This is a genomic window from Streptomyces sp. NPDC023573, from assembly GCF_055559735.1.
This window is the reverse complement of the sequence record NZ_JBVHKB010000003.1, coordinates 282932-338319: the sequence shown is the minus strand read 5'-3', so window position 1 is coordinate 338319 and position 55388 is coordinate 282932. Positions and strand designations below refer to the sequence as shown.

Annotated in this window: 56 protein-coding genes and 1 pseudogene (2 of these 57 running past the window's edge); 24 read left to right on the top strand and 33 right to left on the bottom strand. The window is 70.0% G+C overall.

Going from position 1 to position 55388, the window contains the following annotated elements:
* Positions 1-787, top strand: partial view of an aa3-type cytochrome oxidase subunit I gene (gene ctaD, locus ACZ32T_RS12230; protein ID WP_467264172.1) — the 3' end only. Its footprint begins 959 nt before the window's first position; only the last 787 of its 1746 coding nucleotides appear in the window; its start codon lies beyond the left edge, outside the window; it ends in the stop codon at positions 785-787.
* Complete coding sequence (gene ctaF, locus ACZ32T_RS12225) at positions 784-1173, top strand: aa3-type cytochrome oxidase subunit IV (RefSeq protein WP_467366615.1); 390 nt, start codon at positions 784-786, stop codon at positions 1171-1173. Before ctaD ends, ctaF begins: the two co-directional genes overlap by 4 nt.
* Before the next feature lie 30 nt (positions 1174-1203).
* On the opposite strand, the gene qcrB is transcribed toward ctaF, so the two are convergent.
* The 4 genes and pseudogenes from qcrB to ACZ32T_RS12205 form a co-directional block, all read right to left on the bottom strand.
* Positions 1204-2874: a cytochrome bc1 complex cytochrome b subunit gene (gene qcrB / locus ACZ32T_RS12220; RefSeq protein WP_467264169.1), complete on the bottom strand. Its 1671-nt coding sequence runs from the start codon at positions 2872-2874 to the stop codon at positions 1204-1206.
* 132 nt (positions 2875-3006) lie between these two features.
* On the bottom strand, positions 3007-3327 hold the full coding sequence (locus tag ACZ32T_RS12215) for a hypothetical protein (RefSeq protein ID WP_467366613.1): 321 nt from the start codon (positions 3325-3327) through the stop codon (positions 3007-3009).
* A gap of 29 nt (positions 3328-3356) precedes the next feature.
* Positions 3357-5174 (bottom strand): thiamine pyrophosphate-requiring protein, encoded by a 1818-nt coding sequence (locus ACZ32T_RS12210; RefSeq protein ID WP_467366986.1) that lies wholly within the window; start codon positions 5172-5174, stop codon positions 3357-3359.
* A gap of 377 nt (positions 5175-5551) precedes the next feature.
* A pseudogene (locus ACZ32T_RS12205) lies at positions 5552-5818 on the bottom strand (FAD-binding oxidoreductase); the annotation flags it as partial.
* A gap of 393 nt (positions 5819-6211) precedes the next feature.
* On the opposite strand from ACZ32T_RS12205, the gene ACZ32T_RS12200 reads away from it, so the two are divergent.
* Both ACZ32T_RS12200 and ACZ32T_RS12195 read left to right on the top strand, forming a co-directional pair.
* The gene (locus ACZ32T_RS12200) at positions 6212-6397 is read left to right on the top strand and encodes a hypothetical protein (protein ID WP_467264165.1); all 186 of its coding nucleotides are present in this window, start codon (positions 6212-6214) and stop codon (positions 6395-6397) included.
* A 53-nt stretch (positions 6398-6450) separates the two neighbouring features.
* Complete coding sequence (locus tag ACZ32T_RS12195) at positions 6451-7230, top strand: Fpg/Nei family DNA glycosylase (RefSeq protein ID WP_467366611.1); 780 nt, start codon at positions 6451-6453, stop codon at positions 7228-7230.
* Positions 7231-7245: 15 nt separating this feature from the next.
* On the opposite strand, the gene ACZ32T_RS12190 is transcribed toward ACZ32T_RS12195, so the two are convergent.
* The 6 genes from ACZ32T_RS12190 to ACZ32T_RS12165 all read right to left on the bottom strand — a co-directional run bounded on the left by ACZ32T_RS12190 (position 7246) and on the right by ACZ32T_RS12165 (position 11893).
* Positions 7246-7779 (bottom strand): SRPBCC family protein, encoded by a 534-nt coding sequence (locus ACZ32T_RS12190; RefSeq protein WP_467366609.1) that lies wholly within the window; start codon positions 7777-7779, stop codon positions 7246-7248.
* A gap of 350 nt (positions 7780-8129) precedes the next feature.
* On the bottom strand, positions 8130-9002 hold the full coding sequence (locus ACZ32T_RS12185) for an amino acid ABC transporter permease (RefSeq protein ID WP_467264159.1): 873 nt from the start codon (positions 9000-9002) through the stop codon (positions 8130-8132).
* Positions 8999-9643 carry an amino acid ABC transporter permease gene (locus ACZ32T_RS12180; protein WP_467264157.1) on the bottom strand — a complete coding sequence of 215 codons (645 nt, stop codon included), beginning with the start codon at positions 9641-9643 and terminating at the stop codon, positions 8999-9001. The genes ACZ32T_RS12185 and ACZ32T_RS12180 overlap by 4 nt, the downstream gene beginning before the upstream one ends.
* 16 nt (positions 9644-9659) lie before the next feature.
* Positions 9660-10574, bottom strand: a complete 915-nt coding sequence (locus ACZ32T_RS12175; protein WP_467366607.1) for a glutamate ABC transporter substrate-binding protein — start codon at positions 10572-10574, stop codon at positions 9660-9662.
* A gap of 11 nt (positions 10575-10585) precedes the next feature.
* Positions 10586-11329, bottom strand: a complete 744-nt coding sequence (locus ACZ32T_RS12170; RefSeq protein ID WP_467366605.1) for an amino acid ABC transporter ATP-binding protein — start codon at positions 11327-11329, stop codon at positions 10586-10588.
* Between the two features lie 102 nt (positions 11330-11431).
* A complete protein-coding gene (locus ACZ32T_RS12165; RefSeq protein ID WP_467264153.1) occupies positions 11432-11893 on the bottom strand; it encodes a DUF6278 family protein in 462 nt (153 codons plus the stop codon).
* 107 nt (positions 11894-12000) lie between these two features.
* Between ACZ32T_RS12165 and ACZ32T_RS12160 the strand changes: the two genes are divergently transcribed.
* Positions 12001-12780: an SDR family NAD(P)-dependent oxidoreductase gene (locus ACZ32T_RS12160; protein WP_467366603.1), complete on the top strand. Its 780-nt coding sequence runs from the start codon at positions 12001-12003 to the stop codon at positions 12778-12780.
* Between the two features lie 63 nt (positions 12781-12843).
* On the opposite strand, the gene ACZ32T_RS12155 is transcribed toward ACZ32T_RS12160, so the two are convergent.
* From ACZ32T_RS12155 to ACZ32T_RS12135, 5 genes are all read right to left on the bottom strand, one after another.
* Positions 12844-13593, bottom strand: coding sequence for a Clp protease N-terminal domain-containing protein (locus tag ACZ32T_RS12155; RefSeq protein WP_467366601.1), 750 nt, complete (start codon positions 13591-13593; stop codon positions 12844-12846).
* A gap of 61 nt (positions 13594-13654) precedes the next feature.
* Positions 13655-14434: an exodeoxyribonuclease III gene (locus tag ACZ32T_RS12150; protein ID WP_467264147.1), complete on the bottom strand. Its 780-nt coding sequence runs from the start codon at positions 14432-14434 to the stop codon at positions 13655-13657.
* 34 nt (positions 14435-14468) lie between these two features.
* Positions 14469-15116, bottom strand: a complete 648-nt coding sequence (locus ACZ32T_RS12145; RefSeq protein ID WP_467264145.1) for an MBL fold metallo-hydrolase — start codon at positions 15114-15116, stop codon at positions 14469-14471.
* A 12-nt stretch (positions 15117-15128) separates the two neighbouring features.
* Positions 15129-16388 carry a bifunctional 3-oxoadipate enol-lactonase/4-carboxymuconolactone decarboxylase PcaDC gene (gene pcaDC / locus ACZ32T_RS12140; protein WP_467264384.1) on the bottom strand — a complete coding sequence of 420 codons (1260 nt, stop codon included), beginning with the start codon at positions 16386-16388 and terminating at the stop codon, positions 15129-15131.
* A gap of 344 nt (positions 16389-16732) precedes the next feature.
* Positions 16733-17746, bottom strand: coding sequence for a LuxR family transcriptional regulator (locus ACZ32T_RS12135; protein ID WP_467264143.1), 1014 nt, complete (start codon positions 17744-17746; stop codon positions 16733-16735).
* Positions 17747-17948: 202 nt separating this feature from the next.
* Here ACZ32T_RS12135 and ACZ32T_RS12130 point away from each other — a divergent pair, with 202 nt between their 5' ends.
* Positions 17949-20759 (top strand): M4 family metallopeptidase, encoded by a 2811-nt coding sequence (locus tag ACZ32T_RS12130; protein WP_467366599.1) that lies wholly within the window; start codon positions 17949-17951, stop codon positions 20757-20759.
* A 174-nt stretch (positions 20760-20933) separates the two neighbouring features.
* Positions 20934-21626, top strand: a complete 693-nt coding sequence (locus ACZ32T_RS12125; RefSeq protein WP_467366984.1) for an AroM family protein — start codon at positions 20934-20936, stop codon at positions 21624-21626.
* A gap of 7 nt (positions 21627-21633) precedes the next feature.
* Here the strand turns inward: ACZ32T_RS12125 and ACZ32T_RS12120 are convergent, their stop codons facing one another.
* Positions 21634-22416, bottom strand: coding sequence for an IclR family transcriptional regulator (locus tag ACZ32T_RS12120; RefSeq protein ID WP_467264137.1), 783 nt, complete (start codon positions 22414-22416; stop codon positions 21634-21636).
* A 254-nt stretch (positions 22417-22670) separates the two neighbouring features.
* Here ACZ32T_RS12120 and ACZ32T_RS12115 point away from each other — a divergent pair, with 254 nt between their 5' ends.
* From ACZ32T_RS12115 to ACZ32T_RS12105, 3 genes are all read left to right on the top strand, one after another.
* Positions 22671-24290: an OPT/YSL family transporter gene (locus tag ACZ32T_RS12115; RefSeq protein ID WP_467264135.1), complete on the top strand. Its 1620-nt coding sequence runs from the start codon at positions 22671-22673 to the stop codon at positions 24288-24290.
* A 65-nt stretch (positions 24291-24355) separates the two neighbouring features.
* A complete protein-coding gene (locus tag ACZ32T_RS12110) occupies positions 24356-25420 on the top strand; it encodes an S-methyl thiohydantoin desulfurase domain-containing protein (RefSeq protein ID WP_467366597.1) in 1065 nt (354 codons plus the stop codon).
* Positions 25421-25655: 235 nt separating this feature from the next.
* Positions 25656-26003 carry a VOC family protein gene (locus ACZ32T_RS12105; protein WP_467264131.1) on the top strand — a complete coding sequence of 116 codons (348 nt, stop codon included), beginning with the start codon at positions 25656-25658 and terminating at the stop codon, positions 26001-26003.
* Positions 26004-26121: 118 nt separating this feature from the next.
* Here the strand turns inward: ACZ32T_RS12105 and ACZ32T_RS12100 are convergent, their stop codons facing one another.
* Positions 26122-26805 (bottom strand): GntR family transcriptional regulator, encoded by a 684-nt coding sequence (locus tag ACZ32T_RS12100; RefSeq protein ID WP_467366595.1) that lies wholly within the window; start codon positions 26803-26805, stop codon positions 26122-26124.
* 107 nt (positions 26806-26912) lie between these two features.
* Between ACZ32T_RS12100 and ACZ32T_RS12095 the strand changes: the two genes are divergently transcribed.
* Together ACZ32T_RS12095 and ACZ32T_RS12090 are read left to right on the top strand one after the other, a co-directional pair.
* Positions 26913-28079 (top strand): mandelate racemase/muconate lactonizing enzyme family protein, encoded by a 1167-nt coding sequence (locus ACZ32T_RS12095; RefSeq protein ID WP_467264128.1) that lies wholly within the window; start codon positions 26913-26915, stop codon positions 28077-28079.
* A 165-nt stretch (positions 28080-28244) separates the two neighbouring features.
* Entirely contained in the window at positions 28245-29612 is a 1368-nt protein-coding gene (locus ACZ32T_RS12090; protein WP_467366593.1) for a cation:dicarboxylate symporter family transporter, read from the top strand.
* Between the two features lie 66 nt (positions 29613-29678).
* Here ACZ32T_RS12090 and ACZ32T_RS12085 read toward each other — a convergent pair whose 3' ends face one another.
* Positions 29679-30044 carry an MmcQ/YjbR family DNA-binding protein gene (locus ACZ32T_RS12085; RefSeq protein ID WP_467366591.1) on the bottom strand — a complete coding sequence of 122 codons (366 nt, stop codon included), beginning with the start codon at positions 30042-30044 and terminating at the stop codon, positions 29679-29681.
* On the bottom strand, positions 30041-30427 hold the full coding sequence (locus ACZ32T_RS12080; protein WP_467264122.1) for an MmcQ/YjbR family DNA-binding protein: 387 nt from the start codon (positions 30425-30427) through the stop codon (positions 30041-30043). Before ACZ32T_RS12080 ends, ACZ32T_RS12085 begins: the two co-directional genes overlap by 4 nt.
* Before the next feature lie 276 nt (positions 30428-30703).
* Between ACZ32T_RS12080 and ACZ32T_RS12075 the strand changes: the two genes are divergently transcribed.
* Together ACZ32T_RS12075 and ACZ32T_RS12070 are read left to right on the top strand one after the other, a co-directional pair.
* Positions 30704-32788 carry a SpoIIE family protein phosphatase gene (locus tag ACZ32T_RS12075; RefSeq protein WP_467366589.1) on the top strand — a complete coding sequence of 695 codons (2085 nt, stop codon included), beginning with the start codon at positions 30704-30706 and terminating at the stop codon, positions 32786-32788.
* A 316-nt stretch (positions 32789-33104) separates the two neighbouring features.
* Positions 33105-34556, top strand: a complete 1452-nt coding sequence (locus ACZ32T_RS12070; RefSeq protein WP_467366587.1) for a sugar porter family MFS transporter — start codon at positions 33105-33107, stop codon at positions 34554-34556.
* A 106-nt stretch (positions 34557-34662) separates the two neighbouring features.
* Here ACZ32T_RS12070 and ACZ32T_RS12065 read toward each other — a convergent pair whose 3' ends face one another.
* Both ACZ32T_RS12065 and ACZ32T_RS12060 read right to left on the bottom strand, forming a co-directional pair.
* Entirely contained in the window at positions 34663-35667 is a 1005-nt protein-coding gene (locus tag ACZ32T_RS12065; protein WP_467366585.1) for an NADP-dependent oxidoreductase, read from the bottom strand.
* A gap of 100 nt (positions 35668-35767) precedes the next feature.
* A complete protein-coding gene (locus tag ACZ32T_RS12060; protein WP_467264115.1) occupies positions 35768-36460 on the bottom strand; it encodes an SDR family oxidoreductase in 693 nt (230 codons plus the stop codon).
* A 114-nt stretch (positions 36461-36574) separates the two neighbouring features.
* Here ACZ32T_RS12060 and ACZ32T_RS12055 point away from each other — a divergent pair, with 114 nt between their 5' ends.
* Positions 36575-37135, top strand: a complete 561-nt coding sequence (locus tag ACZ32T_RS12055) for a TetR/AcrR family transcriptional regulator (RefSeq protein ID WP_467264113.1) — start codon at positions 36575-36577, stop codon at positions 37133-37135.
* Positions 37136-37428: 293 nt separating this feature from the next.
* Here the strand turns inward: ACZ32T_RS12055 and ACZ32T_RS12050 are convergent, their stop codons facing one another.
* The 3 genes from ACZ32T_RS12050 to rpmB all read right to left on the bottom strand — a co-directional run bounded on the left by ACZ32T_RS12050 (position 37429) and on the right by rpmB (position 38876).
* Complete coding sequence (locus ACZ32T_RS12050) at positions 37429-38106, bottom strand: nitroreductase family protein (RefSeq protein ID WP_467366583.1); 678 nt, start codon at positions 38104-38106, stop codon at positions 37429-37431.
* A 228-nt stretch (positions 38107-38334) separates the two neighbouring features.
* Entirely contained in the window at positions 38335-38640 is a 306-nt protein-coding gene (rpsN, locus tag ACZ32T_RS12045) for a 30S ribosomal protein S14 (RefSeq protein WP_467366580.1), read from the bottom strand.
* Positions 38640-38876, bottom strand: a complete 237-nt coding sequence (gene rpmB / locus ACZ32T_RS12040; protein WP_467264109.1) for a 50S ribosomal protein L28 — start codon at positions 38874-38876, stop codon at positions 38640-38642. Before rpmB ends, rpsN begins: the two co-directional genes overlap by 1 nt.
* A gap of 68 nt (positions 38877-38944) precedes the next feature.
* Here rpmB and rpmG point away from each other — a divergent pair, with 68 nt between their 5' ends.
* The 8 genes from rpmG to ACZ32T_RS12000 all read left to right on the top strand — a co-directional run bounded on the left by rpmG (position 38945) and on the right by ACZ32T_RS12000 (position 46497).
* Entirely contained in the window at positions 38945-39109 is a 165-nt protein-coding gene (gene rpmG / locus ACZ32T_RS12035; protein ID WP_033303001.1) for a 50S ribosomal protein L33, read from the top strand.
* Positions 39110-39154: 45 nt separating this feature from the next.
* The gene (locus tag ACZ32T_RS12030) at positions 39155-39409 is read left to right on the top strand and encodes a type B 50S ribosomal protein L31 (RefSeq protein WP_467264107.1); all 255 of its coding nucleotides are present in this window, start codon (positions 39155-39157) and stop codon (positions 39407-39409) included.
* The gene (locus ACZ32T_RS12025) at positions 39409-40563 is read left to right on the top strand and encodes a CobW family GTP-binding protein (RefSeq protein ID WP_467264105.1); all 1155 of its coding nucleotides are present in this window, start codon (positions 39409-39411) and stop codon (positions 40561-40563) included. The genes ACZ32T_RS12030 and ACZ32T_RS12025 overlap by 1 nt, the downstream gene beginning before the upstream one ends.
* Before the next feature lie 211 nt (positions 40564-40774).
* A complete protein-coding gene (locus ACZ32T_RS12020; protein WP_467264104.1) occupies positions 40775-42259 on the top strand; it encodes a Y4yA family PLP-dependent enzyme in 1485 nt (494 codons plus the stop codon).
* Positions 42249-43568, top strand: coding sequence for a pyridoxal-phosphate dependent enzyme (locus ACZ32T_RS12015; RefSeq protein WP_467264103.1), 1320 nt, complete (start codon positions 42249-42251; stop codon positions 43566-43568). Before ACZ32T_RS12020 ends, ACZ32T_RS12015 begins: the two co-directional genes overlap by 11 nt.
* Before the next feature lie 5 nt (positions 43569-43573).
* Positions 43574-44779: an aminotransferase class V-fold PLP-dependent enzyme gene (locus ACZ32T_RS12010; RefSeq protein ID WP_467264101.1), complete on the top strand. Its 1206-nt coding sequence runs from the start codon at positions 43574-43576 to the stop codon at positions 44777-44779.
* Between the two features lie 76 nt (positions 44780-44855).
* A complete protein-coding gene (locus ACZ32T_RS12005; protein ID WP_467366578.1) occupies positions 44856-45611 on the top strand; it encodes a class I SAM-dependent methyltransferase in 756 nt (251 codons plus the stop codon).
* Positions 45612-45723: 112 nt separating this feature from the next.
* Entirely contained in the window at positions 45724-46497 is a 774-nt protein-coding gene (locus ACZ32T_RS12000) for a thioesterase II family protein (RefSeq protein ID WP_467366576.1), read from the top strand.
* Positions 46498-46515: 18 nt separating this feature from the next.
* Here the strand turns inward: ACZ32T_RS12000 and ACZ32T_RS11995 are convergent, their stop codons facing one another.
* The 6 genes from ACZ32T_RS11995 to ACZ32T_RS11970 form a co-directional block, all read right to left on the bottom strand.
* A complete protein-coding gene (locus tag ACZ32T_RS11995; protein WP_467366572.1) occupies positions 46516-47157 on the bottom strand; it encodes a hypothetical protein in 642 nt (213 codons plus the stop codon).
* A 74-nt stretch (positions 47158-47231) separates the two neighbouring features.
* Complete coding sequence (locus ACZ32T_RS11990; RefSeq protein ID WP_356714477.1) at positions 47232-48398, bottom strand: ROK family glucokinase; 1167 nt, start codon at positions 48396-48398, stop codon at positions 47232-47234.
* A gap of 132 nt (positions 48399-48530) precedes the next feature.
* Positions 48531-49391 (bottom strand): ATP-binding cassette domain-containing protein, encoded by an 861-nt coding sequence (locus ACZ32T_RS11985; protein WP_467366570.1) that lies wholly within the window; start codon positions 49389-49391, stop codon positions 48531-48533.
* Positions 49388-50437 (bottom strand): ABC transporter permease, encoded by a 1050-nt coding sequence (locus ACZ32T_RS11980; RefSeq protein WP_467264093.1) that lies wholly within the window; start codon positions 50435-50437, stop codon positions 49388-49390. Before ACZ32T_RS11980 ends, ACZ32T_RS11985 begins: the two co-directional genes overlap by 4 nt.
* Positions 50434-51444, bottom strand: coding sequence for a sugar ABC transporter substrate-binding protein (locus tag ACZ32T_RS11975; RefSeq protein ID WP_467264091.1), 1011 nt, complete (start codon positions 51442-51444; stop codon positions 50434-50436). The genes ACZ32T_RS11980 and ACZ32T_RS11975 overlap by 4 nt, the downstream gene beginning before the upstream one ends.
* Before the next feature lie 210 nt (positions 51445-51654).
* Positions 51655-52416, bottom strand: coding sequence for a GntR family transcriptional regulator (locus ACZ32T_RS11970; protein ID WP_467366568.1), 762 nt, complete (start codon positions 52414-52416; stop codon positions 51655-51657).
* A 93-nt stretch (positions 52417-52509) separates the two neighbouring features.
* Here ACZ32T_RS11970 and ACZ32T_RS11965 point away from each other — a divergent pair, with 93 nt between their 5' ends.
* Entirely contained in the window at positions 52510-53514 is a 1005-nt protein-coding gene (locus tag ACZ32T_RS11965) for a Gfo/Idh/MocA family protein (RefSeq protein ID WP_467264087.1), read from the top strand.
* Between the two features lie 13 nt (positions 53515-53527).
* On the opposite strand, the gene ACZ32T_RS11960 is transcribed toward ACZ32T_RS11965, so the two are convergent.
* The 3 genes in view from ACZ32T_RS11960 to ACZ32T_RS11950 are tightly spaced (at most 11 nt apart) and all read right to left on the bottom strand, a layout consistent with a single transcriptional unit that may run on beyond the window.
* A complete protein-coding gene (locus ACZ32T_RS11960; protein ID WP_467366566.1) occupies positions 53528-54724 on the bottom strand; it encodes a cytochrome P450 family protein in 1197 nt (398 codons plus the stop codon).
* A gap of 11 nt (positions 54725-54735) precedes the next feature.
* Positions 54736-55164 carry a PaaI family thioesterase gene (locus ACZ32T_RS11955; protein WP_467366563.1) on the bottom strand — a complete coding sequence of 143 codons (429 nt, stop codon included), beginning with the start codon at positions 55162-55164 and terminating at the stop codon, positions 54736-54738.
* Positions 55165-55170: 6 nt separating this feature from the next.
* Positions 55171-55388 carry the 3' end of a cytochrome P450 family protein gene (locus ACZ32T_RS11950; RefSeq protein WP_467264083.1) on the bottom strand. 955 nt of this gene lie beyond the right edge of the window, so the window shows 218 of its 1173 coding nt (coding positions 956-1173); the start codon falls outside the window, past its right edge; it ends in the stop codon at positions 55171-55173.

Below are 55388 nucleotides of genomic sequence, written 5' to 3'. Positions count from 1 at the left end.
CGCCACCGGCGGGGTGCTCCTGCCTTTCTTCTCCCTCATGTCGTTCCTGATCGCCGTGCCCACGGGTGTGAAGTTCTTCAACTGGATCGGGACCATGTGGCACGGTTCGCTCTCCTTCGAGACGCCGATGCTGTGGTCGATCGGGTTCCTGGTCACCTTCCTGCTCGGCGGGCTGACCGGAGTGCTGGTGGCCTCGCCGCCGCTCGACTTCCACCTGACGGACAGTTACTTCGTCGTCGCGCACCTGCACTACGTGCTGTTCGGCACGATCGTCTTCGCCACGTTCGCCGGTTTCTACTTCTGGTGGCCCAAGCTCACCGGCCGGATGCTCGACGAGCGTCTCGGCAAGGTGCACTTCTGGACCCTGTTCGTGGGCTTCCAGGTCACCTTCCTCGTCCAGCACTGGCTCGGTGAGGAAGGCATGCCCCGCCGGTACGCGGACTACCTGGCGGCCGACGGCTTCACCGCCCTCAACACCGTCTCCTCCGTCGGAGCGTTCCTCCTGGGCCTGTCGACGCTGCCGTTCCTCTACAACGTCTGGAAGTCGTACCGGTACGGGGAGAAGGTGACCTCGGACGATCCATGGGGCTGGGGCCGCTCCCTGGAGTGGGCGACCAGTTGTCCGCCGCCTCGCCACAATTTCCGTGCGCTGCCCCGGATCCGCAGTGATTCCCCCGCGTTCGACCTTCACCATCCTGAGGTGCCGGTCCTGGGCGTGCCCCCGAAGGGGCCGCCGGGCAGTCACATGCCGCAGGGGTCCGGGAGCACCCGGGAGGTGACGAAGTGAAGGGCGAGGCCTGGCTGTTCACCGGGGTGGCGTTCTTCTTCGCCGTGACCTGCTCCGTGTACGCCGCCTTCGCGCCCGATCCCGCGGGCATCGCGGCGCTCGCGGTGTCCGGTCTGATGGCGGTGCTGATCGCCGCCTACCTGTGGTGGGGGTACGCGCGTGTCGGACCTCGCCCGGAGGACCGCAGGGACGCGCGCGTGCGGGAGGCGGGCGGGAGGCGCGCGTTCTTCCCCGCGCGCAGCTACTTCCCCGTCATCAGCGCGGCGGGCTCCGCCCTGCTCGCCCTCGGCATCGTGCAGGGGCTGTGGCTCTTCCTCATCGGCGTCGGCGTGCTGATCCCCGGTGTGTACGGTTTCGTCTTCCAGAACGCCGACCGTGGGGTATGACCCGGGACGGGTGAGCGGCCGGGCGCCCTCTCACTCCGCGGAGTCCGTGCGCACCCCGGCGGCCTCCGTCCGGTCCGGTCCGGCCAGTACGGCGTCGATCTCCCGCTGTTGCTCCACGCTCACGTGAGGCCGGACCCGGTCGCGGTAGTACCAGTGGCTGAGCGATGACCGCAGCCGGAGCACGAGCCGCCCGCCGGCCGGGGCCCGCCGCCCCGAGCGCGCTTCCAGCGGCCGGGGGATGTCCCGTGCCAGCAGTACGTGACGTCGTCCTGCGGGGAGCGGCCGGTGCTCCGGGTGATAGCCGCCCTCGACGGACTGGCGTACCTCTCCTGAGGGCTCTCCTTCCTCCAGCAGGTCCCTGTCGTGCGCCTGCAGGGCCAGGCAGAGCCGACCGGTCACCCAGAAGGCCGTCACCGGCAGCACGAACAGAGCGACGCGGAAGGTCCAGGTCAGAGCGTGGACGGGCACGTCGAAGACGAAGGCGAGCACGTCCTGGGCACCGGCGAGCAGCAGGACCGCGTACGCCGTGAGCGCTCCGACGCCCAGGCCGGTGCGGACCGGCCGGTCCCGTGGGCGGTCGCACAGGTGGTGTTCGCCGGTGCCCCGGGTGATCCAGCGTTCGAAGAAGGGATAGGCGTACAGCACCATGAACAGGGCGCCCGGCAACAGCACCCCGGGGACCAGGGGATTCCACATGAGGGTGTGTCCCCACAGTCCGGTCTCCACCCCCGGCATCAGCCGCAGGGCGCCTTCGAGGAACCCGACGTACCAGTCGGGCTGGGAGCCGGTGGAGACCTGGTCGGTGCGGTAGGGACCGTAGTCCCAGACCGGGTTGATCTGGGCGACCGCGCCCAGCACGGTGAGCACGCCGAAGACCATGAAGAACAGGCCGGCCGACTTCGCCGCGTACTGGGGGAAGAACGGCTTCCCGGCCACGTTGCGGCCGGTCCTGCCCGGTCCCGCCCACTGGGTGTGCTTCAGGCGCACGATGAGCAGCAGGTGCAGGCTGATCAGTGCGAGGAGAAGACCGGGGACCAGCAGGATGTGCACCGGGTAGAGCCGGGAGACGATCTCCTCCCCCGGATATTCGCCGCCGAAGACGAAGAAGCTCACGTAGGTGCCGACGACGGGGACGGACAGCATGATGCCCTGCGCGGTCCGCAGGCCGGTCCCGGACAGCAGGTCGTCGGGGAGCGAATAGCCCGCGAAGCCCTCCAGCAGGGCGAGGAGGAACATGGTCACCCCGATCATCCAGTTGGCCTCACGCGGCCTGCGGAACGCCCCGGTGAAGAAGACCCGCAGCATGTGTACGCCGATGGAGGCCACGAAGACGAGCGCCGCCCAGTGGTGGATCTGACGGACCAGCAGCCCGCCCCGGACGTCGAAACTGATGCGCAGGGTGCTGGCGTACGCCTCCGACGTGCGGACTCCCCGCAGCGGGCCGTACGAGCCCTGGTACACCGTTTCGGTCATCGACGGCTCGAAGAACAGTGTCAGGTAGACACCGGTCACCATCAGCACGACGAAGCTGTACAGCGCGAGTTCGCCCAGGAGGAAGGACCAGTGGTCCGGGAAGGCCTTGCGCAGCAGTGACCGGGCCGCCTCGGTCAGCGGGAGTCGGGCGTCGACGGCGTCCACCGCGGCTCCCGCCGTGTGCCGGGCCCCGCTCCGCAGACGTGCCTTCTTCCTTGCCAGCAGCATCGGTGCGTTCGCTCCCGTCAGCCGATCGTTGAAGAGTCCGAAATGAGCCGTGCCCCGCGCGGCCGGCCGGTCGGCGGAGCCGGCGTCCGGTCAGCCGCTTGCACGCCCACCCGCCGCCGAGGGCGGTGCCGGTCAGGAGAGCCGATGCGAGAACGGGGTGGTGGGAGAACCCCCGGCGACCGGCCCCGGGCGGCCGGTGTTCCGGACCGCCCGGCTCATGGCCTCGTTGGCCGCCGGTACGGCCCAGGCGCTCCGGCCGCTCACGGGTCCGGCGAGCTCCTGCCGCACGACCTGGGCGGTGGCCGCCGCACCGCAGGTCCGGCCCGGCCCCGTGGTCGCTCCCGACCGCACACGGACGAGCACCGGTGTGGTGGACTGCCAGGCCGGCGTGCCGTCGCCCTCCGGGGCGTCGGTGGGGACCGTGTACGCGGCGGCCTCGGCACCGTCGCTCACGGGGTCCGCCCCGGGTGCGGGAGGTGACGTCATTTCTCGCTCTGCCTGCCCCCGGCTTCGTCGCCGTGGTGGTGGCCGGGCAGGAACTCCTGCACCTTGGCCTTGAAGCCCTGCTTGATCATGCCGCCGCGGTCGCTGTCCCCCTTGACGATCGAGGAGACCACGGCTTCGGCCTGGTCCCGGGTGGCGTGCGGCGGGATGGGCGGCACGGCCGGGTCGGTCCGGAAGTCGATCACGAAGGGACGGTCGGAGCCGAGCGCCTGCCTCCATGCCGCCTCCACCTGGTCGGGCTTCTCGACCCGGACTCCGCCGAGACCGATCGACCGGGCGAAGTCGGCGTAGGGGACGTCCGGGATCGCCTGGGAGGGCAGGAACTGGGGGGCGCCGGACATGGCGCGCATCTCCCAGGTGACCTGGTTGAGGTCCTGGTTGTTCAGTACGGCCACGATCAGCCGCGGGTCCTGCCACTCGTGCCAGTACTTCGCGGCGGTGATGAGTTCGGCCATGCCGTTCATCTGCATGGCGCCGTCCCCGACGATCGCGATGGCCGGGCGCCCGGGGTGGGCGAACTTGGCGCCGATGACGTACGGCACGCCGGGCCCCATCGTGGCGAGCGTGCCGGACAGGGAACCGCGCATCGTCCCGCGCAGCCGCAGATGACGGGCGTACCAGTTCGCGGCGGACCCGGAGTCGGCGGCCAGGATCACGTCGTCGGGCAGGAGCGCGTCGAGGCTGTGGACGACGTACTCGGGGTTGACCGGGTCGGCCTCCACGGCGGCACGGCCTTCCATGACCTCCCACCAGCGGGCGGTGTCCTTCTCGATCTTCTTGCGCCAGGCGCCGTGCTTCTTGCGCTTCAGCCGCGGGAGCAGCGCCTTGAGGGTCTCCTTGGCGTCCCCGACGAGATTGACCTCGAAGGGGTAGCGCATTCCGATGTTGTGCGGGTCGATCTCGATCTGGACGGCACGCGCCTGGTCGAACTCGGGCAGGAACTGGCTGTAGGGGAAGCTGGAACCCACCACGAGGAGCGTGTCGCAGTCCATCATGAGCTCGTAGGAGGGCCGGGTGCCGAGCAGCCCGATCGCCCCTGTGACGTACGGCAGGTCGTCAGGCAGCGCGTCCTTGCCGAGGAGTGCCTTGGCCACTCCGGCCCCGAGGAGCTCGGCGAGTTCCTGGACCTCGGCCCTGGCGCCCCGGGCGCCCTGGCCGATGAGGACGGCGACCTTCTCGCCGGCGTTCAGGACCTCCGCGGCCCGCGTCAGGTCCGCGTCGGCCGGCACGGGGGCGGAGGCGGCCGCGCCGAGGCTGGAGGGAACCATCTTGAAGGCGTGTGTGGGCGGCGAGTAGTCGAGCTCCTGGACGTCGGCCGGGATGATCACGGCCGTCACCGTCCGCCTGCTGGAGGCCGTGCGCATCGCACGGTCGAGGACGTTGGGCAGCTGTTCGGGGACGGTGACCATCTCGCAGAAGTCGGAGGCCACGTCCTTGTACAGGCTCAGCAGGTCGACCTCCTGCTGGTAGGAGCCGCCCATCGCACTGCGGTTGGTCTGCCCCACGATGGCGACCACGGGGACGTGGTCCAGTTTCGCGTCGTACAGACCGTTGAGGAGGTGGATCGCCCCGGGCCCCGAGGTCGCGGCGCAGACCCCGACCTTGCCGGAGAACTTGGCGTAGCCGACGGCTTCGAACGCCGCCATCTCCTCGTGCCGTGCCTGGACGAATTTCGGCTGGTTGTCCGCGCGTCCCCACGCCGCGAGCAGCCCGTTGATGCCGTCGCCCGCGTAGGAGAACACATGGTCGACCTCCCACTCGCGGAGGCGCTGCAGGACGTAGTCGGACACCTTCATCGACACGTGTTTTCCTCTCATCTCAACCGGTGTGTGTGGTAGGTCGGCGGGCTGCCGAGTTCTTTCGGTGCTGCTCACCTCCGTGTCCGGCGCAGGACGGCCCACGTCGCGGCGGCGGTGGCGGTGCGGCGGCTGGACCCGTCGGCGAGGACGGCCATGGACACCATGGAGTGGCCGCGTTCGAATTCGAAGTTGCCTGCGCGTCCGCAGCAGCCCTCGTCCAGGACGTCGGCCTCGATACCGGCGCGGCGCATCAGTTCCTGGTCGGCGTCGTACTTCAGCACCGCGTGCTGGTGGCTGTGGGTCTGCACGGTCGCCGTCCGGACGAGCCGGGGCGGGCGCCAGCCCCGCGGGGCGTCGTCCACCAGGAGCTCGAACTCCTCCCGCGACGTGGGCCCGACCCAGCAGCGCATCCCGTCGTGGGTCAGGATCTCCAGGCCCCGCATGTTGTCCACCGTCTTGCCGTACACCTGGGCGGAGGCCCCGCGGGAATTGTTGCCGATCATGCCGCCGCTCGCACAGTGGCTGTGGGTGGACGGCTTCGGTCCGAACTTCAGCCGCTCGCCGGACAGCCGCCTGTTGAGCGCGTCCGGCACGATCCCCGGTTCCACCACACAGGTACGCGCTTCCGCGTCGAACCGCACCTCGCCGCGCACCTGGGCGCGCAGAGCCTCCTCGACTGCGGCGGCTCCCGGAAGGGCGTGAGACGCGACGTCACCCTCGCCCCGGACGTCACCTGTCGGTTCAGGGCTCATGGATGCCTCCTGGTCTCGGGCGTGGCGCCTGACGTGGGGAGCCGTGCTCCGACAAGCGCGTGGCCTGCGCCTGACCGCCAGGCCCCGGGGCAAACGCAAGCGGCAGGTAATAGGACGCCGAAGCCGTCCTCCGCGCGGAAGAGATAGCCGCGAAGCCACGAAGCGAAACCCGGGTCGCGCCGTTCGGCGGGCGGACGGAAGCGGCTCCTGTCCCCTCGGCCCGACCGGTTGCAGGGCGGTTTCCGGGTCGCGTGCCGAGGGTGACCGTCGTACACAGGAAGTATGAGCGAGGAGAAGACGTCATGGCATCCGGGCGAGATCGTGCCGGACAGCGGAATCTACGAGTGTGACTGCGGGGGCGGGCATCACTGGAGTACGGACGTGAAGGGACACCGTTTCCCGCCCTTCCCGCACGCCTGCACCGGCGGTTCCTGGTCGCTGCGGACCGAGGCCCATCCGGACGCCTGACCGAGTGAACCGTGGCTACTTCCTGAAGAAGGACATCGGACCGGTGGGGACCCATGCCCGAACTGCCTGACGTCGAAGGATTCCGCCGGCAGCTGGCCGACTGCGGCCGCCGGCGACGCGTCACCGGTGTCGACGTACTCGACGGCGGCGTCCTGGAGGGAATCTCCGGACAGCGGCTCCGCGGGGAGTTGACGGGGGTGCGACTGGGCGTGCCCCGGCGGCACGGCAAGTGGCTGTTCGTCCCCGCGGACAGCGGCCCGACACTCGCCTGGCATTTCGGTATGACGGGCTCGCTGCGGTGCTGCTCCCCTCGGGAACAGCTCCACCGGTACGACCGCCTGGTCCTGACGCTCGACGACGGGCCCCAGCTGCGCTACCGCGACCAGCGCAAGCTGAAGGGGGTGTCGTGGTTGCGGGCCCCCGCCCTCGACCGCCTTCTCGACGAGCTCGGCCCTGACGCCCTGACCGTGACGGCGGCGGAGTTCGTTGACGCGCTGGCCCGGCGCCGGGCCCCGGTCAAGAACGCGCTCATGAACCAGTCGGTCGTCGCCGGCCTCGGGAATCTGCTCTGCGACGAGATCCTCTGGCAGGCGCGTGTCGACCCCCGGACACCGGCACGCGATCTGGACGCCGCAACCTGCCGACGCGTCCACGCGACGATGGGCCGCGTCCTGCGTACAGCCGTGCGGACCGAGCGGGTACCCCCGAAGCCGTCATGGCTGACCGGCCGCAGAGAGGCGTCGGCAGCGTCCTGCCCTCGTTGCGGCCGGCCCCTGGAGTCGATCCGCCTGGCCGGCCGCCGCACGGTCCTGTGCCCGCACTGCCAGGCCTGAGGGTGGCGGCGGCCGTCAGCCCTGTCGGCGCTCCGCCGCGGCTCTGATGCCTTCGAGGGTGGCGTCCATGCCCTTGCCCAGCTCGTCGAAGCGGTAGGCGATGACTGCCTCCTCGTGCTCGGGCGTACGCTCGATGTAGGCGCTGAGTCCGCTGCGACCGGGACCGATGGTGACCGACTGACGCAGCACGGTGCCGTCGCCGTCGGGGGCGAGCGTGAAGGACCAGGTCGCCATCCGGTGTTCCGGGGCGTCGGCACGCTCGCCGTAACGGCCGTCGACGTCCAGGACGCACCAGGTGAGGGTCCGGCCGGGATCGAACTCGGTGAAGTGGGCGATGGTGCGCCAACGGCCGTTCACCGGGTGCTCGTTGTGTCCGATGTAGCGCGCTCCCGCCGCCGGGGAGGTCGCGCCGTCCTGCCACTCCACCTCCAGCAGTTCCGGACTCCATCCGGCCATGGCCTCGACATCGGCCACGGTCTCCCAGACGCGCGCGGGGCCGGCGGAGATCCGGATCTCACGGTGAGTGCTGGGCCCATCGGCGTATCGCATGGCAACTCCCCCTGCGGGAACGGTCGTCCGCCGTCTCCGCGAGGAGGATTCTACGAGCTCCTACCGGGAGGCGCCCGGGGGTGCGACCGCCCCGCCCCGTCGCCCCTCCGCGGATCTGCACGGTCCGGCATCGGGACGGCCGTTTCCCCGTGGGCGTGGAGCCGCGCTCCACGCCCACGGCGTCCAGGCCGGTCACACGTCACCTCGTGACCTTCGCCGGGCCCTCGCCGCAGCGGCCGCGGCCCGGCCGGCGCGCAGCTGACCTTCTCCCCCGCCGGGCGCCGGTACGGATCGCGTACCGGTTACGGGTGCGAGGAGTGATCACCGGCTGCTGCCGGGCGGATGGGGGGTTACTGCGGACGGCCCGGCAGCACCGTTCCGGGTTCGGCGGCGGCGACGCCCGTCCCCTCCGTCTTCGGGTTGCGCCGCTGCCGTCTGGCCACCCAGGTGGCGAACCAGGAGAGCAGCATGCACATCCCGATGTAGATGGGCGAGATCACCATGACCACGGGGATGAAGGGAAGATCGTAGTCGAGGTTCGAGGCGATCAGCTTGCCGGCGTGGAGGAACTCCTCGTAGGTGATCAGATAGCCCAGCGAGGTGTCCTTGAGCGCCACCACCAGCTGGCTGATGATGGTGGGCAGCATGGCGCGGACGGCCTGCGGGGCCAGGACGTGGGTGGTGACCTGTGTCTTGCGCATACCCAGCGCGTACGCCGCCTCGCGCTGCCCGCGCTCCACGGAGTTGATCCCGGTCCGGAACACCTCGGCGAGCACGGACCCGTTGTAGAGGGTCAGTCCGGCCACCAGCGCCGGCAGCGGCTGGACCTTGAGCGCGACGAAGATGAAGAAGATCATCACCAGTACGGGCATGGCCCGGAAGAACTCGACCAGCAGCGTCGAGATCCAGCGCACCGGTCTGTGGTCGGAGAGCCGCCCCACGGCGAGTACCGCCCCGAGTGCGAGGGAGAGGACCGCCGCGTAGGCGAACGCCTTCAGCGTGTTGCCGAGCCCGCGCAGCAGCAGCTCCTGGATCCCCTTGTAGGTGAAGGGTGTCCATTTCTCGCTGGTGAACTGGTCGGTGTCGAACAGGAGATAGAGGATCCAGCCGAACAGCGCGAGGATCACGGCCGTCGCCATGACCCCGTAGAGCATGTGCCGCTTACGGGTGGCGGGCCCGGGGATGTCGTAGAGCGCGGAGGCGGAGGCGGTGGAGTGGGTCATCGGGCGACTCCCCAGCGCTTCTCCAACAGGTTGAAGAGCGCACTGATGGCGAGGGTGATGATCAGATATCCGACGGCGATCCAGACGAAGGACCAGATGATGCTGTAGCCGAGTTCGTTGAGGGTCTTGTAGGTGCCCAGCAGCTCCGTGACGCTGAAGGCCCCGGCGATCGCGGAGTTCTTGGCGAGGGCGATCAGTGTCGATCCCACGGGCGGGATGACGGCCCGGAAGGCCTGGGGCAGCACCACATTGCCCAGGGTCTGCCCGAAGGACATCCCGAGACTGCGGGCCGCCTCGCCCTGTCCCGTGGGCACCGTGTTGATGCCGGAGCGCAGGGCCTCGCAGATGAAGGCCGAGGTGTAGCAGCCGAGGGCGAGGACCGCGAAGACCTGGAAGGGCAGGACCAGGCCGAAGCGCGGCAGACCGAGCAGCACGGCGAAGAACAGCAGGGTCAGCGGGGTGTTGCGGAGCACCGCGACCCAGACGGTGCCGATCACCCGGAGCGAGCCGACCGGCGCGACCCGGAACGACGCCATGACGAAGCCGAGCACCAGCGCCAGGACCGAGGCGTAGACGGTGAGTTCGACGGTGCCGAGGAAGCCCTTGCCGTAGAGCGACCAGTTGTCTGTCAGTACATCCATGGTGGTGGCCGGCCCCTCAGTTCGACGGGTAGCGGTCGATGGGCGGCGGCTTCGGGGCGGGTACCCCGGACAGGCCCAGAGTCGCCTCGAACGCCTTCTTCCAGTTGCCGTTCTTCTCGTTGGCCTCCAGGGCGTCGTTGAGAGCGGAGCGCAGCGCGTTGTCACCGCGCGGGACGCCGATGCCGTACGGCTCCTCGGAGAAGGGCTTGCCGACCACCTTCATCTCGTCCGGCGCCTTGGCGGCGAAGCCCAGCAGGATCGCGTCGTCGGTGGTGACGGCGTCGACCTGGAAGGTCAGCAGGTTGTCGACGCAGATCGAGTAGGTGTCGTACGCGACGAGATCCGCTTTCGGGAAGTCCGCGGCGATGCGCTGGTACGGCGTGGACCCGGCTGCCGAGCAGACGGTCTTGCCCGCCAGGTCCTGCGGGCCGTGGATGTCGTTCTCGTCGGTGCGCACCAGCAGCCCCTGGCCCGCCATGTAGTAGGGCCCGGCGAAGCCGACGAGTTTCTTGCGCATGTCGTTGATCGTGTAGGTGCCGACGTAGTAGTCGATCTGGCCGTTCTGGAGTGCCGTCTCCCGGTTGGCGGAGGCGATGGTCCGGAAGCGGATCGTGTCCGGGTCGAAGCCGAGGGAGGCCGCCATCATGCGGGCGATCTCGATGTCGAAGCCGGAGTAGACCCCGCTGGCCGGGTCCTTCTCGCCGAGGTAGGGCTGGTCCTCCTTGGCGCCGACGACGAGATAGCCACGCCTCTCGGCCTTCTTCCAGGTCCTGGATTCCGGCAGTGAGAAGCCGGTGTCGACCTTGTACCGGGGCAGCGCCCCGGCCTTCGGCCCCTTGACCGGCGGGCTGCCCTCCCTGCCGCAGCCGGCGCAGAGCGCGGCGATCAGGAGGCAGACCAGCACGGCCGCGATATTCCTCGTACGCAACACGGTGCCCCCTGTCAGTGCTTGAGGATCTTGGACAGGAAGTCCTTGGCGCGGTCGCTCTCCGGGGAGGTGAAGAAGTCCTCCGGGGTGCGGTCCTCGATGATGCAGCCGTCGGACATGAAGACCACGCGGTTGGCGGCGGAACGGGCGAAGCCCATCTCGTGGGTGACGACCACCATGGTCATGCCCTCGCGGGCGAGCTGCTGCATGACCTCCAGGACCTCGTTGATCATCTCCGGGTCCAGAGCGGAGGTGGGCTCGTCGAAGAGGAGCGCCTTGGGGTCCATGGCGAGGGCGCGGGCGATGGCGACGCGCTGCTGCTGGCCGCCGGAGAGCTGAGCGGGAAGCTTGTCCGCCTGGGAGGCCAGCCCGACCCGCTCCAGAAGTTCCCGGGAGCGCTGGTCGGCCTCGTTCTTCTTGCGCTTGCGGACCTTGAGCTGGGCGAGCGAGACGTTCGCCAGCACGGTCTTGTGGGCAAACAGGTTGAACGACTGGAAGACCATGCCCACTTCGGCACGGAGCTCCGCGAGTCCCTTCCCCTCCTCGGGGAGCGGCTTGCCGTCGATGGCGATATGACCGGACTCGATCGTCTCAAGCCGGTTGATGGTCCGGCAGAGCGTGGATTTACCCGATCCGGAGGGGCCGATGACCACCACCACCTCCCCGCGGCCGACGGTGAGATTGATGTCCTGCAGTACGTGCAACTTCCCGAAGTACTTGTTGACGTCCCGCAGCTCGATCAACGGATCGACGGCCATACGCTGCCCTACCCACTTATCGCTTGTGTCGAGGTCAGCGCAAACTATCCGGGGAGAAGACGCACTTCGGGGCCGACACGCACCAACGGCGCATAAGGCTGTTTATCGCGTTTTGACCTCCGGGCCGCTCTCCGCCGACTCCGCGTACATCTCGGAGAGCTCGGGGCTTCCCGACATCGCCCAGTCCAGACCGGCGGCGACCACATCGATTTCCCGCCCGGAACCCAGTCGCACCACGGGCTTCCCGCCGGCCAGGATGTCCCAGGCGGCCCCGGGGACCGTGCGCACCAGTACGGTGCCGAGGTAGAGGCCCGCGTCGTTACCCACCCACGGCAGCTCCTCCGGGTCGTCGCGCCAGATCGGCGGCAGCTGGTCGAGCGCGGACAACGAGGCGGGACTGTCGTCGAGTTCGAGGCCGCACTGCCCTGCCCGGGCCCGCAGCAACTCGCATTCCGCGAACAGCTCGGCCACGCCGTCCGGGTCGGTCTCGACGGCGGCCGCGAGAGCCATCGCACGCGTACCGCCTTGGCGCTTGCGCCAGTTGTCCAGGAAGGGAATGTTCATACCACCAGGATCCCACCCCGGACGGCTTCCGCACCGCAGGGCGCGCGACCGTTCCGGTCCCGGGACCCACCCCGTACACCCGCCGGCCACCTCCTTAGGGTACGAGGATGACGTCGCAGAACTATCTTTCCGAACTCTTCTCGCTGGAAGGCCGGGTCGCCGTGGTGACCGGCGGCAGTTCCGGCATCGGCCGGGCCGTCGCGGGCGCCCTCGCGCACGCCGGCGCGAGCATCGTGGTCGTGGCACGCAGGGAGGCGGAACTGGCGCGTACCGTCGGTGAACTCGAAGCCGACGGCTGCCGGGCGGCCTGGGTGAGCGCCGACCTCGGGACGACCGAAGGCGTGCGTACGGCCGGTGAGGGGGCGGCCGCCGCATTCGGCGAGCCCGACATCCTCGTCAACTGCGCGGGCATCAACCTGCGGCCGCCGATGAGCGAGCTCGACGAGGACGTCTGGGACGCCACGATGACGGTGAACCTCAAGGCCCCCTACCTGCTGGGCCGCCGGTTCGGGCCGGGCATGGCGGAGCGTGGCTTCGGCAGGATCATCCACATCACCTCCCAGCAGGCACACCGGGCGTTCGTGCAGAGCGGCGCGTACGGGGTCTCCAAGGGGGCGCTGGAGTCACTGGCCCGCTCACAGGCCGAGGCATGGTCGCCGTACGGGGTCACCTGCAACACGCTGGTGCCCGGATTCGTGATGACGCCGCTCAACGAGCGGCTGTCGTCCGACCCGGAGCGGGTGGCGGCGCTGGCCGCCCGCACGATGGTGGGACGCAACGGACTGGCCCAGGACTTCGCCGGCGCCGCGGTGTTCCTCGCGAGCGCCGCCTCCTCCTACGTCACCGGGCAGTCGCTCTTCGTCGACGGCGGGTTCTCCGTGCACTGAGGCGGTCCGTCGACGCGGGATGCCGCCCCTGGCCGAGGGCGGCATCCGCAGCACTTCCCCTCCTCAGCTCCGGGCGTCCGGGGCCGGCTCCCCGGCTTCGGCGACGACCGCCGCGGCGACGTCGGACGACGCCACGTCCTTGTCGACGCCCAGCCCCGTGAGCACGCCCGCGCCCGCCTCGAACTCCAGGACGGCCAGCACGATGTGCCCGGTCCCGATGTAGTCGTGGCCGAGGCGCAGGGCCTCCCGGAAGGTGAGCTCGAGGACCTTGCGGGCCCCGGCGTCGTACGGGATCAGCTCGGGGACCTCACCGGCCGGGGCGGGCAGGGCGAGGGCCGCCGCCTCCCGGACCGTGTCCAGCGCGACCCCCTGGCCGACGATCACCTGGGCACCGAGGGAGTCCGGCTCGGCCAGGAGGCCCAGGACCAGGTGCCCCACTCCCACCTCGTCGTTACGGGCGGCGTGGGCCTCGTTACCGGCGGCCATGACGACGTTCCTGGCCTGTTGGTCGAACTGCCCGAAGCCCTGGGCCGGATCCAGGTCCGAGGCCTCTCCGGGCTTCTTGGGCACGAACCTCTTCTGAGCGGCCTGCCGGGTGACTCCCATGCTCCGGCCGATGTCCGTCCACGACGCACCCGAGCGGCGCGCCTGGTCCACGAAGTGGCCGATGAGGTGGTCGGCGATCTCACCCAGGTGATCAGCGGCGACCACCGCTCCGGACAGCTGTTCCAGGGTGTCGCTATGAGTCTCCTTGATCGCATCGATCAGGTCGTCGAGGCGGATGGGCGGATTGGCGCGCAGCGGCTTCGTCATGAGGCAACCCTAGGTTGACACTCATGACTCGTCAACCCGAAGTTGACACTTGGGTCGCCTGTCAGACGTCGAGGTCCACGACCACCGGGGCGTGGTCGGAGGCACCCTTGCCCTTGCGCTCCTCACGGTCGACGTAGCTGTCCTTGACCGCCGTCGCGAAGGGGGCGTTGCCGTAGACCAGGTCGATGCGCATGCCCTTGTTCTTCGGGAAGCTGAGCTGGCGGTAGTCCCAGTAGGTGTACGGGTGGTCGTACTTGAGGGGGCGCGGCACCACGTCCGAGAGCCCCTTCTCACGCAGCCCGGCGAGCGCGGCCCGCTCGGCGGGGGTCACGTGCGTGGAGTCCTCGAAGAGTGCCGGGTCCCAGACGTCCTCGTCCGTCGGCGCGATGTTGAAGTCGCCGAGCACCGCGAACGGACGCGCACCCGCCGCGTCCGTGGCGACCGCCGTCTTCAGGGCTTCGAGCCAGCGCAGCTTGTAGGCGTAGTGGTCGTGCGCGACCTCGCGGCCGTTGGGGACGTAGACCGACCAGATCCGGGCGGGCCCGCAGGTCGCCGACACCGCCCTCGGCTCCTGCACACCCTCGTACTCCGGGCCGTCGGGCAGGCCCGACACCACGTCCGCGAGACCGACGCGCGAGAGCAGCGCGACGCCGTTCCACCGGCCGGTGGCGTTGATCGCGGACTCGTAACCCAGCTCGCGCAGCGCTTCGGCGGGGAACTGCTCCAGCGTGCATTTGGTCTCCTGGAGGCAGAGCACGTCCGTGCCGCTGCTCTCCAGCCAGGCCAGCAGCCTGGGGAGCCGGGCGGTGATCGAATTGACGTTCCACGTGGCGATGCGCATGCAGTAAACCTAACCGCTCCCACTGACAACCGGGTCAGAGACGGGTCGCGTCGCCCGGGGCCAGCCGGCCGTGGTCCGCGCCGCCCAGTGCGCCGATCTGCATGTCGTAGATCGGGCGGGCGAGGTCGGTGAGCAGGGCGTCGTGGATGTCGATCGCACGGCGCGGCTTCACCTCGCGTACGTAGTCGATGACCTCCGAGATCTTGCTCCAGGGGGCCATGACCGGCAGCATCAGTGTGTCCACCGGGTGATCGGGCACCGTGAAGGCGTCGCCGGGGTGGAAGACCGAACCGTCCACGAGGAACCCGATGTTGGTGATCCTCGGGATGTCCGGATGGATCACCGCGTGCAGTTCTCCGTGCACCTGTACGTCGAGTCCGGCGGCGGTGAACGTGTCACCGTGGCCGACGGTGTGCACGCGCCCCGGGAACGCGGCGGACAGCTGCTCGGCCACGCTGCGCAGGGTCCACACCCGCGCGGCGGGGTTGGACTCCAACGCCGCGCGCAGCCTCTGCTCGTCGAAGTGGTCCGGGTGCTCGTGCGTCACCAGGATCGCGTCGGCACCGACCGCGGCGTCGTCCTCGGCGAAGCCGCCGGGGTCGATGACGAGCGTCTGTCCGTCGCGCTCCAGACGGACGCAGGAGTGGATCTTCTTGGTGAGGTGGAGAGACGAAGCGTTCATGCACCCATCCTGCTACGCGGGCGGGGTGGTTTCCTCCTGGATCACGGACTGGGCGATCTCGAACGCCGCACCCGCTGCGGGGATGCCGCAGTAGACGGCGGTCTGGAGCAGCACCTCCTTGATCTCGACAGGTGTGAGCCCGTTGCGCAGGGCGGCCCTGACGTGCTGCGCGAGCCCGCCCAGATGTCCGGACGCGACGACCGCGGTGAGGGAGACACAGCTGCGGGCCTTGCGGTCGAGGCCCTCCCTGCTCCAGATCTCGCCCCAGGCGTAGCGGGTCAGGAGGTCCTGGAAGTCGTCGGTGAACGCGTCGGAGGCGGCGGTGGCGGCGTCGACGTGCGCATCGCCCAGCACCTCGCGCCGGACCTTCATCCCCCGGTCGAACCGGTCGCTGCGACCGGTGGAGGAGACGTCGGGCAGGTCGACCGCGGCAGTGATCTCCGCGACGGGGACGACCGGGGCGAACGGGGTGGCGAAACCCGGGGACGGCGGCACGGGGATCGACGCCTGGGTGTCCTGCCAGGCGGTCGAGAAGTGCATGAGCAGCAGGTCGGTGACGGCGGCGGGCTGCTCGACCGGGGCCAGGTGGGAGGCGCCGGGTACGAGGGCGAGCCGGGCGTCCGGGATGCCCGCCACCAGGGTCCGGGCCTCGGCGGGGCCGGTGACCTTGTCCTCCGCCCCGACCAGGACGAGCGTCGGCACTCCGATACGGGGCAGTTCCGTACGGATGTCGAAGGCGGCCAGGGCTTCGCACGAGGCGATGTAACAGCCGGGGTCGGTGGTGCGGACCATCTGGACGGCCCACTCGACGATGGCCGGCTGGGCGGCGGCGAAGCCGGGGGTGAACCAGCGCTCCGGGGAGGTCCGGGCGATCGGTTCCAGTCCGTTGCTGCGGACGATCACCCCCCGCTGCCGGAACTCGTCGGCGGTGCCGAAGCGGGGCGACGCGGCGATGAGCGCAAGGGCGGCGACCCGGTGGGGATGGCGCAGCGCGAGGTCGGCACCGACGGCTCCCCCGATGGAACAGCCGGCGTACCCGAAGCGCTGGACGCCGACGCTGTCCAGCGTGGCGAGGACGCGGTCGGCGAGGTCGGAGACCGCGGCGGCGGGGTACGCGGGGGCTCCACCGTGCCCGGGGAGGTCGTAGCGGAAGATTCTCCAGTGCTGGGAGAGCTCCGGTATCTGGCGGTCCCACATGTGCCATGTGGTTCCCAGGGACGGCCCGATCACCAGGACCGGAGCGTCTTCTGGCCCGTCAAAGCGGTATTGCATGGTGTTCGGTGGTGTCTCGGTCACCCGGAAAACCCTCTCATCTGTCACGAGATGTCACATCGCCGGGGTGGACCTAGCCAGTCTCGGCTCTCTCACGATGCCAGCTCCGGCGCCGGGACCCTCAAGAGACCGGGTAGGGATCACCGACATGGTCTCGGCTGCGGAAGAGGGGCAGGCGTGAGCCACGCGGTCTGCGCGCCGAGCGTCTCGCCGAGACGGATAACCAGCACCTGTGCAGGCCGTCCCACGTGGTGGCGGCCCCACGAAGATCCTCCACATCCGGCTTGACACACCACCGCTTGGTCGTCCTGAACCGGTCGCTGCGCCCGGAGAGACGGCCCGCCTCACCCCGTCAGCCAGCCACGCAGCGCCGCCCGCACGCCGGCCTGGAACCGGGTCTCCGCGTTCAGGGCCTGCATCAGGCGGGTGATGCGGCGGCGGACCGTGTGTACGTGAACGTCGAGGCGCCGGGCCATCGCCTCGTCCTTCAGCCCGGATGCGAGCATGGTCAACAGTTCCCGGTCCTCCTGCGTGATCCGGTCGTGGGTGACGGACCCGATGGGGACGGCGCGGTCCCAGACCGACTCGAACAGCGGCACCAGCGCGTTGCTCAGGAGTGAGTCGCTCACCACCAGCGCGGAAGCCGTCGGGTCCGCCGCGTCGGTCGGCGGCAGCAGGGTCACCCGCCGGTCCACCGTGATCAGTTTCGTCGGCAGATCCGTGCCCACCCGTATCTGTACGCCCTGCACGGCCAGATCGCCCAGGCCCCGGGCGCGCCCCTGGAAGCTCAGCCCCTCGCGGTCCACCGCGACGCGCACCCGTACCCCGCGCCGGACCGGCTCGGCCACGTCGAGGGGTGCGGGCATCCCGTCCGGCTGGCTGGCGGCGTAGGGCGGGCGGTCGAGGAGCGCCACCTCCTCGCTCGCCGACACCAGCAGCGAGGCCACCCGCGCGGCGATGGCAGCACCACCCCGGACCGTCTCGATGCCGGTGGCACGGGGGGTGTTCACCGAGCTCAGCAGCTGGGCGGCGATCCGGTCGACGGAGCCGGTCAGCTCCTCCAACTCCGCCGATCTGTGCAGCAGTTCCGCCTGACGCAGGTGGATCAGATTACGCAGCGCGGTGGACGGGGCCACTGCCACGGGCATCCCGGTCGCGCCTCGGGCCGGGTGGGTGAAGCCATGCTCGGCCAGGCCGTCCAGCGCGTTCGTGACCCGTAGCAACGTCAGCCCCAAGGACTGTGCGAGGGCGGTACGGGAGGGTTGTTCGTGTACGTCGAGCAGCGCTTCGTACACCCGGAGTTCGTCCGCTCCGAGCCCGAGCCCCTGCCATCGCGTGTCCCACCGGGTCAGCCCCACCGGTGGAATTCTCACCTGTCAATGCAGGCCACACAAGTGTGGACGTCCACAAGTGCGCACCCGGAACGCATTGTTCACACCCCTGTTCCGGCACTTGCATGTCCGTATCCGAAATCCGTTCATGCAGTGATGGCACCGGAGGGGCACCGTGCGGAGTTCAGCACCCAAGAGATCAGCCAGAGCAGGACATGGATCAGGCAGCGTGATCGTCGGCCAGGGCATAGCCGCGGTGCTGGCCACCGCGGGCCTGTTGGTGACGGCGATACCGGCCGCCCACGCGGACTCCGCCACCGCCGCCGCGGCCGAGGTGACGCCGGGCTCGGAGACCGAGACCCCGTCACTCGTCACCGGGCTGAACGAGGGCACCACCGCCACCGGCACCGCGGCCGACGCCGCGCGCGGTCACCTGAAGTCCAGGAAGGGCCGCTACCACATCGAGGACACCTCGGCGAAGGACCTGGCCTCGGCCGGAACCACCACCGGGAAGGGCGGCAAGGAGACGGTCCGCCTCCAGCAGAGGTACAAGGGTGTCGAGGTCCTGGGCGGCCAGTACCTGGTCCGGATGACGAAGAAGGACGGCAAGCGCACGGTCACCGGCACGTCCGGCAGCTACTTCACCCGGCTGAAGCTGGGCACGGTGACGCCGAAGATCTCCCGGAAGACCGCGATCGAGCGTGCGATCGGTGCCGTCTCCTGGAAGTCGGGCGGCGGGCTGCTGCGCGCCCCTGCCAAGGGCGGGCAACCGGGTGCTCAGGAGCTCGTCGGCACGGCCGAAGGCCTCACGATCCTCCCGCAGGGCACCGGCGTCCTCACCCGGCGGATCACCGTCACCGGCATCAGCCCGGTCGACGGGCAGCCGGTGAAGCGGCAGGTGTACATCGACGCCCACTCGGGCTTCCCGGTCATGCAGTACAGCGACATCAAGACCTTCGGAGCGACGGGCACCACGCCCCCGGCCGTCACCGGCGCGACGGGTGCGACGCCCGAGGCCGCCCTCCCCGCCGGCGACGAACTCGTCGTCAAGGGCACCGGCACTCGCTACAACGGTGAGCAGACGGAGGTGAATCTGTACAGGAACACCAAGGGCGTCTACGAGATGATCGACTACAGCAAGCGAGCCGCCGACTCACCGTTCGAGGGCCCCATGCTGCAGACGTACGACGCCCGCGGGCGCGAGGCGGCTGCCGCCTCCGGTGCCGACCGCTGGCCCACCGGCATCAAGACCTTCCAGTCGGACACGACCGAGCTCGGTGAGGACTTCACCGACTCCGGTGCGGTCGACGCCCACTGGGCGGCCGGCAAGGTCTACGACTACTACAAGAACCACTTCGACCGGAACAGTCTCGACGGCAAGGACGGGTTCATCTACTCCCTGGTCGGCGTCGTCGCCAACGGCCAGCCGTACAACAACGCCTTCTGGGACGGCGCCAAAATGGTGTACGGCAAGGGTGGCGGGGACTACCGCACCTTCTCCGCGGACACCGACGTCGTCGGCCACGAGATGACGCACGGCGTCATCGACCACACCGCGAACCTGGTCTACGCGGGCCAGTCCGGCGCCATGAACGAGGCGATCGCCGACTACTTCGGCAACGCCATCGACCTGGAGGCGAACAACGTCTCCATGGACGACCCCGACGCCGGTCTGCTCGGTGAGGACCTGTGCACCACGCTCAGCCCGCGAGAATGTGCGCTGCGCGACCTCAACGACGGCGCCACCACGTCGAAGAACTTCATCGGCGCCACCTACGGCGGTGACAACGGCGGGGTGCACCTCAACTCCACGATCTTCTCCGGCGCCCTGTGGGACATGCGCCAGGACCTCGGCGCAGGGCTCGCCGACCAGATCGTCCACCGCGCCCTGTCCGCGTACATGACTCCCCTCGACGGCTTCACCGAGGGCCGTGCCGCAGTCATCGCCGCCGCGCAGGAGCTGGGCGTCACCAAGGCCCAGCTGAGCACCGTGAAGAAGTCGTTCGACGCACACGGCATCGTCCCGGGCTGGGAGAAGGCCCTCGGCGTCGACACCGACACGATCCTGAACAAGGTCAACATCGCCGGCACCGGCGTGGAGGCGGGCGGTGGCAAGTACGCCGTCTCCCGCTCCGACGAGGACGGCAGCGAGCCCTACTCCGTGTGGCTGGGCAACACGTCCGGCAAGGGCCTGCCGCAGCTGATGAGCGCCAACAACGGCGACTACAACGTCTACGCGAACACCGACGGCAAGACGGTGGTGTGGGCCGACTACAGCAGCACGGGCATCCACATCATGGCGCGCTCGGTCAACGGCGGCCTCTCCAAGGCGGTCGACGGCATCGGCAGCGACGTGAACAGCCTCGTCGTGGACGGCGACTGGGTCGCCTACACCGCCTTCAACCCGCAGTTCGGTGTCACGAACGTCCGGTACGTCAACATGAAGACCGGCCAGAAGGGCCTGGTCGACGACGGCCGGCCGTACAACATCTCGGGCCTGCCCTCCATCAAGGACGGCAAGATCGCCTATGCCAAGGTGGCCCCCGCGAACGGCAGCATGAAGGTCGGCGTCGAGGTCTTCGACGCGGCGACCGGCGCCAGGACGGAGATGCCCACCCCCGACGACACCATGGGCATCGGTCAGACCGCGATCACCGACGACGGTGTCTTCTGGATCGAGGACAACGACGTCACCGACACCGGCAAGGCCGCGGTGCGCCGCGCGGACCTCGACGGCTCGAACCCGGTCACCGTCACCCCGGAGGCGGGCGCGGACTCCCTCCACGCCTACACCCTGACGGCCTCGGACGACGCGGTCAGCATCACGAGCACCCCGCCGGCCACGTCGTGGGCCAACGACACGATGGCGAAGCTGTACCAGGTCGCACCTGACGGCAAGGGCGGCCCGCAGCGCATGTCCTGCAACCGTGGCGAGCAGGCGTTCGGCACGGCCGACGAGGGGCAGCGGGTCCTGTGGCTGGACGGCACGACCGGCTACACGAACCTCGTGAAGCGCGACCGCCCGGCGGGCCGGTGCTGATCTGACTGACACCTGAGGCAGAGGCGGCTGGGCTCCCCGAGGAGCTCTGCCGCCTCTTCGCACAGCCACGCCGAGGGGCTGTGCGACCACCTGCGCGTCCCGGGCCCTCTATCCAGCCCCGGCACCGCCCACTACATTGACTGGAACTCATATCCATTATCTGGAACCTTGACGATGCGAGGCGCCGTGCACACGCTCTGCTTCTTGACCATCGGCCAGGCACCACGCCCGGACCTGTCGGAGGCCGTCGAGGCGCACCTGCCGGCGTCCACACGCGTACGGCACGCCGGTCTGCTGGACGGCCTGGCCCGTCGGGAGGCCGAGCACCGTTTCGGGGTGAAGGAGGGCCGCGCGACACTTCTGAGCCGGCTGGCCGACGGCGGTTCCGTGACGTTGGACGCCGATGCTGTCGGGGCCGGGCTTCAGTCCCGTATCGATCAGGTGGAGGACGAGGGAGCCGACGTCGTCGTACTGCTGTGCACCGGCGCGTTCCCCGGCCTGCGGGCCCGTCAGGCACGGCTCGTCGAGCCTGACGCGCTGGTGACGGGATACGTCGGCACAGTGCTGCGGGGCAGCGCTGTCGGGTTCGTCGTACCGCTGCCCGAGCAGGTGACCGAGGCTCGCGAGAAGTGGCGGGCCGTCGCCCCCGCCGCGGTGTTCACCACGGCCTCGCCCTACGCCGAAGACGACTCGGCACTGCGCGCGGCGGCTCGCACCCACCTGGATGCGGGCGTGGACGTTCTGATGCTCGACTGCATGGGCTACGGGGCACGGCACCGTCAGGCGCTGCGCGCGGCGGGGGTCACCGTGCCGGTCCTGACCCCCGGGACGGTGGTGGGGGCAGCCCTCGGCCCCCTGCTGGACTGATGGGAGCTCAGCGGCCGGTGTCGGTCTCGACGTAGCGCAGCCAGTACGGGTCGCCGACGCGTTTGCCCACGCGCAGGGCCGCGTCACGGACCGCCCGCCCGAAACGGGCCTCGTTGTCGTCGTGCAGTTCGGGCGCGGGCAGCGCGATCCCTATGCCGAAGATCTGGCCGGTGTCGCTGTCGAGGACGGCGGCGGAGACCCCGGCGACGTTCGGTACGTACTCACCGCGTGAGGACTCCCAGCCGTCGGCGCGCACCCGGGCCAGGCATGAGGTCAGTTCGCCGGGGGTGCGCGGCGCCGAGCCCGTGCTCTGTTCGAGGCGCGCGTCGACGAGCCGTAGCACCTGCGCGTCGTCGATGCGGGCGAGCAGAGCGCGGCCCATGGAACTGGCGTAGGCCGGCGCCCGGGTGCCGGCCGGGGTGTACGCCTGGAGGGCGCCGGTCGTCCCGAGTCGCATGTGGAGCACGAGCGACTCGGCTCCGTCGAGCACGTCCACGTACCCGGTGTACCCGATGTCGGCGACCAGCCTGCTCAGCTCCTCCTCCAGGAGGGACGCCGTGCTGCGCGAGGCGCGGAAGTGGTACGAGGCTTCCATGACCAGCTCGCCGGGGCGGTAGGCGCGGCTCAGCGGGTCGCGGTCCAGGAAGCCGTGGTCGGCCATCATGCTCAACGTCCGTGAGACGGAGCTCTTGGGCAGGTCCAGCGCCCCCGCGACGTCCGTCACCGTGAGGTCGCGCTGCAGGCGCGCCATCAGGCGCAGGACATCGCGTGCGTTGGCGAGTGTGCTCACCGTTCTCCCGCCTCCCCCGAGCTCCCCCGAGTCGTGTCGTCCGATCGTAAGGGGCGCCCGGGTGTGTCCGTGACCGCCCCTTGCCCCCGGACTCCGGACCGCCCACATGGCGAGAAGCCGGGCCTCGCCCTTGACGGCGGAGTACGCCGTATGGATGATCCAGGGATATCCATATTCTCAGTACTGGTTCCATATTCTAGAACTCACCCAGGCGGCTGACAAGGCGCCGACCCGCACGGGAGCACCGAAGACCCATGAGCACTGATGCTTCGCCTCAGGCCGAGACCTCGCGCACCGTGGGCGAGGGACGACGCCATCCCCGGGCCCTCGCACCCGGCAATCTCGTCCTCACCGTGGTGCTCAGCGTGTTCGGCGCCGTCGTGGGCGTGCAGTTGCTCGCCACGCTCGGCGTCACTCCCAGCACTTCGTTGATCGGCGCCCTGGCCGCGATGACCCTGGCCCGGGTGCCGCTCGTCTGGTTCCGCGGCTTCCGCTCGGTGCATGCCCAGAACCTGGCGCAGACCAGCATCTCCTCGGCCACGTTCGGCGCGGCGAACAGCCTGTTCCTGCCGATCGGCATCCCGTTCCTGTTCGGGATGGACGACATGATCGTCCCGATGCTGATCGGGGTCGCCGCCGCCATGCTGGTCGACGCCTGGCTGCTCTACCGGATGTACGACACCCCGGCCTTCCCCGCGGAGAACCCCTGGCCGCCGGGGCTCGCCGCCGCAGAGGCCATCAAGGCGGGTGACGAGGGCGGCCGGCGCGCCAGGGTCCTCGGTCTGGGCCTGCTGACCGGTCTGGCCGGCGCCATTTTCACGTTGCCGATGTCGGCGTTCGGCGTGGCCCTGATCGGCGGGTTCGCAGCCATGTCCGCCTTCGGCGTCGGCCTGCTGTTCAACCAGTACGCCGACCCGCTGCTCGGCCTCGACCTGGGCGCGATGTACCTGCCGCACGGCATGATGATGGGCGCCGGTCTCGTGGCTCTCGTCCAGGTCGGCCGCACCATCCTCAAGGCCCGGCGCGCCCCGGCGGACGGAACCCGCGCGAAGGGCCGGGCGGGCCCCCCGGACCTGGGCCGCTCGATGCGTCTCGGCTTCGGCGCCTACCTCGTGATCTCGGTCCTGCTGGCCTTCGGTACCGGCGCCGCCACACACATGAGCCCCGGCATGCTGATCGGCTTCCTCTTCTACGCCACGGTCGCGGCCTTCCTCCACGAACTGCTTGTCGGCATCGCCTCCATGCACTCCGGCTGGTTCCCGGCCTTCGCGATCGCTCTGATCACGCTGCTGCTGGGCATCCTCATCGGCTTCCCGCCCGAGGCGCTCGTCGTGCTGTCCGGCTTCACCGCCGCGACCGGTCCGGCCTTCGCCGACATGGGCTACGACCTCAAGGCGGGCTACCTGCTGCGTGGCGAGAACGCCGACCCGGCCTTCGAGCTGGAGGGCCGTCGCCAGCAGCTGATCGCCGCGATGATCGGCTTCGGTGTCGCCATCGTCGTGGTCCTCATCTCGTACCGGATCTTCTTCGACAACGGGCAGACCGCCCCGATCGACGCCGCGTACGTCGCCGCGATCAAGGCAGGCCCCTCCGCCGAGACCGCCCGTGACCTCGCTCTTTGGGCGGTCCCCGGCGCGATCGTGCAGCTGATCGGCGGTTCGAAGCGCCAGCTCGGCATTCTGCTGGCGACCGGCCTGCTGATCACCACGCCGATGGCCGGCTGGATGGTCGCCGCCGGCATCGCCGTCCGCGTCCTCGCACCGCGCGTGCTCGGCCCGAAGGCCAAGGACGACCTGGAGGTTTTCGCAGGCGGCGCGATCGCCGGTGACGCCCTCTACTCGTTCGGCAACGGCGTGTTCAAGGCCGCCAAGTAACAGGACGTCCCCGCGTCCTCCCGCACACCCCGCACACCCCGCACAGAACCACCTGGGAGACACCCGTGAAGCGACAGCTGACCCATGACGACATCCGCGCGGCCGTGTACGGCGGTGCCGTGCTGGGCGGAGGCGGCGGCGGATTCGTCGAGCGTGGCCTGCGCACCGCCGGACTGGCCCTCCAGATCGGCGTGCCGGAGCTGTGGACGGCCGACGAGTTCGCGGCCGAGGACCTGACCGCGACCGTGGCCCTGGTCGGTGCCCCCGCCGCGCCCGACCCTCAGGTACTGCCCACCCACCTGTTGCGCGCCCTGGAGCTGCTGCGGCGTGATCTGCCCCGCGAACTCGTGGCGGTTCACACGAACGAGAACGGGGCCGAGACCACCATCAACGGCTGGTTCCACTCGGCGATGACCGGCCTGCCGGTCATCGACCTGGCCTGCAACGGCCGCGCCCATCCCTCCAGCGTGATGGGCGCGATGGGCCTTCACCTCGCGGACGACTACCGCTCGTACCAGGGCTACGCGGGCGGCAAGCCGTACGCCTATGTGGAGGGGTCCGTCTCCGGCGGCCTGGAGGCCACGTCGAACGTGGTCCGGCGCGCGTCCGTCGAAGCGGGCGGCTGGGTCGGTGTCGCCCGTAACCCCGTGGAGGTCGGCTACGCGGTGGAGAACGGTGCGCCCGGCGCCGTCAGCTTCGCGATCGAGCTGGGCCGCCGTTTCCTCGCGGAGGGCCCGGCCGGCGCCGCCGCGCAGCTCGGCGGTGAGATCGCCGCGACCGGCACCGTACGCGAATACCGCTGCGAACAGCGCGAGGGCCTGGACGTCGGTGTCGCCGTCCTCGACGACGCGGCCGGCACCACGCTGCACTTCGTCAACGAGTACATGGCGCTCGACCTGGCCTCCGGCCGCCGGGCCGCGTTCCCCGACCTGATCACGACGTTCGACGAGAACGGGCAGCCGCTGGCCTCCGCCGACGTCGAGGCGGGCCGGCGGATCAGCGTCCTGGTCGCCCCGGCCGAGAACCTCCTGCTCTCCACGACGATGCACATGCCGGAGGTGTACGCCCCCGTGGAGGAGCTGCTCGGCATCGAGTTCGCCCCGGCGGCGAAGGCCCACGCCAACGCCTGAGCGTGACCACCCGGAGCGGTCTTCACCGGACCCCGCCTGGGACATCGCGACGCATGGAACACCCGGCAAGGCATGTCGCCCGGGAGTAGGCGATATCGGAGTCCGCTCCGCGAATGGGTCCGGGAGTACCGCGTCCTCGCCCTGATGCGTGTACCGGAAACGCGTGCGGCGGCGGACGCGGCGTAGTACTCCTGGAGAAACGTAGAGGCACGTTCGTTCTCACCTGGAGTCGTCGATGGCTGTTCGCCGTGTCGTGCCCAACATCCAGTCGGAGGCTGCGCAGGAGAGCCGGGACTTCTACGGCCTGCTGGGCTTCGAGGAGGTCATGAACCTCAGCTGGATCATGACGCTTGCCTCCCCGTCCACCCCGGCAGCGCAGATCAGCGTCATGACCAGTGACAAGACCGCGCCTGTCACCCCCGACATGAGCGTCGAGGTGGACGACGTGGAGGCGGCTTACGCGGTCATGCGGGAGAGCGGTGCGGAGATCGTGCACCCCTTGCAGGATGAAGAGTGGGGCGTGCGGCGGTTCTTCGTCCGCGACCCCAGCGGACGGGTGGTCAACGTGCTGGGCCACCGCTGACGGCCTCTTCCGCACCACTGGACCGGGCCCGGCGGGACCGGCCGACATGCCGACATGGCCATCGCCCGGAACGAGGGCATCGGGGGTGGCGACCAGGCGCAGCGACTCCGTCAGCGCGTCACGCCGTACGGGCCCCTTCACGGTCTTCGAGGGCGCTGATGGCGGTGGCGGTGAGGCTGTGGGCGATGTGCTCACGCATCAACCGGGCGGCCTCGGTGGTCCGGCCGTCCTCGATGAGGTCCACCAGTTGATGGTGCTCCTGGAGGTCACGGGTGCGGGGTTCGTCGCCGGGCGGGAGCTCGAGTCCGAGGCGCCGGTAGCGGTCGGACTTGTCCCAGAGGTCGTCCAGGAGACCGATGAGCACGTCGTTGTGCGAGGCCCGGTACAACGCCTGATGGAAGGCGCGGTGGGCCGTGAGCGCCTCTTCCCCCCACTGGCGCGTGACGGGCAGCAGCTTCCCGACGGCGGCCCGCATGGTCGCGATGTCCTCGTCGGTACGCCGAAGGGCCGCGAGTTCGGCGGCGGTCGGGTCCAGGGACAGGCGAACCTCGAACAACTGGCGGGCCTCGTCCGACGTCATGGTGGAGACCCGGACGTCGCGGTGGGTCTCGACGGTGACGAGCCCCTCGCTGCTGAGGCGGCGGATGGCCTCGCGCAGGGGCGTGATGCTCATGTTCAGGGACTCGGCGAGGTCGTACTGCGCGAGCCGTGACCCGGCGGGCAGCGTGCCGAAGAGGATCTGGCCGCGCAGCTCCGCGTAGGCGAGGTCGCTCTTGCTGAGGAACAGGTTCGTGTCGGCCATCGCCCCGTACGAATCCCCTCCGGGTGCTCGCACCCCTTGACAGTCCTGGTCAGGACACCTCAGCCTAACACCGGCGTAACTTATAAGATATTAGAGAGGCCGTCACAGTGAAGATCACCAACGTCTACGAGGGCGTAGTCCCGATCAGTTCCTCGATCCGCAACGCCTGGATCGACTTCAGCTCCATGGACTGCTCGATCGTGGCGATCGAGAGCGACGTCATCCGTGACGGCAAGCCGCTTGTCGGCTACGGCTTCAACTCCAACGGCCGCTACAGCGCCGGCGAGATCCTGCGCCGCCGCGTCCTGCCGCGCCTGCTGAACGCCGAGCCCGGCAGCCTCCTGGACGAGCAGGGCGGCCTGGACCCGGCCAGGGCGTGGGACGTGATGATGCGCAACGAGAAGCCCGGCGGACACGGTGAGCGTTCGGTCGCGGTCGGCGTGGTGGACATGGCCCTGTTCGACCTGGCCTCCAAGATCGAGGGCAAGCCGCTGTACCGGTACCTGTCCGAGCGCCACGGCGACGGGCAGCCCGACGACTCGGTGTTCGTCTACGCCGCGGGCGGCTACTACGCCCCCGGCAAGACCCTCACCGATCTCCAGGACGAGATGCGCGGCTTCCTCGACCTGGGCTACGACGTCGTGAAGATGAAGATCGGCGGCGCCGGCCTGGCCGAGGACCTGCGCCGTATCGAGGCCGTCATCGACGTCCTGGACGGCGACGGCTCCCGGCTGGCCGTCGACGTCAACGGCCGCTTCGACCTCTCCACCGCGCTCGAGTACGGGCGGGCCATCGAGCCGTACGGGCTGTTCTGGTACGAGGAGATCGGCGACCCTCTCGACTACCACCTCAACGCCACCGTCGCCGAGCACTACACCGGCTCCATCGCCACCGGCGAGAACCTCTTCTCCCTGCAGGACGCCCGCAACCTGATCCGTTACGGCGGCATGCGCCCCGACCGGGACACCCTTCAGTTCGACCCGGCCCTCTCCTACGGGCTCACCGAGTACCTGCGCATCCAGGACATGCTCCGACAGCACGGCTGGTCCTCCCGCCGCTGCGTCCCGCACGGCGGCCACCAGTTCTCCCTGCACATCGCCGCCGCCCTCAAGCTCGGCGGCAACGAGTCCTACCCGGGCGAGTTCCAGCCCACCGGCGGCTTCGCCGACGACGCCGTCGTCGAGAAGAGCAGGGTCGGCCTGACCGACACCCCCGGCATCGGCTTCGAGAGCAAGGCCGCCTTCTACAAGGTGCTGCGCGACCTGCACGGCTGACGGCACGGCAGGGCGGCCCGCCCGCCTCGGACAGCGGGCCGCCCGCGCAGGCGCGAGCTCCACCCAGCGCCACGTACGAGACCGGGGACGCGAGCCGCTTCACGTCCCCCGCACCCCCCACGGGACAGGGCTACACACGATCGTCGTGCAAGGGAGCACCGAACGATGACAAGCACCACCACCGCCGACCGCGCCCAGCGGTCACGGCTGCACCGCCTGATACGCGAGCTGTGGTTCCAGGTCGTGCTGGCCGCGGTCCTCGGCATCGCCGTCGGCGTCCTCGCACCAGGGCTCGGCGAGGCCCTCAAACCGCTCAACGACTGGTTCATCGCTCTGGTCAAGATGATCGTGATCCCGGTCGTCTTCTGCGTGGTCACCACCGGCATCGCCTCCATGGACAACCTGCGCAAGGCAGGCCGGATCGGTGTGAAGGCGATCGGCTACTTCCTGGTGCTCTCCTTCGTCTCCATGCTCATCGGGCTGGTGATCGCCAACGTCTTCCAGCCCGGCTCCGGACTCAGCGTCGACCCCGCCTCCCTGAACGCGGACGACGTACCCGAGACCGCCACCGAGCACGCCACCCTCACAGGCTTCGTCTCCTCGCTGATCCCCACCTCGCTGCTGGGCGCGATCACCGGTGACGCGATCCTGTCCGCGCTGATGGTCTCGATCATCTTCGGCGTGGCCCTGAACATGGCCGGCGAGGACGGCGCACCCTTGACCCGCGGCATCAAGGCGCTCTCGGACGTCGTCTTCCGCATCGTCGGCTGGGTGATGCGGCTGGCACCCCTGGGCACGTTCGGCGCCCTGGCGACCGTGGTCGCCACCTACGGCGCGGACAGCCTCAAGCAGCTCGGCTACCTCATCATCCTGTTCACCGCCACCTGCGTCCTCTACGTCCTGGTCGTCCTCGGCGCCATCATGCGGGCCTGCCGACTGAGCCTGTTCGGACTCATGCGCTTCCTCAAGGCCGAGCTGCTCGTCGCTCTGAGCACCTGCTCCAGCGAAGCCGTGCTGCCGCAACTCGTACGCAAGCTCGAGACCCTCGGCATCGGCCGGCCCGTGGTCGGCATCGTCATCCCCTCCGGGTTCTCCTTCAACCTGGACGGGTCCGCCGTCTATCTCACGATGGCCTCCCTGTTCCTCGCCCAGGCCATGGGCATCGACCTCTCCTGGCAGCAGCAACTGATCATGGTCGGCGTCATGATGCTCACCAGCAAGGGAACCGCGGGAATCGCGGGCGGCGCGTTCATCGTGCTCGCCAGCACCGTCACCGCGGTCGGCCACGTGCCACTGGCCGCGCTCTCCCTGATCGTCGGCATCGACCGCATCCTCAACGAGGGCCGCGTCTTCATCAACGTCCTCGGCAACGCCGTCGCCACCATCGTGATCGGCAAGTGGGAGAAGGACATCGACATGGATCAGGCCCGCGCGATCCTGAGCTCCGGCACCACGCCGCAGCCGGGCAAGACTGCCCGTTCCGGCGCCGACGCGTCCGGGGCCGACACCACCAGGGCCGACGCGACCACGTGACCTCGCAGGCTGAGCGGCACGTTCCCGGGAGGCACCGGCGGGCCGGACGCGCGCTCGGGTTGTTCGTCAGGGGCCGGGGCGATCACGTCGTGGCAACCGCTCGACGACCAGGTCGTAGGAGTCCTCGACCGCCTCGGTGATCAACCGCCCGGTGACGCCGGGCCCCGGTCCCAGCGTGATCCAGTTGCGTTTGTCGAGGTAGCGGCCCGGTGTGATCGTGGCGTGGGCGTCCATGTGCGCACGGGCGCGTTCCGGTTCGCACTTGACCGTGATGATCTGCTCGTCGGGGTCGTCGGTGACGATCAGGAACACCTTGCCCGCGACCTTGTACACGTCGAGCTGGGGGGTGAAGGGGCGTCCGTGGCTGACGTCGGGCAGGGCGAGTGCCGCCCGGCGGGCGGTGTCCTGGAGCCGGTCGCCGGCCGCGCTCACCGGGACGCCCGCGTGCCGCCGGCGTAGGTGTGCGGGTCGACGGGCCGCTCGGCCTTGGGCAGGTGGGCGACGACGAGCCGGTAGGACTCGGTGACGAGCTCCCGGACGAGCGGCTCGTCGACGCCGTCCCCGTCCTCCAGCGTGATCCAGTGCTTCTTGTTCATGTGGTAGCCGGGGGTGATGTGGCTGTTGCACTCCCGCAGGGCGAGGGCCTCGCCGGGGTCCGACTTGAGGATCACGACAGGGCGCCCGGGGACCTCGGTCATCAGCATGAACACCTTGCCACGGACCTTGAAGACCTCCCAGTCCTCCCCGAAGGGATGGACCAGTTCGGTACCGGGAAGCTCCTGCGCGCAGTCGGCGGCGGTCCTGTGCAATGTCATGGGCGTTGTCCTCCTCGAGGTGGTGGCGGACCGCGGCGCTGAAGGGCGCGCGGGGCGCGGGCGAGGCCGCACGTGTTCATCCTTGCCCGGAAACCGCAGAAAACGGGCGGCTTCCGGCCACCGGTCCGCGCGCCCTGCGGGCTGAAAGTGAGACATCGGCGGCAGGACGGGCGTGCGGAGACGGTTCCGCGCAGAATGGGGGTATCGACCGCCCCTGGTGCGTGGCCCTCGTTCCAGCCCGTCGAGCACTCAGCGGAGCCGGTCAGTAGGAGGTTCATGAGCCACTCCTTCGAACCGAACGGCGGACTCGGTCCGCGGGGCCGTCCTCAGGCCGCCGCCCGGGTCGCTCTGGCGGTCAACGGCATGGGCAGCTTCACCTGGGACCTGGCCGGCGGAGAGATGCGCTACGACCGCGGCGGCCTCGCCGTGATGGGTTTCGGGCCGGGGGAGTTCGACGGCCGTCTCAGCACGCTCGGTGAGCGGATGCTCCCCGTGGAGCTGCCCGCGATCGAGGAGCAGGTGGAACGTGCGCTGCGGGAACGTTCCGGCTTCAGCCTCTACTTCCGGATCCGCCGGCACCGGGGCGACGCGCTGCGATGGACCCACACCCAGGGCCACGTCGTCTGCGACCCGTCGGGACGCCCGGTCCGCGTCATCGGGATCATCCGTGACGCCACCCAGGAACTGCGCGCCGTCGACCAGACCGAACAGCTGCGCATCGCCAGGAACGACCGACGCCGCCAGGCCGACATCGTCGGGCACGTCAGCGACGCCCTCGTCCCGACCCTCACCGTCGAGGACGTCGCCGAGGCGCTGACCACCACCCGGCTCCTGAAGCAGATCGGCGCCTCCAGCATCGTCCTCGGCCTGGTCGACAACGGCCGTATGGGGCTGGTCGGAGCGAACGGCGTGGCCGACGAGCTCATCCGCGACTTCCACCTGTCCCGTCTGGACGAACCCCTTCCGCTCACCGACGCGGCCCGCACCCGGGAGGCGGTCTTCCTGACCGACCGGACGGACTTCGTCGAGCGGTATCCGGCTGTCGAGCCCTACCTGACGAAGTTCCCGCGGGCCGCGGCGGCGGTCTTCCTCCCGCTGATCGCGCACGACACCCCGATCGGCGCCGTCGGGCTCACCTACGAGGGCAGGGCCGGCTTCCCGCAGGACGAGCGGACCGTACTGACCGCGCTGGGCAAAGTCATCGCCCAGTCGCTGCAACGGGCTCTCCTCTACGACCAGGAGCACGAGCTCGCCGCCGGACTGCAGACGGCGATGCTCCCCGGGGTCCTCCCCGACGCCCCCGGCCTGACCCTCGCGACCCGGTACCGGCCCACACGCGCCCGGGGAGGCATCGGCGGCGACTGGTACGACGCCCTCACGCTGCCCGACGGCCGGGTCGCCGCGGTCATCGGCGACGTGCAGGGCCACGACGTGACAGCCGCTGCCATCATGGGGCAGCTCCGCGTCGCCCTCCGGGCGTACGCCGCCGAGGGCCACCCACCGACCACCGTCATGGCGCGCACCTCCGTCTTTCTGACGGAGCTCGCCACCGACCGCTTCGCCACCTGTCTCATCGCCCTGCTCGATCCGCGCACGGGGATGACCTCGATCGTGCGCGCGGGGCACCCGGAACCCCTGCTGCGGAGCCCGGACGGTGGCGCCGCGTGGCTCGACATCCCGGGTGGGCTCCCGCTCGGTCTCTCGTCTCAGGGCGCCCAGCCCGTGTACCCGGCCTCGGAGACGGTCCTGGAGCCGGGCTCGACGCTCGTGCTGTGTACGGACGGACTCGTCGAGGCCCGCGCCGAGGACATCGACGTGGGGCGCGGCCGGCTCCTCCGGGCCCTGCACACCGGGCCGGAGCGACCCGACGACCTCGCCGACCATCTGCTGCACAGCATGGCCGCCTACACGGGGGAGGAGGACGATGTGGCGCTCCTGATCCTGCGGCGGCCCCGGGGAAGGCCCGTCCCGGCCCCGCAGTGGGAGACCGACATCGCACCCCATGACCCCGACGCGCTCCGGGCAGCACGGCGCGAGCTGCGTACAGCGCTGAGCAACTGGTCACTGGAGGACATCGGCGACACCGCTGAGCTGCTCGCCTGCGAACTCGTCACCAACGCCCTTCTGTACACGGGCGGCACCACCACTCTGACGGCCAGGCCCGTACGGAACGGCGGACGGGCCCTGCGTCTGGCCGTCAGCGACACGTCACCGGCCTCCCCGCGACGCCGTGCCGCCACCGGACTGCACACGTCCGGCCGGGGCCTCATGCTCGTCGAAGAGCTTGCTGACACCTGGGGGATCGATCCCCGCGGCAACGGCAAGACCGTGTGGTGCGAGATTCCCCTCGCCGTGCCCTGAGAGGATCCCGCGGCAGGGCGGCGGGGCCGGCTTCGACGGACGGACTCCCCCACACGCGTCGTTCCGGCACCATCGGTCACAGCCTGAGCGGTCCCCGTTCACCACCGACGCCACCGAACTGACGGATCTGCCCGTCCTGCTCACCGCCCTCGACGGACCACACACCGGGCCGCCGAGGTGTGACCGGCCGGAATGATGCGAGCGCCCAGACGTGCCAAGTGGCCGTACACGCACTCATTGGAAGCCCATTTCTACCGGTTTCGATGGAACAGTGGTGACGTTGACCTGACGGACCGCCGAGACGCGAGGATGCGACATGGTTCAGGGTTTCTCCGGAGAACCAGGCACACACGGACCGCTCACCGAGGTGTCTCCGGAGGGCCAGCGGAAGATCACTCTCTGGGCCGCCGCTGTCGCGCTGGGCGGCTTACTCTTCGGCTTCGACACGGGAGTGGTGTCGGGTGCCCTGCTCTACGTCAAACAGGACTTCGGCCTGAGCTCCTTCGAGCAGGGGAGCGTGGTCAGCGTCCTCCTCATCGGGGCGGTGTTCGGCGCCACCTCGGCCGGGCGGATGTCCGAAAGGCTCGGCCGGCGCAAGGCACTGGGCACGATCGGCGTGATCTTCATCATCGGCACCGCGATCGCGAGCGCGGCGAACGGATATCTGATGCTCATGGCGGGCCGGGTGATTCTCGGCCTCGCGGTCGGAGCCGCCTCGGCCACCGTGCCGGTGTATCTGTCCGAGATCTCACCGACCAGGATCCGCGGGCGGCTGCTCACGATGAACCAGTTGATGATCACGCTCGGCATCCTCATCGCCTACCTGGTCAATCTCGCGTTCGCGAACAGCGAGATGTGGCGGGCCATGTTCGCCGTCGGTGCCGTTCCGGCAGCCCTTATGGTGGCGGCCACCGTGTGGTTCCTCCCCGAATCACCGCAGTGGCTCATCTCCCACGGCCAGGTCGACCGGGCGCGCGAGGGAATCGTCTCGGTCACCGACGAGGCAACGGCGGACACACTGATCGCCCGGGCCCGGAACCGGATCGCCGAGGAACGCGAGAGGCGGGAACGGAGTTCCGGGACGGCCGGCCAGGGAGCCAGGAGGCTTTTCGCTCCCGATGTACGGCCGGCCCTCGTCGTCGGGCTCACGCTCGCCGCCGTCCAGCAGTTCGGCGGTATCAACACGATCATCTACTACGCGCCGACCATCATTCAGCAGACCGGCCTGAACGCGTCGAACTCCATCTTCTACTCCGTGTTCATCGGTGTGATCAACCTGGTCATGACGCTGGTGGCGATCCGGCTGGTCGACCGGGCCGGCCGCAGGATCATGGTCCTCGTGTCGCTCGCCCTCATGGCCGTCTCGATCTTCATGCTCGGCCTGGCGTTCGTGATCGGCATGAGCTCGGTACTGACGCTGCTCTTCATGGTCATCTACATCGCCGCGTACGCGGGCGGCCTGGGACCGGTGTTCTGGACGCTGCTGGGCGAAATCTTCCCGCCGTCCGTCCGGGCCGAGGGCTCAAGTGTGGCCACCGCGGTCAACTGGGTGTCCAACTTCGTCGTCAGCCTTGCCTTCCTGCCCCTGGCGTCGGCCATCGGCCAGGGAGAGACCTTCTGGATCTTCGCCGGAATCTGCGTGGTCGCCTTCTTCTTCGTCGGCCGGTACCTGCCCGAGACCAAGGGCCGTGGCCCCGAGCAGATCGAGGCGGCGCTCCGGTCCCGCTTCGGACGCAAGTCCGGTTCTCGGCCGACGCCTGCCGGCTGAGAACGTCGCGGTGCCGGAAGCCGCAGCCGCTCCGGCCGGCCGTACGGGGGACCCGCGAGGAATTCCCGGGCGCCGCGGCACACGTCGGCCCTGCTCGCTCCCGCCCTCACGTCATCGTGACGACGATCTTGCCGGCCTTCGCCCGGCCCTTCTCGACGTACTCCATGGCTTGCAGGGTTTCGTCGAACGGGAAGACGCGGTCGACGACGGGCCGGATCTTCCCGGCGTCGATGAGGGGGGTGAGTCCGCGTAGTTGGTCGCCACTGGCCTTCATGAAGAGGAACGAGTACGTCACGCCGTGGCGCTTCGCGCTGCGCCGGGTCCTGAAGCTGAGCGCGGTCATGGCCAGGCGGAGGACCGGGTTCAGGCCGAGTTCACGGGCGAAGGCCGGGTCGGGCGGGCCCGCGACGCTGATGGCCGTGCCGCCGGGCTTGAGCACGCGCAGGGACTTGGCGAGGTTCTCGCCGCCGAGGCTGTCGAGGACGACGTCGTAGCCGTCGAGGAGCTCCCCGAAGTCCTGCGTGCGGTAGTCGACGACGACGTCCGCGCCGAGGTCCTCGGCGAGGCCGACCTTGGCGGTGCTCACCGTCGTGGCCACATGCGCGCCCAGCGCCTTGGCCAGCTGGACGGCGATGGAGCCCAGGCCGCCGGCGCCCGCGTGGACGAGGACCTTCTGGCCCGGCTGTACGTGGGCCCGCTCGACCAGTGCCTGCCATGCGGTCAGGGCGACCAGAGGAAGGGAGGCCGCCTCGGTCATGGTGAGTGTGGCGGGTTTGGGTGCCAGGTCGTCCTGGTGGACGGCGATGAGCTCGGCGAAGGTACCGATGCGGTCCTTGTCGGGCCGGGCGTAGACCTCGTCGCCTGCCGCGAAGCGGGTGACGGACGGGCCGACCCGGACGACCGTACCGGCGAGGTCGTTGCCCAGCACGAGCGGGAGACGATAGGGCAGGAACGCCTTGAAGTCCCCGTTGCGGATCCTGAGGTCCAGCGGGTTGACGCCCGCCGCGTGGATCCTGACCAGGACATCGTCGGTACCTACCCGAGGGTCGGGTAGCTCGGCGGCGCCCATCCCGGCTCGGCCGCCGTACTTCTCCACCATGAAAGCTCTCATCGTCGTCTCCGTTCCGGCTCGTGGTGTTCTGCCCGCTGCGGCGCGGGCCGTCGCGTCTTCCGGCGGAGATCAGCGTTCCGCTTCGCCGGACCGGGTGACGTCAGCCCGCGTTCGGCCGGAGCGCCGCGGACAGACTCTGCTTGACGTGCCGGCTGGTCTCGTCGGCGAGGATCTCGGCCAGGCCTGTCTCGATGCCGTGCAGGGCCTGGGCCGCGACGTCGGCGGCGGCGGCCTTCTGATCGGCGGGCACGCCGGCGGCCATATCGGTGTCCATGTAGCCGACGTGCAGCGCCGAGACAGTGATCCCGCGCGGCGCCAGCTCCTCGCGGGTCGCGTCGCTCAGCGCCCAGGCGGCGGCCTTGGAGGCCGCGTAGGAGCCGAGGCCGGCCGGGTGGAACCAGGACAGGGCGGACAGGACGTTGAGCACGGCCCCTCCGCCGTTGGCCTCGATGACGGGGGTGAACGCGCGGGTCGCGGCGAGCGGGCCGAAGAAGTTGGTCTCCATCTCCAGGCGCACTTCGTCCGCGTCGCCTCCGATCAGCGTCGCACCGGTGGAGATGCCCGCGTTGTTGATCAGCAGCGTCGCATCGGAGGCGAGCTGGGCGGCCTCCCGCATCGACGCCTCGTCCGTGACGTCCAGCCGCAGCGGGATGACGCCCGGCACGTCGACCGTCCCAGGGCGTCGGGCCGCTCCGTACACCTTCGCGCCACGCTCGACGAGCTGGGCTGCCAGGTGCCGCCCGAGGCCCCGGTTGGCGCCTGTGACGACCGCGACCGCGTTCTTCAGTTCCATGCTCGCTCCTGGTCCCGGCGGGCACCGTCGGACACCCGCACCGGATTAGATTATGAGGCCAATCTAAACACGGGTCTATGATAGATGCCAGTCGACATCCAAATGGAGGTGATCATGGGCCGCGTATCGCAGGCACAGGCGCAGGAGAATCGCAGGCGGGTGGTGGACACCGCATCCCGGCTGTTCCGGGAGCAAGGCACGCAGGTCAGCGTCGCCGACCTGATGCAGGCAGCCGGTCTTACCCACGGCGCCTTCTACAAGCAGTTCGCCTCCAAGGAGGCGCTCGTCGACGAGGCCACCGCCCACGCCTTCACCGAGCTCACCCAGCGCTACAGCGCCGGGATCGAGCGGCACGACGGGCAGCGCGACGCCGCCCGACAGACACTGATCGACAACTACCTCTCCGTCGAGCACCGCGACGACCCGGCGCACGGCTGCCCGGTCGCCGCGCTCGCCACCGACATCGCGCGTGAAGGCAGGGGGCGCGAGGCGCGTCGCGTCTACACCGAGGGGGTGGCCGACTTCGCCGATTTCCTCGCCACCGACGACCAGGACGGCATCGCACGCCTCTGCACCCTGTTCGGCGCACTGGTCCTGTCCCGGGCCACCAACGGCTCCCCGCTCTCCGAGGAGATCCTCGCCGCCGCGCACGCAGCCCTGACGGAAGCCGGCTGATCAGACGTCCCGGCGCAGGAACTGTGTCGAGCACCAACCGGTTCGGCTCCGCTCTGCCACCGTTTCGAAGTAGGTGTGCGGGGCGGTTCCTTCCGGGCGGCGAGGATGCCGGCAGCCGGCAGGGTCAGGCCGGAGGCGGCGGTGCTGTGGTCGTGCATGTGCACGGGCTGTTCAGCGCGCTGGTGGTCCCGGGCCACGGAGCCCCTTTCGTCCCCGCCGAGAACACCCCCGCCTGAACCGCGGAGGGCGGCCCCGGGACCGGCGAGCCGTTCGGTGTTCCCGTCGGCGGGAGGCTACTGCCCGTCGAGGACGCCTGGGGTGTCGTGCAGGAACACGCTCTGCCGGAGCGGGACGCGTCCCACGTCGATGTCGTACATCGGTGATGTCGGATCTCCGGTGCCGAAGGCGATGCCGAACAGCAACTTGAGGTCTTCGGGGACCCCGAGGGCCTGACGGACGGTGTCCGCGTAGACGCCGAGCACGGCCTGCGGTATGCCGCGGTGGCCGCGTGCGGTGAGCGAGAGCAGGAAGTTCTGGGCGTACATGCCGATGTCGCCGGCCGCCCGCACTCCGTCGCCCAGGACCGGCATGAAGAGGAGTGCGACGTGGGGCGCCCCGTAGAACCGCAGGTTCTCGCGGATGACCTCCTTCCTGCCTTCGTGGTCCGAGCGTGCGACGCCCCGCGTTCCGTAGACGATGGCCGCGTGCTCGTGCGAGCGGTCCCGGTGGACGCCCTGCCCGTAGTCGGAGGTGAAGTCGAGGGAGGGCCGGTCTTCCTCGTACGCCTTGAGCAGTGCGTCGCTGAGGGTGTCCCGTGCCGGGCCGGAGACGATGTGGACGTTCCACGGCTGGGTGTTGCTGTTCGAGGGAGCAGCGGGGGGCGAGCAGGCCAGTGGCGGGCGCTGCGTGTGAGGTACGTACCGAGGTTCATGGGGCGGCTCCTGGGACCGGTCACGTCGGGAGTGACACACATCGGCATGGTCAAATCGACGGTCTGTGAATATCCGGACACATCAAGCAACGCCGCCGTGCCCCCCGGCCCGGCCGGACGGGCAAATGCAGCTGCCGGCCACGTCGGGCCTCCGCAGTCCGCCCGCGCGGGGGCCGCCCCGAAAAGGGCCGGGGCCGGGGAGGAGAAGCCCGGCACCGGCCCTCGGAGAGCACCTGGGGCCGCGATGGACCGGCCGGCGCTCCTGCTGTCACCAGGAGGACTTGGTCACTCCAGGAAGGAGCCCGGCGTGCGCCTGTTCGCGCATCCGGATCCGGGACAGTCCGAACTTTCGCAGGTGACCGCGTGGACGGCCGTCCACACCGTCCCGGTTGCGCACGCGGGTGGCACTGGCGTCGCGCGGCTGGCGTCGCAGCTCCCCGACGGCGGCGATCCGCTCGGATTCCGGGGTGCCCGGCCTGCGGATGATCTCCTTCAGCTCCGCGCGCCGGGCGGCGTACCGCGCGACGGTCGCCTTGCGCTTCTCGTTCCGGGCGATCTTGCTCTGCTTGGCCATCAGACCTTCACCCCCCGCGCGCGGATGCGGGCGACCGCCGCCTCGATGCCGATCGTGTCGATCGCCTTGATCGCCCTGGCGCTCAGCACCAGGCGTACGTGCCGCCCCTCGCTGGGCAGCCAGTAGCGCTTGCGCTGGATGTTCGGGTCGAACCGGCGCGACGTACGCCGGTGCGAGTGGGAAATCTTGTTGCCGAAGCCCGGCTGTGCGCCGGTCAGTTGGCAGTGGGCGGACACGTAACTACCTGCCTCTCGTCGAATCGGCTCCATATTGAAAATGGAAACCATTGCCATATAGTAGCGGCATGGCTCGCAACGAACTACGCCCGATCATCAAGCTCCGCTCCACCGCGGGGACGGGCTACACCTACGTCACCCGGAAGAACCGACGGAACGACCCCGACCGGCTGGTCCTGCGGAAGTTCGACCCACTCGTCCGCCGCCACGTCGACTTCCGCGAAGAGCGCTGACACCCCCCTCCCCGCCCGACTCCGCCCGACCCCCAGGACACCGCCATGAAGCCCGGAATCCACCCCGCCTACCGCCCCGTCGTCTTCCGCGACAAGGCCGCCGACTACGCCTTCCTGACCCGCTCCACCCTGACCAGTGACCGGACCGTCGAATGGGAGGACGGCCGCACCTACCCGGTCGTCGACGTCGAGATCTCCTCCGCGAGCCACCCCTTCTACACCGGGACCGCCCGCGTCCTGGACACCGCAGGACGCGTCGAACGCTTCGAGCGACGCTACGGCCGCAAGGAGGGCCGGTGATGGCGGGCGGGCACAAACTCCCCGTCGTCATCGTCAGCGGACTGCACTCGGACGCACGCCGCACGGTAGTGGAGGGGCTGCTCAAGGACGTGTCCCACAGCGTCGCCCTGCACCACGACCTGGCTACGGCGGAGAAAGGCGCGGTGCACCGGACCGTGCGTGACTCCTCCGGGCCGCTGTCCGGCGGCGAGGCCCCCTTGGTGAACGACTGCGCCTGCTGCGCCCTGCGCGAGGACCTGATGCCGGAGCTGGAGCGCCTGGCGGCGGACGGCATGACCCGGATGGCCGTCGTCGAGCTGTGGGACTCCGTCGAGCCCAGGGCGATGGCCGAGGTCGTCGCCGCACACGGTGAGGGCCTGATCGAGGTGACCGGCGTGATCACCGCCGTCGATCCCGCCCTCGTACTGCCCTACCTCGTCAATGGGGACGACCTCGCCGAAGCGGGCCTGGCAGCCGCGGCCGGCGATCGGCGCACCGTCGGCGACACCTGGGCACGGCAGCTCGAGTACGCGTCGGCGGTCGCCCTCGTGGACGACGGCCAGGCCGGCGAGGAGGATCGGGCGCTGATCGGCCAGTTGCACCCGACGGCCCCTCAGGCGGCGGCCGGTTCGAAGGAGCTGACGAGACTGGCTCTCGCGGGGTTCGACGTGGAAGCGGCCGGCGCGGGCCAGCATCCAGCCTGCGCGCTGCTGCCCCAGGAGGCCGAGGAGGCAGGCGTCAGCACTCTCGTGTGGCGCAAGCACCGGCCGTTCCATCCCGAGCGCCTGTACGACGCGCTGGAGGAGCTGAGTTGTGCGGCCGCCCGCAGCAGGGGCCGGTTCTGGCTCGCCGACCGCCCGGACACCCTCCTGTCCTGGGACGCCGCGGGCGGTGCGCTCTGTGTCGAGAACAACGGCCCCTGGCTCGCGTCCCTGCCGGACGCCGCCTGGGACATGATTCCGCCGGTCCGGCGGGCCGCCGCCGCACTGGACTGGCACCCCGAGCACGGCGACTGCTGCCAGCACCTGGTCTTCGTATCTCCCGGCCTCGACCGGGACGGGCTGACAGCTCTGCTCGATTCCTGCCTGCTGACCGAGACCGAGTACCAGGCGGGCCGCACGGCGTGGAAGAGCCTGCCGGCCGCCTTCGACGCGCTTCTCGACCCGGTCCACTGACCGAGATGTCCATGCACACGACAGGCGCCGGCCGGGAGTCCCGCACCGGCGCCTGCCGCTGTTCACGTTCATGCATGGAGCAGGCATAGAGGCCGTTCGGCCTGGACATTATGAATACGACAATCATCCCGCTGAGCTGACCCATCACCTGCGGCGGCGCGCCGACCAGTGCCCACGGCAGTCGAGCTGCCGCTGCCCCACTGAGAGGCGAGTGCCGCTGTTGGCTGTCCCCTTGTTCCTGGACGCGAAGCTCGAACCACCCCTCACTTCCCTGCTGGCCTCCTCCCGCTTCCTCCACGACCTCGTGGACGGGCTGGGATCGCCCCTCAATGTGGTGCTTCCGGACCGGATCGCCGAGAACGTCACACGGTTCCGGTCCGTGTACCACCGCCACCGTCTGAGGGGAGAGATCAGCTTCGCCCACAAGGCCAACCGGTCGAGCGCGCTGGTACGCCGGCTGGCCACCACCGACTCGGCCATGGATGTGGCCTCGCTCGGCGAACTGCAGCACGCGCTGGCCTGCGGATTCACCCCTGACCGCATCAGTGCGACGGGACCCAAGGAACCGGAGTTCCTCTGGCTGGCCGCACGTACCGGCATCACGGTGAACATCGAGGGAGAGGCCGAGTTGCACTCGCTCGCCGCACTGGTGCGCCGCCACGCGCTGCCCCGGGTGCGGGTGCTGCTGAGACTGTCGGACTTCTCCGGCACCCCGGTGAAGGTCCTGAGCCGCCGCAGCCGATTCGGCCTCCCCGCTTCGGAGTTGGCCGGTTTGCTGGACGCGTGCGAGCGGCACCACGAGACCGTGGAGGTCATCGGCGTCTCCTACCACCTCGACACCACCAGCATCGAGGAGAAGGCCCTCGCCCTGGAGGGCTGCGTACGGGCCATGGACGCCTGCAGGGAGCGGGGGATGCGTCCCCGGGTCATCGACATCGGCGGCGGATTCGGTGTCAGCTATCTCGCCGACGGAGCACAGTGGGAGCGCTACACCAGCCAGCTGACCCTGGCGGCGATGGGCCGGCGCGAGGCCCTTGCCTGGCGCGACCACACGTACGGGCTGAGCAGCGAAGGGGGCACCCTCCGCGGAAGCCTGGATCTCTACCCTTCTCATCGCCCGGTCGCCGGGGCCGACTATCTGGACGAGCTCTTGCACAGTCCCGCCCCCACGCTCGGCCGCCCGCTGGCGACGTTGCTCCTGGAGAACCTGTACGACCTGTGCGTCGAGCCGGGCCGGGCCCTGCTGGACCAGTGCGGGATGACCCTGGCCCGCGTGCTGGAGACACGGCGCGAGACGGACGGCACGCACTCGATACGCCTGGCGATGAACGCCGGCGACTGTGCTCTCGAAGAGCACGGCATCCTCATGGATCCGGTCGTCCTCCGTCGGGACAAGCCCTGGAAGGCGCCGGACGGCTCCGGGGACTCCTTCGGCGTCCACCTGTTCGGAAATCTGTGCCTCGAATCCGATCTCATCACACGCAGGCTGGTCTCCCTCCCCCTTCTGCCGGCTCCGGGTGACCTTCTGGCGTTCCCCAACACAGCCGGATACTGCATGGATTTCAACGCCCATCACGCCCAGCGACGCCCACTCGCCCGCAAGGTGGCGGCCTTCCGAGGACCCGACGGCTGGCAGTGGCGTCTCGACGACCAGTACTGGCCCTTACATTCCGCAGAGGACGCGCATGAGGTATGACAGCATCATCGAAACAGTCGGCAACACGCCCTTGGTGCGTATCGACCCTCACGTCCACGGCCTGCGGAACATCGACCTCTACGCGAAGCTCGAGTTCTGCAATCCCTTCGGTTCACTGAAGGACCGGGCGGCGTGGAACATGGTCCGGCCCGGCCTCGCCGCGGCAGTCGAACAGGACAGCCAGATAGTGGAGTTGTCCAGCGGAAACACGGCCAAGGCGCTTGCCGCCATAGCCGGGATGCACGGGATCGGCTTCAAGAGCGTCACCAATCGCATGAGAATTCCGGAGATCAAGGAGATGCTCCTCCTGCTGGGCGCCGAGATCGAGGAACTCCCGGGGCAGACCGAATGCCTCGACCCCACGAACTCGGAAGATCCTCTGACCCTCTTCCACCGCAGCCTCGGCGATCCCACGAGCACCTACCTCCACACCGATCAGTACTACAACGCGCGTAACCCGGAGGCCCACGAGCACGGCACCGGCCCGGAAATCGTGGCGGACCTCGACGGCCGGGCGCCGGACTGGTTCATCTCCGGTGTCGGCACGGCCGGTTCCTCCACCGGCGTGGCGCGGGCGCTACGGGACCACAATCCGAAGGTCGGCGTGGTCGGGCTCGTCGCCGACAAGTCGGATTTCATTCCGGGCATCAGGAACATCGACGAGGTCCAGGAGGTCGGGATCTTCGATCCCCTCACCTACGACACCATCGAGAAGGTCACCTCCTCCGAGGCCATCGACGGAATGCTGACGCTCGTCCGCCGGTGCGGAATCCTGGCAGGACCGACCGGCGGGGCCGCGTATTTCGGAGCGGTCCGGCACCTCCGGGACATCGGGCCACAGCTCACCGAGCCCGCGACAGCCGTCTTCATCGTGTGCGACCGTGTCGAGAGTTATCTGAGCTACGTCAGGAAGCGCCGGCCCGAACTCCTCGGGCAGCGGCCGCGGAACGACTCGGTCGCCTCGGTGGCTGCCGAGGAACTGCTGGCGACCGCCGCCGTAGGAGTCGCCGAGGCGCAGAAGTGGATCGCCGCGGAGAAGCCCCTGATCGTGGACATGCGCAGCCCTTACGCCTATGCGGCCCTGCATATCGAGGGATCGATCAACATCGTCGACGAGCTGTTCGAGGACCTCGTTCACGGAGGGCTGCCGTTCAGCAAGTCCCGGCCGGTGCTGCTCGCTTGTCCCGTCGGCGAGAGATCCCTGCGGTACGCGGCCCTCCTGACCCGCATGGGCCATCCGGATGTGCGCAGCCTCGACGGAGGCATCATCGCCTGGCGGGATGCCGGCGCACCGTTGGTGCGGGAGTGACGCACGTGCCCGGCGAAGCGGCAGAGAGGGAGGCGGAGGACCTGGCCGCCTGGAGCGACGACGTCCGCGCGCAGTTCCCGATCGTGGCGGGCAACCCCCGTCTGGCCTATCTGGACAGCGCCGCCACCGCGCAGAAGCCGCGGGCCGTCCTGGACGCGGTCCAGGAGTATCTGACGACCTCCAACGCGAACGCGGGGCGCGGCACCTACCCGTGGGCCAACAGGACGACGCGCCTGGTCGAGGAGACCCGGGAGCGGGTCAAGGCCTTCCTCGACGACCCGGATCCGGGCACGTCCGCCGTTCACTTCGTCAGCGGCACCACGGAGGGGCTGCGCCTGGTGGCCCTGGACTGGCTGGCCCGTGAACTCCGCGACGGGGACGAGATCATCGTCCCGTTCGCGGATCACGAGGCGAACGTCTCGCCCTGGCTGGAAGCGGTCGAGTCACTGGCCCGCCAGGGCACGCGCGTCACGGTCCGGGAGATGCCCTGTCAGTCGTCCTCCGGTGATTACGACACGGACCGGCTCACCGGCCTGGTATCCCGCCGGACGCGGTTCGTGGCGCTCACCCACGTCCACCACGTCTACGGCGGCGACATGAACGTGCACCGGATCCGCCGGGCGGTGGGACCCGATCCGGTCATCTGCATGGACGCCGCCCAGAGCGTCGGCCATCTCCCCGTCTCGATGAAGGCGCTGGACGTCGACTTCGCCGTCTTCTCCGGGCACAAGGCCCTGGCGCTGCCCGGCACCGGTGCGGTCTGGTCCCGTGGCGTACGCGGGGCACCGTTCACGCCGCGCGGCTGGAGCGGCACACCGAACACCGTGGGCATCGTCAGTCTGGGCGCCGCCCTGGACTGGCTCGACCGGGTCGGAACGGAGCGCATCGAACGCTGGACCGTGGAGCTGGCCGCCCGGCTGACGGACGGGCTGCGGACGCTGGCGCCGTACGAGGTGGTGGGGTGCCAACAGAGTCTGGCCGCGGACTCCCCGGTGCAGCAGCGGCACGGCATCGTGACGTTCAGGCACCGGGACATCGATGCGGCCGACCTTGGGTTCATCCTGTTCAGCCACGGTTTCATGGTGCGGGCGGACGGCCTCTGCCAGGGCCGGGGCGGTGAGAACCGCAGCTCTGTACGGGTCAGTCTGCATGCCTACAACAGCCGCCACGAGATAGACCGGTTGCTGGAGGTACTCGCCGGACTGACCTAGTGCCGATGACAATCGTTTTCAGCTGTAGATTCGGGGTCACAGGACGGGACCGAGCACGTAGAGGTGGTACAGGAAGATGAGCGTGAGCATGTCGACGGCCCAGCGATGGGTGGACCGCTGGGAGCAACAGCAGCAGAGGTACGCGATCGACCGCGAGGAGCGCTTCACGGTGGTCGCGGATGTCGTGGAACACGTGACCGCCGGCCGTGAGGTGCCTCGTGTCCTCGATCTGGGGTGCGGCCCCGGCTCGCTGCCCGCACGGCTGATCGAACGGCTGCCGCAGGCCGAGATCGTCGCCGTCGACATGGACCCGCTGCTGCTGGCACTGGCCCGCGCACGCCATCCGGACGCCGCACGGTATGTCGAAGCGGTGATCGGCGAGGAGGGCTGGACGAGCGCCCTCGGACTCCAGGGGGCGATCGACGCGGTCGTGTCCACCACCGCGCTCCACTACCTCCCCGACGGCATACTGCGGAACACCTACGCCGAGCTGAGATCCCTGCTGCGGCCCGGCGGCGTACTGATCAACGCGGACCACCTGTCTCAGGACGGGGCCGGGTTCGCCGAGATCGCGGAGTTCGTCGGTGTCCGCCGGGCCGAACGCCGCCATGCCTTCGACCACGAGGACTGGGAGACATGGTGGTCCGCCGTCGAGAACGAGCCCGAGCTGACACAGCTGTGCGCCGAGCGCCGTAAGCCGGGGTTCGTCCACGCCGACTGCGCCGTCACGCTCGGCCGGCACGTCGAGCTGCTGGCCGAGGCGGGCTTCGGTCATGCCAGTCCGGTCTGGCAGGTGGGCAACAGCTACGTCCTCGTCGCCATCAGGCAGTAGCCGGGCCGGGGCGCGGGGCGCTGCGGCCGTGCTGTCGCCGGAGGACGGGGCGGAGCCCGGTTCTCCGGCGATCCGTGGCAGGAACCGGGCGGCGGATGAGAGCGTGACGGTCATGAATACCGACGTCAGCTATCCATCGGCCGACGGCGCCTGGGTGAGGCGTTTTCACCGCGCCGACGACAGCGTCCGCCTCATATGCCTCCCCCACGCCGGCGGCAGTGCGGCCTTCTATCGACCGATGTCAGCGGCACTGTCGCCGGACGTGAGCACCTTCGCCGTCCAGTACCCGGGACGCCAGGACCGCATCAGGGAGCCCTGCGTCGACAGCATTCCCGAACTCGCGGACGCGATCTTCGACGCACTCGCGCCCTTGGCCGGCGAGCCCATGGCGCTGTTCGGTCACAGCATGGGAGCGACGCTCGCCTTCGAGCTGGCCGTACGCATGGAGAACCGTCTCGGGAGGTCCCCGTCCGCCCTTTTCCTCTCGGGGCGCCGGGCGCCTGCCCACTTCCGGGCCGAGGCCGACTTCGTCCACACCCGCGACGACGCCGGCATCGTCGCCGAACTGGCGGCACTCAGCGGAACGGCCCCCTCGCTCCTGGAGAATCAGGAGATCCTCGACATGGTGCTGCCGATGCTCCGCAGTGACTACCGGGCGATCGAGACCCACCGGGGCGGAGTGGACGACGTGGTCTCCTGCCCGGTCACGGTGCTCACCGGAGAGAGCGACGACCGGGTCTCCGTCCAGGAGGCCGCCGGCTGGGCCGCCCACACCCGTGGGGACTTCGCCCTGAAGACCTTTCCCGGAGGCCACTTCTTTCTCGACGACCACCTGGACGCGGTCGCCGGCCTCGTCCGCGCCGGCCTCTCGGGCACGCGGGGGTGAGGCGTGCCCGGCTTCCCGTCAGGGGGTCGACGCGGAGACCACGTAGACGACCGGGGCCGCCGGATCCGTCATGTTGACGGTGATGTCCTGGGTGGGGCGCGGACGCTTGTTCTTGTGGACCGTGCCCGCCCAGTCGACGCCCGGGCCGAAGTACCAGCCGGTGATCTTGATGTCCCGTTCCGCGATGGTGACCTTGCCGGTCTCCAGCGCGGCACGGCCGGTGCCGACACCGCTCAGGAAGCGGTCGAGGCCGGCGGAGGTCGTACGGAACTTCACGTACATCCGGCTGGCTTTCCAGTTGTTCGTCTCGTAGTACTGGACCCCCTGGGCGTTGCCCGGAATGGGCAGCTCGAAGATCCGGCGCTGCATGCCGGACGGCCAGTCCTCGCGCAGCCCCTGGGCGGCGGCCTCGGCTTCCTTGTCCTTGCCGGAGCGGCGGCTCTGGCCCGCGGAGATCACCAGGTAGCCGGCCGGGATGCCGATGAGCAGCACGATGATGGTCAGCGTGATCAGGCGCCGTCTGACCACCCTGCGCCGGTCCTCCGGAGGCATACCGTCGCCGCCCGCCGAGGGCCCGGAGGAACCGGACGAACCGGAGGACCCCGAAGAGCCGGACGTAGGAGGCTGGCGCGGCACGAGGTGGTGTTCGGCTGCGGTCATGGTCGGTGATCCCTCGAAGCTGCGGTACGGAGCGGAGTACGGATGGCCAGGAGCCGCGGCTCGCGCGGCCCCGGTCACTCGACGGGGCGGGTGCTGCGCGTGTTCCGGATGGTGCTCGCGGCCTGGTCGTAGAACTGCGCGTACCGCTCGTAGCGCTCGACCCGGCGGCGGTTGGTCCGCCGGAACCTGCGGGCGACCAGGCGGGCGAGGTCCGCGGCGCCGACCATACCCGCCTCGGGGCCGAGCTGGGCCTTCGCGATGCGGGCCTCCGGGCGGTAGCCGCGGCCGGTGAGGTGGCGTTTGAAGGCGTCCCTGGCCGGGCCGATCAGCAGGTCGTCGGCCGCGCTGACACCGCCGCCGATGACGAAGCAGGACGGGTCGAGGGCGGCGGCGAGATTGGCGATGCCGACGCCGAGCCACTGGCCGATGTCCTGGAGGAGCTCGACGCACATGGCGTCGCCCTCGCGGGCCAGTTCGGTGATGAGCGGCCCGGTGATGTCGGGGATGTTGCCCTTGACCCGCTCGATGATGCCGTGCGCGACCGGGGAGTCCGCGGCGGCCAGCTCCCTGGCCTCACGTACGAGGGCGTTGCCCGAGCTGTACTGCTCCCAGCAGCCGCGGTTGCCGCACGGGCAGCGGTGCCCGCCGGGCACCACCTGCATATGGCCGAACTCACCCGCGACGCCGTACTTGCCGCGCTTGACGTGCCCGTCCTCGAGGATCGCGCCGCCGATGCCGGTGCCCAGCGTGATCATGACCAGGTGGTCCTCGCCGCGGCCGGCGCCGAAGCGCCACTCCGCCCAGGCCGCCGTGTTGGCGTCGTTGTCGACCATGACGGGGACGACGAGCCGGGAGGCGATGGCGTCGCGCAAGGGCTCGTCGCGCCAGGCCAGGTGCGGGGCGAACAGCACCTTGGAGCGGTCCGCGTCGACCCAGCCCGCGGCGCCGATCCCGACGGCGTGTACATCGTGCCGGTCGGAGAGGTCCAGGACCAGCTCGACGATGGTGTCCTCGACGACCTTGGGGCTCTTGGACTTGTCGGGCGTCTCGGTGCGGAGGGTCTCCAGGATGTTTCCGTCGGCGTCGACGACTCCGGCCATCACCTTCGTCCCGCCGATGTCGATCCCGACGGTGGGGACCCTGGGTGCCGTGAGGTGCGAGCGCCGCTCCTTGGTGCCGACAGTCCGCAGGACGGTGGCGCGGGCGGAGCCGCGGTGTGTGAAGTCGCGGTACGTGCTCATCGTCCCTGCGCAGGTCGGGGGGCCGGTCGGTGATCCGTCCGGCGGCGGACGGCGCCCGCCGCACACGATTCTGCCATTCCCCCGCCCCCGGAACCGGTCTCCGGCCCCGGGGCGGGGGGTGCGGACCGTGGTTCACGGGGTGCTGTCACCGGCGGGCCGGCCGCCGAGGTGGTCCGGCGAGGGGGCTCGTTCGAGCTCGTGGCTGAGCTCGTCGAGCTCGCTCCCACCGGCCATCTGGCGGGTCAGTTCGTCCAGTGTGACGCCGTCCTTCGTATGGCTTCCGGACATCGCTCCACGCTTGAGCATCACGAACCGGTCACCCACGAGGTACGCGTGGTGAGGATTGTGCGTGATGAGGACCACGCCGAGCCCGGCGTCCCTGGCGGCCGCGACGTACTTGAGCACGACGCCCGACTGCTTGACGCCCAGCGCCGCGGTCGGCTCGTCGAGGACGAGGACCTTGGCGCCGAAGTACACGGCCCGGGCGATGGCCACGCACTGGCGTTCACCGCCTGACAGGGTGCCGATGGGTTGATCGACGTCACGCAGGTCGATGCCCATGCGCAGCAGCTCCGCGCGGGTCGTCTCGCGCATCCGCCGTACGTCGAGGCGCTTGAAGGGGCCGGAGCCCTTCGTCGGCTCGGAGCCGAGGAAGAAGTTGCGCCAGACCGGCATCAGCGGAACGACGGCCAGGTCCTGGTAGACGGTGGCGATGCCCCGGTCCAGGGCGTCGCGCGGGTTGGCGAGCGTGGTCTCCTCGCCCTCGATCAGGAAGGTCCCGGCGTCGTGCCGGTGCAGCCCCGCGATGATCTTGATCAGGGTGGACTTGCCGGCGCCGTTGTCACCGAGGACACAGGAGATCTCCCCCGCGTGCACCTCCAGCGAGACGTTCTCCAGGGCCTTGATGTTGCCGTAGTACTTGCTGACGCCGTCGAGCTCGACGAGCGCCGGGCCGGCCGTGTCCCGGGGGGCCGGAGCCTGGGTGGCCGTCATTTCGTCGCCTCCGCGCGCTTGCGTACCCATGCGTTGAGCAGGGTGGCCAGGAGCAGCATCGCTCCCAGGAAGAACTTGAACCAGTCGGGGTTCCACTCCGCGTAGACGATGCCCTTGCTGGTCATGCCGAAGATGATCGCGCCGATGGCCGATCCGACCGCGGAGCCGTAGCCGCCGGTGATCAGACAGCCGCCGATGACGGCCGCGATGATGTAGATCAGCTCGTTGCCGACGCCCTCGCCGGACTGGACCACGTCGTACGAGAAGAGCAGATGCTGCCCCGAGACCCATGCGGCGAAGGCGACCCCGAGGTAGAGCCCGATCCGTGTACGGATCACCGGGACGCCGACCGCGCGTGCGGCGTCGGCCTCGCCTCCGACGGCGAAGATCCAGTTGCCGAAGCGGGTGCGGATCAGGATCCAGGTGGCGATCGCCACGAGCACCGCCCACCACAGGATGGTGACCTTCAGCTCGACGTCGCCGATGGTGAGGTGGGACGCGAAGACCTTGCGGGCGGAGTCGAAGCCCTCCATGTTCCCGATGGCCTTGGTCGAGACGGTGCCGCCGATCAGCTTGGTGAAACCGAGGTTCAGGCCGGTCAGCATGAGGAACGTGCCGAGCGTGATGATGAAGCTCGGGAGCTTGGTGCGGGTCAGCATGAAGCCGTTGAACGCGCCGAAGCCCAGGGTGACCAGCAGCGACACGAAGACGCCGACCCAGACGTTGGCGGTCATCTGGTAGCTGAACATCGAGGAGATCAGCGCCGAGCTGGTCACCATCACACCGGCGGAGAGGTCGAACTCGCCGCCGATCATCAGGAGCGCCACCGGCGCCGCCATGATCCCGATGGTGGAGGCCGCGTACAGCACCGTGCCGAGGCTGGAGGCCTGGAGGAAGCTGTCGGCGACGATCGCGAAGAAGAGGAAGACGGCCACCGCCCCGACGACCGAGCCGAGCTCGGGCCGGCCGAGGAGCTTGCGCAGCGGGGAGGTGCGCAGCAGGCGTTCGTCGGTGTGGGGCGCCGCCGGTTGCCCGGTCGCTGTCATCGCGTGCCCCGATTCGTGTACTCGGCGAGCGCGTCGGCGTCCTTGGAGGTGATGACCTGCGGGCCGGTCAGGACGGGCAGGCCGCCGCCGAGCACGTTCTGGTTGTAGCGGTAGAGCCAGAGCAGGTCGACGGCCTCGTAGCCCTGGAGGTAGGGCTGCTGGTCGACCGCGAAGCCGAGCGTCTTGTTCTGGAGGCCGGTCGCGACGCTCGCGTTGAGGTCGAAGGTGTCGATCTCGGCCTTGCTGCCCGCGGTCTGCTTCGCCTTGACCGCGGCGGCGGCGAAGGGTGCGCCGAGGGTGACGACCGCGTCGATGTCCTGGTCGGAGTCGAGCTTGGCCTCGATGGACGCCTGGACGTCGGGCATGTTGGTGCCGTCGACGTAGAGGTTCTGCATCGTTCCGTCGAAGGTCTTCTTCGCCCCGGCGCAGCGCTGCTCGTGGCCGACGTTGCCCTGCTCGTGCAGGACGCAGAGCACCTTCTCGCGCTTCCGCTCGTTCAGCTCGTCGCCGACGGCCTCGCCCGCGATGGACTCGTCCTGGCCGATGTGGGTGAGCGCGCCGAAGGCCTTGGACTCGGCGGAGCCGGAGTTCACGGTGATCACGGGGATGCCCGCCTTGACCGCCTTGGCCACGACGGTCTTCATCGAGTCGGGCTTGGCCAGCGAGACGATCAGGCCGTCGACCTTCTTGTCGATCGCGGTCTGGACGAGCTCCGCCTGCTGCTGGCCCTCGTCGCTGTGCGAGTAGAGGAAGTTGATGTTGTCCTTGACGGCCGCCTGCTTGGCGCCCTTCTGGACGATGTCCCAGAAGGTGTCGCCATCACCCGAGTGGGTGACCATGGCGAACGTCCAGCGGGGCGTGTTCACCGCGGACCGGCCTTCGGCGGCCTGAGCGGCGCGCTCCTCCGCCCGCTTGCCGCCGGTGCTGCTGCATCCCGCGAGGGAGGCTGCCAGTACCGCTGCCAGCACGGCGCCCATCGCGCGTACCCCTGTCCGAACCCTTGCCACGACGCCGTGCCCTTCTTGTGCTGCTCGCTGTGCTGCCTGGTGAAGCCGGGGAGGGCGGACTCGCCGCCCGGCGGGCCAAGTATCCCCGAGCCCGGAACGGTGTGGACCGGCAGGGGCGCGGGCCGCGCCCTCCCGTCGTTCTAGCGACCTTGCATGACCGCGTCAACGTTTTTGTCCGAACATTCTTACCGGCGGCCGCCTGCCGGGGATTCAGGGCCGGACGAGCAGCTGGAACTCGAAGGCGTACCGCGAAGCCCGGTAGACGTGCGAGCCGAATTCGACCGCCCGCCCGCCGTCGTCGAAGGTGGTGCGTTCCATGGTCAGCAGCGGGGCGCCGGCGGGCTCCGCGAGCAGCTCGCCCTCCTCGGTGGTGGCGGCGCGGGCGCCCACGGTCTGCCGGGCGCTGTGCAGCGTGATGCCGGCGGCACGCATCATCCGGTACAGACCGGTCGATTCCAGCCGCTCGGTGGAGAGGTCGAGCAACTGGGGCGGCAGGTGGTTGCGCAGGAGCGCCACCGGCTCGTCGTGCGCGTAGCGCACCCGCTCGACGAGATGGACGTCACTGCCGTCCTCGACCCCGAGCGCGGCGGCGACCTCGGGCGCCGCCGGCTCGACCGTGTTGCGCAGGACGCGGGTCGCCGGTCGCCGGCCGGCCGTGTCCAGGTCGTCGTAGAGGCTGCTCAGTTCGAGCGGACGCTTGATGCGGCTGTGCACGACCTGGGTGCCGACGCCCCGCCGTCGCACCATCAGCCCCTTGTCGACGAGCGACTGGATGGCCTGGCGGACGGTGGGCCGGGAGAGTCCGAGCCGTGCGGCGAGCTCCAGTTCGTTGCCGAGAAGGCTGCCGGGCGCGAGCCGCCCCTGCTCGATGGCCGCCTCCAGCTGCTGGGCCAGCTGGTAGTAGAGCGGGACGGGGCTGGTGCGGTCCACGCCCAGCCCGAGGGCGGCGGAGTCGGCGGCGGGTTTGGGCACGGCACGGAGCGTACCTCCTGCCGCCTCGCCACACCCCTCAATTTGTCAGGACATATAGTTGACAGTGCGTCCGGTGGGCGGCACGTTGGGTCCATGCGCATCGGACTCATCGGCACGGGCCGGATCGGTTCCTTCCACGCGGGCGTCCTGGCACGCCATCCCGCGGTCACCTCGCTCGTGGTGACGGATCCGGACACCGCCCGCGCCTCGGAGGCCGCCGCGCGGACGGGGGCCACGGCTCTCGCGTCCGCTCAGGAGGTCCTCGGTGCGGGGGTCGACGCGGTCGTGATCACCTCGGCCACCTCGGCGCACGCGGATCTCATCGGCCGGGCCGCCCGGGCCGGTCTGCCCGCCTTCTGCGAGAAGCCCGTCGCCCTGGACCTGGCGGGCACGCTGGGCGCGCTGCGCGAGGTCGAGCGGGCCGGCAGTGTCCTCCAGCTCGGCTTCATGCGCAGGTTCGACGCGGGCTACGCCGCGGCGCGCGCCGCCGTGCGCGGCGGGAACCTGGGCCGGCTGCACACCGTGAGGGCGGCGACCTCCGACCCCGCTCCCCCGCCCGCCGCCTATCTGCCGCTCTCCGGCGGCCTGTTCCGGGACTGCCTGGTGCACGACTTCGACATCCTGCGCTGGGTGACGGGCCGCGAGGTGACCGAGGTGTACGCCACCGGGTCCGACGCGGGCCCGGCGATGTTCCGGGAGGCTGGTGACGTGGACACGGCGGCGGCGCTGCTGACCCTCGACGACGGCACGCTCGCCACGGCGACGGCCACCCGGTGCAACGGCGCCGGTTACGACGTGCGCATGGAACTGGCGGGCGAGCGGGACCAGATCGCGGTCGGCCTCGACGACCGTACGCCGCTCACGTCCGCCGAGCCGCAGGGGCCGCCCGCTCCCGCCAAGCCGTGGCCGGGCTTCCTGGAGCGCTTCGCCCCGGCGTACGAGGCGGAGCTGGACGCGTTCCTCGCCGTCGTACGCGGAGAGCTTCCGAACCCGTGCGACGGCCGGGAGGCGCTGCACGCGCTGCGTGTCGCCGAGGCGTGCGAGCTGTCGCGCCGGGAGCGCCGCCCCGTACGGATGGCGGAGATCGCCGAGGCCTGAGTCCCCGGCCCCGCTACCAGGCCACCGGCAGGCTCAGCGGACCCCGGATCAGCAAGCCCGTACGCCAGGAAAGGCCGGCCGGGTCCGCGTCGAGCCTCAGCTCCGGGCAGCGTTCGAGGAGCGACCGGATGGCGACGCGGGCCTCGATGCGGGCCAGCGGAGCGCCCAGGCAGTAGTGGATGCCGTGGCCGAAGGCGACGTGGCCGCGGGCGTCCCGTGTGATGTCGAAGCGGTCGGCGTCCGGGTAGCGGGCGGGATCGCGGTCGCAGTCGGCCATCGCGACCAGGACGAGCTCGCCACCGCCGGGGATCACCGTGCCCAGGACGTCGAGCGGCTCGGTGGTGAAGCGGTAGGTGGGCGTCTCGACGGGCCCCTCGTAGCGGAGGGTCTCCTCGACCGCGTTGTCGATCAGGCTGAGATCCGCGCGCAGCGCCGCGAGTTGCCCGGGGTGCGTCAGCAGGCTGAGGACGGCGTTGGAGATGAGGTTGACCGTGGTCTCGTGGCCGGCGACGAGCAGCAGCCAGGCCATGCCGATGAGTTCGTCGGCGGAGAGCTGGTCGCCGTCGCCGTCCGAGGTGTGGATCAACGCGCTCATCAGGTCCTCCCCGGGGGCCGCGCGCTTCTCCTCGATCAGCCCGGTGAGGTACGCGGTCATGGCGGCTTTCGCCCGGCCGCGCGCTTCGGCGTCGAGGGACGAGACCGCGGTGTCGGACCATGTGCGGAAGGCCTGCCGGTCGAGGGACGGCACGCCCAGCAGCTCGCAGATGACGGCCATCGGCAGGGGGACCGACAGCGCTTCGACCAGGTCGGCGGAGCGGCCGGGGCCACCGGTCATGGAGTCGAGGAAGCCGTCCGTCATCTCCTGGACGCGCGGGGCGAGCCGTTCCATGCGGCGCGGGGTGAACTCCCGGGCGACGAGACGGCGCAGCCGGGTGTGGGCAGGGGCGTCACTGCCCAGCATGGACGTGCCCGAGGACACCTTGCCGACGCCCAGCGAGGGCGACGCCTTCGCCCAGTCCTTGGAGAGCCGCTGGTCGGCGAGGAGGGCGCGCCCCGCTTCGTACCCGACGACCAGCCAGGCCTCGGCGCCCTCCGGGATGCGGACACGGTGCACCGGACCACTGGCGCGTAAGCGCGCGTAGACGGGATACGGGTCGCGGATGAAGTCGTCGCCGAGGGCGCCGAGGTCGAGCAGTGCCTGGGTGGTCAACGTGTTTCCCTTCAGACGGGGCGGGCGGAGAGGACGGTGCCCTGCGCGACCGCGCAGAGGGTTTCCGCCCCTTCGTCGTCCACGGTGTGCAGGTCGCAGCGCACGACGGCCTGTCTGCGGCCGGTGTGGACCGCCTCGGCGCGGGCACTCAGGGTGCGGCCACTCGCCGGCCGGACGTACCGGATCGAGAAACCGCCGGTCAGGACGGCCGCTCCCGGCGTCGTCCCGGCGGCGAAGATCAGCGCGTTGTCGGCCGCGCAGGAGAGCACCCCGCCGTGCGGGAACCCGTTCTGCTGGGTGAGTTCCTTGCGTACGTCGACCTCGAGGACGGCCACGCCGTCCCCGAACGCCGTGATCCGCGCGCCGACGAGCCCGCTGAACGGCCGGCTGCCGAGGACCTGCTGCGCCGTGTCCAGGGTGAGTCCGGTCGTGGACGCCATCTCACCTCACCAGCGCACCGGAAGGCGGCGGACGCCCCGGAGGAGCATCCCGGGCAGCCAGTCGGGCTCCCCTCCGTCCGGGTCCCGGACGAGTCCGGGGCAGCGCTCCAGCAGGGCGCGGATCGCGATGCGGCCCTCCATCCGGGCCAGTGGGGCGCCCAGGCAGAAGTGGATGCCGTGTCCGAAGGCCAGGTGCCCCTGGGCCTCGCGCCGGATGTCGAAGG

Excerpts from the sequence above, each read along its gene's own strand:
- qcrB (WP_467264169.1), bottom strand. The coding sequence starts at position 2,874 with ATGCTGCTGGCAAGGAAGAAGGCACGTCTGCGGAGCGGGGCCCGGCAC.
- ACZ32T_RS12210 (WP_467366986.1), bottom strand. The coding sequence starts at position 5,174 with ATGAAGGTGTCCGACTACGTCCTGCAGCGCCTCCGCGAGTGGGAGGTC.
- ACZ32T_RS12200 (WP_467264165.1), top strand. The coding sequence starts at position 6,212 with ATGAGCGAGGAGAAGACGTCATGGCATCCGGGCGAGATCGTGCCGGAC.
- ACZ32T_RS12195 (WP_467366611.1), top strand. The coding sequence starts at position 6,451 with ATGCCCGAACTGCCTGACGTCGAAGGATTCCGCCGGCAGCTGGCCGAC.
- ACZ32T_RS12190 (WP_467366609.1), bottom strand. The coding sequence starts at position 7,779 with ATGCGATACGCCGATGGGCCCAGCACTCACCGTGAGATCCGGATCTCC.
- ACZ32T_RS12185 (WP_467264159.1), bottom strand. The coding sequence starts at position 9,002 with ATGACCCACTCCACCGCCTCCGCCTCCGCGCTCTACGACATCCCCGGG.
- ACZ32T_RS12180 (WP_467264157.1), bottom strand. The coding sequence starts at position 9,643 with ATGGATGTACTGACAGACAACTGGTCGCTCTACGGCAAGGGCTTCCTC.
- ACZ32T_RS12170 (WP_467366605.1), bottom strand. The coding sequence starts at position 11,329 with ATGGCCGTCGATCCGTTGATCGAGCTGCGGGACGTCAACAAGTACTTC.
- ACZ32T_RS12165 (WP_467264153.1), bottom strand. The coding sequence starts at position 11,893 with ATGAACATTCCCTTCCTGGACAACTGGCGCAAGCGCCAAGGCGGTACG.
- ACZ32T_RS12160 (WP_467366603.1), top strand. The coding sequence starts at position 12,001 with ATGACGTCGCAGAACTATCTTTCCGAACTCTTCTCGCTGGAAGGCCGG.
- ACZ32T_RS12155 (WP_467366601.1), bottom strand. The coding sequence starts at position 13,593 with ATGACGAAGCCGCTGCGCGCCAATCCGCCCATCCGCCTCGACGACCTG.
- ACZ32T_RS12150 (WP_467264147.1), bottom strand. The coding sequence starts at position 14,434 with ATGCGCATCGCCACGTGGAACGTCAATTCGATCACCGCCCGGCTCCCC.
- ACZ32T_RS12145 (WP_467264145.1), bottom strand. The coding sequence starts at position 15,116 with ATGAACGCTTCGTCTCTCCACCTCACCAAGAAGATCCACTCCTGCGTC.
- pcaDC (WP_467264384.1), bottom strand. The coding sequence starts at position 16,388 with ATGCAATACCGCTTTGACGGGCCAGAAGACGCTCCGGTCCTGGTGATC.
- ACZ32T_RS12125 (WP_467366984.1), top strand. The coding sequence starts at position 20,934 with ATGCGAGGCGCCGTGCACACGCTCTGCTTCTTGACCATCGGCCAGGCA.
- ACZ32T_RS12115 (WP_467264135.1), top strand. The coding sequence starts at position 22,671 with ATGAGCACTGATGCTTCGCCTCAGGCCGAGACCTCGCGCACCGTGGGC.
- ACZ32T_RS12105 (WP_467264131.1), top strand. The coding sequence starts at position 25,656 with ATGGCTGTTCGCCGTGTCGTGCCCAACATCCAGTCGGAGGCTGCGCAG.
- ACZ32T_RS12100 (WP_467366595.1), bottom strand. The coding sequence starts at position 26,805 with ATGGCCGACACGAACCTGTTCCTCAGCAAGAGCGACCTCGCCTACGCG.
- ACZ32T_RS12090 (WP_467366593.1), top strand. The coding sequence starts at position 28,245 with ATGACAAGCACCACCACCGCCGACCGCGCCCAGCGGTCACGGCTGCAC.
- ACZ32T_RS12080 (WP_467264122.1), bottom strand. The coding sequence starts at position 30,427 with ATGACATTGCACAGGACCGCCGCCGACTGCGCGCAGGAGCTTCCCGGT.
- ACZ32T_RS12075 (WP_467366589.1), top strand. The coding sequence starts at position 30,704 with ATGAGCCACTCCTTCGAACCGAACGGCGGACTCGGTCCGCGGGGCCGT.
- ACZ32T_RS12070 (WP_467366587.1), top strand. The coding sequence starts at position 33,105 with ATGGTTCAGGGTTTCTCCGGAGAACCAGGCACACACGGACCGCTCACC.
- ACZ32T_RS12065 (WP_467366585.1), bottom strand. The coding sequence starts at position 35,667 with ATGAGAGCTTTCATGGTGGAGAAGTACGGCGGCCGAGCCGGGATGGGC.
- ACZ32T_RS12060 (WP_467264115.1), bottom strand. The coding sequence starts at position 36,460 with ATGGAACTGAAGAACGCGGTCGCGGTCGTCACAGGCGCCAACCGGGGC.
- ACZ32T_RS12055 (WP_467264113.1), top strand. The coding sequence starts at position 36,575 with ATGGGCCGCGTATCGCAGGCACAGGCGCAGGAGAATCGCAGGCGGGTG.
- rpsN (WP_467366580.1), bottom strand. The coding sequence starts at position 38,640 with ATGGCCAAGCAGAGCAAGATCGCCCGGAACGAGAAGCGCAAGGCGACC.
- rpmG (WP_033303001.1), top strand. The coding sequence starts at position 38,945 with ATGGCTCGCAACGAACTACGCCCGATCATCAAGCTCCGCTCCACCGCG.
- ACZ32T_RS12030 (WP_467264107.1), top strand. The coding sequence starts at position 39,155 with ATGAAGCCCGGAATCCACCCCGCCTACCGCCCCGTCGTCTTCCGCGAC.
- ACZ32T_RS12025 (WP_467264105.1), top strand. The coding sequence starts at position 39,409 with ATGGCGGGCGGGCACAAACTCCCCGTCGTCATCGTCAGCGGACTGCAC.
- ACZ32T_RS12015 (WP_467264103.1), top strand. The coding sequence starts at position 42,249 with ATGAGGTATGACAGCATCATCGAAACAGTCGGCAACACGCCCTTGGTG.
- ACZ32T_RS12005 (WP_467366578.1), top strand. The coding sequence starts at position 44,856 with ATGAGCGTGAGCATGTCGACGGCCCAGCGATGGGTGGACCGCTGGGAG.
- ACZ32T_RS12000 (WP_467366576.1), top strand. The coding sequence starts at position 45,724 with ATGAATACCGACGTCAGCTATCCATCGGCCGACGGCGCCTGGGTGAGG.
- ACZ32T_RS11995 (WP_467366572.1), bottom strand. The coding sequence starts at position 47,157 with ATGACCGCAGCCGAACACCACCTCGTGCCGCGCCAGCCTCCTACGTCC.
- ACZ32T_RS11990 (WP_356714477.1), bottom strand. The coding sequence starts at position 48,398 with ATGAGCACGTACCGCGACTTCACACACCGCGGCTCCGCCCGCGCCACC.
- ACZ32T_RS11985 (WP_467366570.1), bottom strand. The coding sequence starts at position 49,391 with ATGACGGCCACCCAGGCTCCGGCCCCCCGGGACACGGCCGGCCCGGCG.
- ACZ32T_RS11980 (WP_467264093.1), bottom strand. The coding sequence starts at position 50,437 with ATGACAGCGACCGGGCAACCGGCGGCGCCCCACACCGACGAACGCCTG.
- ACZ32T_RS11965 (WP_467264087.1), top strand. The coding sequence starts at position 52,510 with ATGCGCATCGGACTCATCGGCACGGGCCGGATCGGTTCCTTCCACGCG.
- ACZ32T_RS11955 (WP_467366563.1), bottom strand. The coding sequence starts at position 55,164 with ATGGCGTCCACGACCGGACTCACCCTGGACACGGCGCAGCAGGTCCTC.